Origin of the sequence: Prosthecochloris sp. (assembly GCA_015482705.2) — a bacterium.
In the GTDB taxonomy this organism is placed as follows: Bacteria; Bacteroidota; Chlorobiia; order Chlorobiales; family Chlorobiaceae; genus Prosthecochloris.
Genome location: JADMLA020000038.1, coordinates 1 through 57,671, shown reverse-complemented (window position 1 = coordinate 57,671; position 57,671 = coordinate 1). Strand labels below are relative to the sequence as shown.

Below are 57,671 nucleotides of genomic sequence, written 5' to 3'. Positions count from 1 at the left end.
AAGCACTTCCTTCAAAAAGGCTCGGCCAACCCGAAGATATTGCGGAAGCGGTGTTTTTTTTGGCTTCCGATGCAGCTTCATGGATTACAGGGCAGATGTTGGTGGTCGATGGTGGAGATTCGGCTTGACGGCAGGAGGAGTTATCATGCTTTCATAAGCATTTTACTGATAGTATTGTGTGATAATTGGCAGTCGTTTTTGCAGAGTTCTATATAGAATGTTCCCTGTTCCAGTGTTTTTTATTGCTTGCGTGTTGTATTTTAAAAGTACTGTGCGTTTGCTTCAAGCAAACCGCGTCTTTCCTGAGTCTGCAACTAACAAAGAAGAAACCATGCAAAACAGAAATTTCTGGATATCTGCAATCGTCGGGTTCTGTCTGCTGTTTGGTTTTCACGATCATGCCAATGCATGCACCGGCATTTCGCTGAAAAGCAAGGATGGATCCGTTGTGGTTGCCCGAACCGTGGAGTGGGCGCTAAGCGACGCCCAGCATAACAAGATTGCCATCTTTCCTCGTAATAAGACATTCACAGCATCCACGCCAGACGGATCGAATGGCAAGCGCTGGAAAGGTCGTTTCGGCTTTGTTTCCATGACGGCATATGATCAATCTTACGGGCCTGACGGGATGAATGAGAAGGGGTTGTACGTTGGTATGTACTACCTGCCGGGTTATGCGAGCTACATGAAATATGATCCGAAACAGGCTGCCAACGCAATGAGTGTCGGGGACTTCATGCAATGGATGCTGTCATCGTTTCAGACGGTCGACGAGGTGCGCAGAAACCTCGGCACGGTCGCTGTCGTGAACGTCGATGATCCACGATTCGGAGGCGCGGCGCTGCCGTTCCACTGGAAGGTCGCTGATCCTGGTGGGGAGAGCATCGTTGTTGAGTTCGTCGATGGCGGCAAGTTAAAGGTGTACGACTCTTTTCTTGGTGTTATAACGAATTCTCCGACGTATGACTGGCATCTCACCAACCTGCGAAACTACATCAAGTTAACGCCGAAGCCCAGTGAGCCTTTGAACATCGAGAATTTCCTGCTCGGGCCATTAGGGGCAGGATCGGGAATGGTCGGTATGCCGGGAGATTTCACACCACCCTCACGCTTCATTCGGGCGGCTGCACTCACGGCTTCTGTTCGTCCCCTGTCGAATGCGACCGATGCCGTATTCGAGTCTTTCCGGATTCTGGATAGCTTCAACATCCCGTTGGGAGCTGTTGTGCCTCGAAAGCAGATTCCAAAGGATATCGAGAGTGCCACACAGATAACCTCTGTATCGGATCTCGGTAATAGACGGTATTATTACCATACGATGAATAATCGCCAGGTACGAATGATAGATCTTCCAAAGATCGATTTCGAAAACGTCAAGCAGCAGATCATCGATGATGATACCGGCAGGGAGCATGTGGTTCGTGAGATTTCAGTGAAGTAAGTCAATAATAAGGGACATGATTGTAAAATTCGGTTCATAATGAGTCCGAAAAAAAACCAGCTCCTTTAAACATTATAGAGATGCCGGTTTTGTTGTCTGGCAAAAGCTCTTAATGGGCTTTCTTGCCATTAGCCAGGATCTATTAAAAGACAATTTTGGTTCTGAGTCCCCCGACAAGTGCATTTTGATTGTCTCCGCTGGCCGGATCGATATACTGAAGATCAAACGCGATGTGAAACCATGGCGTGGCAGCGAAATTGTAGAATACTTCGATGCCTTGTTCGTCATCGAAATTTACAAGCGGGCTAATGACGTTCTGAAGTTTATCGCTGAAGTTATAGTAGTAATAACCGATGCCGAATGAATCTTCAATACGGTCAGGGAAAAGACCGATTCCTCCAATGCCACCGATAATGCTGCATTGCACAGGATTGGGGTTGCCGTCGGCAATTGCTCCCTTGAGATACAGGCCGATACCTTTTCCTGGTTTTTGTGCGTTTTCTTTCAAAAGGTGTGACAATTCAACGGCGATATTATACGATCCTTTTTTTGTCGTGGTGCCGCTGCCCGAAGGAAGGCCGAGTTTGGAGTAATCGATTCCGTCTGCACTGCTGTATGTTGCTGTAAATCCAATACTTGATTGACGTCCGGCAACAGAGCCTGAACGGTTGATGCCAAAGGAAACATTGACCCCGTCTGACAATAGGTTGTCGAGTGAATAGTTAGTTGTTTGATCATTCGGATCAAAAATCATGATGGTGAAGGAGTATGGAGCGGCAGAGTGTGACAGAATGCCACCGATGATCACTGGTGGAACAACTCCACTCGGAGGGGCTGCAAAAGCTATATTCCAGAACCGGTCTGTGCCAGAGCCACCGAAGAATGGGTGACCGGAGAGGAGATCCAGTGCATTGATCTTGCCGATCATCACGTTAGATGCCTCACCTGTTCGCTGACTCAGATACATTGAACTTGCTACGAACTCGTGTGCGGCTCCTATCGGGAAGATGGCGCCAGTATTGACTGGCCAAAGGGCTCCGCCGCGAAAAGCCACGGGTGAATCACCGCGGTATTCGAGATGAGAATGTATTCCTCCGCCATCCCAGAGGCCGAGTTTACCCGTATCGACATCGAGGAGAAGATCCGCACGCGCACCGAAACGCCAGTCATCATCTCCGTCACCTTCGAACGATCCCTGATAGAAACCGGTTTGCGAGAGGTAAAAACGGACACCGTTCTCTTCGAGTGTGGTGCGTATTCCCCCCCAATCACCACCAAGATTTTTCCGTTTCCAAACCGATGTACTCTCCTCGGCAGACACCGTCAAATTGAAGAATGTTATCAGCAGGAAAACTCCTAAGGATAGCCATAGCCCTTTTCTTTCGATAGATGACATAACGTGTCTCCTTTTTTATTATCGAGTTATATCTCATATAACCCCGCTGAATGGTAGATGGTAATTGAATAAACAGGAGGTATTGTTTATTCGGTTAAAAAGAGTGGTTATTCGTTCATTTTTTTCCATATAAGGTTCGAAAAGCAAACATATGTATGGCAGGAACACCGTCCTCGATCTACGATACGCTCCTTTCTTCAAACGGTGGCTCGACTGTCAATCAGTATTTCGGCAGGGGATCACGAGTACCCGATTTGCTTAGCTTTTGTTGATTTTTCGCTCGAAAAATTGCAGCTGCTCGAGCAATTCTTGTTGTACATTCGGACCGATCTTTCTGTCGGAATCATTCCAGTTGATGAGGTCATTGTCGACGTGGATCAGCCGATCGAAATGATCGACGGGTAAGCCTGTTTTCAGAAATTCATCGGTTTGAACGACCAGAACCAAGGCTTCAACACCCTTGTTTTTCAATAGTGCCGAGGCTCTGTTGAAAAGGCTTTCGAACGGGAACGTTATGTGCTCTCCGGAAGGAGTTACCGTTAGGTTGTGACTTGTCAGGTAACAGTCAACGTTTTTCCGGACAAACGACTCTTGCCGCAACCGCCCCTCGTCGGCAGCCTTATCCGAGCCGACAACGATTTCAACCGGAATTCGTCCAGTGCCGTTCATCAGTTTTTCGAGGTAAACCGGGATCAAGGACCTTGCAATATCATTGCCGCCAAAATAAGGGGCGTAATTGACTTCATTGATTATCGCTCCATTGTCGTGCCACGGCCGGGATATGTCGCTGGAGATGATATCGACGCCGGCATTGCATAATCCGAAAAGCCGCGCAGCTCTTTCGGCAATTTCCCGATTATCGGGATGCACAATTTCACCGACATCTTCGATGTGCCCACCCCAGGCCGTCGACTCGATCTTGCGAAGGGGTACCCGTATCCCTTTACCGGGTACTGAATCCGGAGAAAATCCTGCCTGTGACATGGCTTCCTGGGCCTGCTTGTCCAACGGACAGTGTTTTTTTTGAAGCCAGGAGGGTTTTGCTTTATTCATGCGGTTTGCAGAATCAACCAACTCGGAAACGGTATGCGTTCCGTCTCCTTCGACCGATCGGGGCCCTCTGCGTATCGCATAAAGCATCTTGCTGTTTGCAATGAGCAGTCTGTAGCATATGCCGGGCACTTCACGTTCTACGAGGATCTGCTTGGAAAAAGATGCTGCGTTCTTATATGCGGCACTCAGTTTTTCCTTGTCCGTGATGGAGACGGTGACACCTTCTCCACGTTCTTTATCTGCAGGCTTGACAACAAGCGGCCAACCAAGCGTATCTGCCGCCAAAGCTGCCTGTTCTCTGCTGTTTACCGGTATGTGTTCTGGGGCGGGTAACCCTGCCGTTCGTATAAGTCCTGCGGCAAGGATTTTGTTGGTTGTCAATTTTACACCGATAACGGAATCCGAGTCAACCGAACTTCTGTCAATCAAACGGCTTTTCCTGCCCCAGCCAAGCTGGTATATCCCAGACCCGACATGGCGAAAGGGAACGCGACATCGATATGCTGCCTGAAGAATAGGGATGGTTGAAATCCCCGCGGTTATCATTGAGCGCAACGGGGGAAGGATTTTTTTTTGAATGACGCTATAGATGGTTATTGGTGTTTCCGATAGGTTGCCCTGATTTTGTAACAGCATCATCAGCTTCAAGGCGGAACTGTAGGTATGGTCGATGCCCTTGAAAGGAATGCCATCCAGCATGGGAACAACCATTTTTGACTGCCATTGTGAAGGGTCTTTATCATGTTTCCTGACGTCGAGAACAAGCCCCGGGTCAAAAACAGGAATACCGGCAATCTGCTGCAAATACCGGCCGAGGAGGAGAACTCTCCACACGAGGGCTCCGATCTTTTCAGCGTCTGCATCATTGATTTTGTAAACATAATCTGGTTGTGGCTCTATCGTTACTTCCAGCTTTTGTGCCAACCAGTCGTCTATTGTCTCCAAATCGACATTGCTTGAAATAGAGCGTGTGAAAATTGTCAGAATATTGCCAGGCTGACGCAGTCCATACCTGTAGCCTTGCTCGTGAGTGGAAATTGTACTTTGCATTATCAGGAACTCAAGTCGAATTCTAAAACTGTCCAATGATCTCTGTTGGGGTCCCCGAAAGAGTGCTTCTTCGGATTTGTTCCGGTAATTGTATAACCGAATTTATGGATATACCAATGAATGACATCTGGTCGATCCGATTCTGTACGCACATGACGGATGCCTTGTTTCCGCAGCTCGGCCAGTCGCGTTTCCTGTAGCTGAGATCCTATTCCGCAACCCAGAAAATCAGGCTCTACCGCGAGGCTGGCTGTTTCTGCATGTACTTTGTCAAGCAGTATGTAGCTGGAGACCCCGACAAGCTGGCCCTGAAGCTCAGCAACGAAAGTGTTGTCGATATCGATTCGGTCACGTTCGGGTGCCGGAATATCAGGGCTTGCCTGAACAGGTGCCATATTCCATTTCGAGAGTATTGCCATAACTCCATCCATATCTTCAGGTTTCATTTTACGGATTTTGGTCTGCGTGGCTTCCCAGTTATTACGGTTGCCCAGTTGTAACTGTTCGCGCGTTTCCTGAGCTGTTGCGATTGTGCGCCCGAGTTCCCGGGAAATCCGCACGATACGTTTGACCAACGCTTCGTTTCTTGCCGTTTCGCGTTCGGAGAAGTTATAGAAGGGATTGTCTTCGAGGCCGATTCGAACATTTCCTCCCATGGTGATTGCCGCAGTGTTAATCGGCAGCTGATAACGGCCTATTCCTGCCGCAGCCCAGGTCCAATCCTCCGGAATCTCTCGAACAAGGTTGGCCAGGTCCAATACGCGACCAGGCACGGTTCCTAAAGAGCCAAGAAGCAGATTGATGTAGCAGCGTTGGGGAAGCAATCCCTTGCGTTGCAGATAAAAGGCATAATTCAGCATCCCGAGATCAAAAGCCTCGAGTTCAGGCAGGATGTTGCGGTCTCTCATACAGAGACATAGCTTCTGAACAGCTTCAGGATCATTGACAGATGCCTGTTTCGGAAAGTTCATCGAAGTCAGAGTCAGTGACGCCATGTCAGGTTTGGCTTTTCCATCCAGTTCCAGGACAGCGGAACGCTTCTCGATTTCTCTATGTATACGGCCGCTCGTCGTTGCTACCAGTACAACATCCGGATAATCTGCTCGAATGTTTTCAAAAATACGTCCGAAGATTTCCGGTCGCCATGTCGGTACGTCTGCAGCATCGTAGGCATGTACATGAAGAATGCCTGCTCCCGCTTCAATGACAGCCGCTGCACTGTCGGTGATTTCCTGAATACTCGCGGGGACATGCGGATTGATCTTTCTGTTCGCAAGGTTGCCGGAGAGGCAGACATTGATAATCAACGGTTGCTGATTAATCCCATGGGGAGGATTACCGCCATAAAGGGCATCATATGCAGGCTGTTTGATCACGGCAGTTCTTCTTTATGTGAAAAAAATGTGCTCGCAACAGATTATTGTCTGGCTTCACTTGTCTTAGGGTCTTTTGGCTCTGGGAGCATGGTTTCAAGAAACAAAAAGATGGCGTTCCTTTAATACGCATTACCATGTATATACGACATATACCTCTTTTTAGAGAAGTTGCTATAGTTGTTTCATTAACAAGAGAATGTAACTAGGCGATCGAAACTGACCCATTGAATCAGGAATACTTTTGGACACTGACAAATTTCTGCCTCGATACAGGTGAAATCGAAAAAGCGAAAGATTTTGCCCGTTACCAGCTCCAGCGGGTTCCTGCTCACAGGGATGCCGAGGAGCTTTTAAGGAAACTGCAGTGAGACGCAGAGTGAAAGAACGGTTACTGATTCTCGGTGTTTCCTGATACCCGAAACTTATACATTTCATTTTCAGTTAGTAACAAATGCGATACTTTTTCATACTGACGACGTTTTTAAACTCGCGTTTTACTTTTAGTAAGAGCGGGAGACAGTGTATCGAAGCAGTTGTTCTGTCGTATTTCCCCTCCTTTGTATCAAGGCAATATCGGCTAGAATTTTTATCGGTTCGGGTGAATCGTTGGGCATGAGCATGTCGGTGCCGTATTGGTCACTGCCCCATAAACCCGTATCAACGCTGTTGGTGAATCCGTAACGATGTCACTAAGAATTGTGGTGTGGTCAGAACCGTTTTCAACAAATCATCAGGAGGACTATACTATGGAGCTGAAAAAAATCGTGCATCTCGTTGCCGCTTTTATTCTTTCGATCTCGATCATCAATCCGTCGCGAGTTGTCGCCAAGGAGGGGAAAGGTACTGAAAAGGCAGCTGTCGCCGCGGTAGCAGCGGCCGCTATTCTTGGTGTAGCTGCTTTGTCGCATCATGATGGACATTATCCCGATGGTGTACGGTATGAAAATTCAGGTGACAAGGCTGAGTTTGAACGTGGCTATCGCGACGGTCTGCATAATTCCGCACGCAACAACTATAACAATACCAAGGCTTACAAGCAGGGCTATAAGTCCGGTCTCGATGAACGTGATATCCGTATAAGCCATAATCAGCGCAACAAATGGGATAAGAACCGTCACGCTGCAACCGGTAAGGTCAAAAGAGTTGCATTGAAGGAAGCGGAAAGGTTCTGGAATATTCCCCGTGGAAGCGCCACTCCTCTCAGTTCGACCTATAACGAGAAAAATGGTCATTACAGGGTCAATGTCGCCGCAGGTTATCATCGCGGTGTTTGTGTCCTGACCGAGGACGGTACGATAGTGCGTTTCAAAGATTCGAAGCAGTAAGGTTGTAGAAGCCAACTTCATGTTTGAGAAAGTTGGCTTTTTTTCACTTTAAACATCGGTCACTTATGAAAAATTTTTCTCCATCCGTATATGTCGCCTCGATCGGGCTTCTTCTTGTTTTCGCTGCCGCATGTAATGGAGATATGGAAAAGGATGCTCAAGCCCTTGGTTATGAAATGAAAACGGTTGAAAAGGTCTACCTGGCTGACGGGACGGCGGGAGAGAACAAAACTTCCTTTAGGGTCAGCTATCCGGTTTTTTCAGATGGTGAACACGCCGAAACCTTCAACCGCTATCTTCTGGATTGGATTGCCGATAGTACGGCAGTGAATGCGGCCCCGAATGATTCCGGCAACGTAACCCTCGAGCAGCTTGCCGATGAATTTTTTGCTGAATACGAATCGGTTCAAAAAGAGTTTTCGGTCAGTTGGCCCTATCAGTTCAATCTCGATGGTTCTGTACTGCTGAACCGGTCGGGCCTCTTGACGGTGGATCTTTCTTATTACGCGTTCACTGGCGGAGCGCATGGAAACAGTTATACGCAATACTTTGTTTTCGATACGGTTGGAGGAACACGTCTCAGGCTCGAAGATGTTTTTGTTCAGGGTTTTGAAGATCGTTTGAATACATTTATCGATGGCAAGTACCGGGAGATGAAAGGGCTAACGGTTGCTGACAGGCTTGACGGGGAGAAAGGTATGCTCTTCGATAACGTTATTGAATTCAATGGTAACTTTGCGTTGACCGGCCAAGGGGTTTCCTTTTTCTACAATAACTATGAGATAGCTCCGTATGCGGTTGGCTCGACAACGATAGAACTGCCTTATGGCGATCTGGAGAATATTTTGAAGCCGCAGTTCAGAAAATTATGGATGAAGGGCCATTGACAACCGGATCGCTTGTCGTTATTGTCGTGTCGAAAGGGAAAGAGAATCCTGCACTGGTTTTGAATGCTTTGATAATTGTGTTATTTTTATCCCATTCTTTTAATTGTTACTATCACGGTAAATACATAATTATAAAATCAACGGTACATGGCTGAAGAAATCAAATCCCAGGAGCAGCAGCAGGAAGGTGGCCCTCAAAATATTCAGGGGGATGTATCGACTATCCTTACAGGTGTTGGTACCCTTCTTGACAATACTCTCACTCCAATCGGCAATATACTTGTTCAGGCTCTTGAGTCGGTCAACACGGTTGCTCAGCAGATACTCGAAGGTATCAGCAATTCACTCAACAACAATCAGGGCGGCAAGTAGTTGAACCGATAGGCTTGAAAGCCTCTCAACGCCAGATATTCTATCGAAATTTGTCAAGGCAAGCCTTTTATCCGAGAAGGGCTTGCCTTTCCTGTTTTCCGGCGCTATATTCCATGCCTGATTGATAGCGAGTTTTTTTCTTCTTATTGACTGCAAACAGACAATGCCTGATAAATTTCCCGAGTATCCTTCCAGTGTGCCCTACAGCAGCGTCGAGGCTGAAGTGTTATCGTTCTGGAAAGAGCATGATATTTTCCATAAAAGCCTTGAAAAGCAGGGAGACAAGATCTTTTCGTTCTATGAGGGACCGCCGACGGTCAATGGAAAACCGGGTGTCCACCATGTTTTCAGCAGAACGATCAAGGACATTGTTTGCCGTTTCAAATCGATGCAGGGCTACAAGGTCCCCCGTAAAGCCGGTTGGGATACTCATGGACTGCCGGTTGAAATTTCGGTTGAAAAGAAGCTTGGATTGAAAAACAAGGCCCAGGTCGAAGAGTACGGTGCTGGTGAGTTCAATGCAGAAGCGAAGACACTGGTTTACCATCATATCGATGATAACCGTGAAGGATGGGGCAGGCTGACGGAGCTGATGGGATATTGGGTCGATATGGACGATCCTTATATAACATGTACCAACGACTATATCGAGTCAGTCTGGTGGGCGTTGAAGACAATTTTCGACAAGGATCTCATTTACAAGGATTACAAGATCGTTCCTCAGGATCCAAAATCTGAAACGGTGTTGAGTTCACATGAACTTGCGCTTGGATATAAAGAGGTAAAGGATCCGAGTGTCTATGTGAAGTTCAAAGTGAACGATGCCGATGAGTTTTTTCTGGTGTGGACGACAACTCCCTGGACCCTGATTTCCAATGTTGCGCTTTGTGTCGGGCCGGATATCGATTATGTCAAGGTAAGAACGCCGAAAGATGAGGTATATATACTCGCCAAATCGTGTCTTCGGGTGCTCGAACAACAAATGGGAGAGGATGAGGAGCTCGTTTTTCTGGATTCTTTCAAGGGTAGCCTTCTGGCCGGTCTGGAATACGAACCGCTTTTTGTCTGGGCGCATCCTGAAAAGCCATGCTGGTACGTGACTGAAGGTAATTTTGTTTCTACCGGAGATGGAACGGGTATCGTTCATATCGCTCCTGCATTCGGTGCAGACGATTATGAACTTTCGAAAAAGTATGATCTTCCAATGCTGCAACCGGTTGCGCGAAACGGTTGTTTTACAGCGGAGATTCCCGAATATGAAGGGATGTTTTTCAAGGATGCCGATCCGTTGATTATCCGGCGGTTGAAGGAAGAAGGAAAGCTCTTTACAAAGGAAACCATTACGCATACCTATCCGTTTTCCTGGCGTTATGATGTGCCTGTTATTTACTATGCGCGTGAGTCATGGTATATCAGGACCACAAGTATTGCCGACCGAATGGTTGAGCATAATCGCCATATCAACTGGTGTCCTCCGGAAATCGGGGCAGGAAGGTTCGGGAACTGGCTTGAAGAAAACAAGGATTGGGCTCTTTCACGTGAGCGGTTCTGGGGGACCCCGCTGCCTATTTGGGTGGCGGAGGATTTTGTGATCGGAGACGGGCCTGCTTCCGGGAAGGTGTTTGCCGTTGGTTCCATCGAGGAGCTGAAGGATGGATTCATCGATATCGACGCAAAGCGGCATCGTCTGGACGATGCCCTTGCCGAAGGGTTGGTCGAGCTTGATCTGCATAAGCCGTTTGTCGACAGGATATATTTCATCAAGGAAGGGAAACGGTTCAATCGTACACCTGAATTGATCGATGTATGGTTTGACAGCGGTTCCATGCCGTTTGCTCAGTTACACTATCCGTTCGAGAACAAAGAGCTTTTCGAGAAAACCTTTCCTGCGGATTTTATTGCGGAGGGTGTCGATCAGACGAGAGGGTGGTTTTATACTCTTCATGCAATCGGAACATTGATTTTTGATAAACCGGCATACCGGAATCTTGTCGTCAACGGCCATATTCTCGATCGCAATGGCCAGAAAATGTCCAAGTCGAAAGGAAATGTGGTCGATCCGTTCGAAACAATGGAGAAATATGGTGCCGATGCATTGCGTTGGTACCTTATGTTGTCCAGCCCTCCTTGGCGGCCGAAGTCTTTCAACCCGGATGAGATCGAAGAAGAGCAGCGAAAATTTTTCCGGGCATTCGTCAACAGCTACAATTTTTTTGTCATGTATGCGAATGTTGACGGTTTTACTTTTGTCGAAGAGGTCATTCCGGTAACAGAGCGTTCAGGCTTGGACCGATGGGTCATCTCCTGCCTTCATTCCCTGATTTCCGGTGTGGAGTTACGCATGCAACAGTACGATCTAACCGGCGCCATACGTTTGATCAATGACTTTACAGTTGACGATCTTTCCAATTGGTATATCCGCCGTTCAAGAAAACGTTTCTGGAAAGGAGAGATGGGGAAGGACAAACTCGCGGCATACCAGACGCTTTACGAGTGCCTCGAGGCGGTTGCCAAGCTTCTTGCGCCTTTTACGCCGTTTATCGCCGACCGGATCTACATGAATTTGAACGGTATTACCGGAAGGGATTCTCGGGAGTCGGTACACCTCTGTGAACTGCCGCTTGTTGATAAAGGTGCAATAGACAAGCCTCTTGAGCATCGCATGAAAAAAGCGCAAATCGTTACATCTCTGGTTCGTACCATGCGAGAGAGAGCTTCCCTCAAAGTCCGTCAGCCGTTGAAGCGTATCATGCTCGCTGTTGACGACGCAGCTGATATGATGGAATATGAGAAAGTCAGGGAGATCATTATCGATGAGGTCAATGTACAGAATGTCGAGTACATCGAGGATGAAAGCTCCGTGGTAAGCAAAAAGGCCAAGCCTGATTTCAAGTCTCTTGGGCCCAGATACGGCAAGGCGGTAAAACAAATTGCCGACAACATCAGGGTGTTGACACACAAACAAATTTCTTTACTCGAGGATAACGGGGTTCTGGAGCTCGATGTCGATGGTCAAAACTATACCATTACCCGAGAAGATGTCATTATCAACCGTGAAGATATCGAAGGTTGGCTTGTCGCTTCCGATGATGCTCATGGCGTCATGGTAGCGCTCGATACAGAAATCACTCCTGAACTGGAAATGCTCGGCCTAGCACGAGAGCTGGTAAGCAGGATTCAGGCTTTTAGAAAAGAGAGCGGTCTGGAGATTACCGATAGGATCACGTTGCAGGTTGCCGGAAGTGAAAAGGTGGTGTGTGCAGTTGAAGCGAATCGGGATTATATCAAGAAGGAAACACTTGCTGTGACACTTGATATTGTTTCCTTCGATACCATTTCGGGGAGCCGGGAAGAAAGCATAAACGGTGAATTATGCTGTTTAGTGCTTGATAAATCCAAATGCTAATGTTATAATTATCGTGTTTTTCCGAAGATAAATGCGTCGCCTTGGTTACGGCTACCATGTAACAATCGTTTATAGCGGTTTTGTTCACCGTAAAGTTTGAACAAGTAAACTGGATAGAGATACCATGCCCAGAAAAAGCAGCACAGCCAGTACCAGTAAAAAAGAGAAAGAAGCACCTGAAGGTCCAACTAAAGTCATTCATACCTATTTGTCGGATGAAGAGCTGGAGCATTTCAAGCAGATTCTTCTGAAGCGTCGAGAAGAAGTATTACGTGATCTCGATATTCTGCGTTCCTCACTTTCAGAGGAAAGCGTGGAAGATTCGATCAACTCGAACTACTCCATGCATATGGCGGATCATGGCACGGAAACTATGGATCGTGAGCAGCGATTCATGTTTATCGCCCGCGATGAGAAATATTTAGGGTATATAGATCAGGCTCTTGAAAGGATCAGAAACAAAACCTACGGTGTTTGTGCCAAATCAGGCAAACCCATCCCGAAAAAACGCCTCGAAGCCGTTCCCCATACCTCTGTAAGAATTGAGTTCAAAGAAAACAAGAAGAAAGGGTGATTTTTATTCCCCGCTATCGTACTCTTCCTTGTCAGTTGTTGCATCGTCCATGCTAATCGGGTAGTCACCGGTGAAGCAGGCGGTGCAGTAGCTTTGAGTCTCATTTTCAAATCTCGGCGCACTGTTCAGCATGCCTTGAAGTGACAGGTATTTGAGTGAATCGACGCCGATGTACTCCCGTATTTTTTCGATTTCTTCGTCATGGTCTTTCGTGTCGGCAAACATATAGGTCAGCAACTGACCTTTGGTTGGAAAGTCCATGCCGTAAAAACAGGGATTGGTTATCGGGGCGGAGCTGATGTGCAGGTGAATCTCTTTTGGGTTTGCTTCACGGATGAGTTTTATCAGCATTTTCGCTGTTGTCCCGCGAACGATCGAATCGTCAATTACAATAATCTGCCGGTCTTGAAGCACGCCTCGTATAATGTTGTATTTCGAGCGCACCTTGATTTCCCTGCTTTGCTTGCCTGGTTGGATGAACGTTCTTCCAACGTAATGGTTTCGAATCAAGCCGTGTTCGAATCGAGCAGGGCGGCATATCTTGTTGCTTTCGCGCACAAAACCAAGAGCAGCTGTGTTGGAGGAGTCCGGGACGCTCACGACGATTTGGTGCTTATCATCGTTCGTTGGTTCGACCATGGACTCCCGAGCAAGGTTTTTACCGAGGTTCCGCCGAATCTTATCGACAGAATGAGTGAAAACAAGACTGTCAGGTCTTGCGAAGTAGACATATTCGAAAATACAGCGGGCTTTTCTTTTTGATGGGGGGAGATAGAGTGATACAGGCTTGTGCGTTTTGGTCGAGGTTTTATCGATCAACAGAATTTCTCCGGGCTCGATGTCCCGTACGTAATCTACCGATAAGATATCGAATGCGCAGGTTTCACTGGCCACATAAAAAATTGCATCGCCGGTGTCCGGGTCGATGGTTTTACCGAGGGCCAGTGGTCTGACACCATAGGGGTCCCTGGCTGCAATCAACTGATCGTTGGCAAGGATGACGAGAGAAAACGCACCCTTGACTTGACGCAGGGCATGGTAGATCTGATGAACAGGTTCCTTTTCTTTGCTGAGGGCAGCAAGATGAGGAATGATTTCGGTATCGGATGAAGCCTGGAAAATAATACCGCGTTCGGTGAGTTCCTTGCGCAATGTACGTGAATTGGTGAGGTTGCCGTTGTGCGCGATCGCAAGGTTACCTGACCGGTATGTCAGAGAAAACGGCTGTATATTGCTTGTGGACTTTGATGCTCCGGTCGTTGAGTACCGGTTATGGCCGATTGCAGCATGGCCCGGTAGTTTCTTGAATATCGCCGGGTCTTTGTATACCTCGGCAACCAAACCCATGCCTTTGTGCTGGCGGTATATGGTTTTGTGTTTTTTTTCGTCGTATCCTGCTACAACTATTCCTGCAGCTTCTTGTCCTCTATGTTGTAGTGAATACAATCCATAGAACGTATCTTCTGCAGGAGTTTTAGAATTATATACGCCGAAAACGCCGCACATAGGACTCCTTTAAATGTTAAGATTTCGTGAATTTCCTGCTATTAAAGTTGCCAATTGAAGGTAAAATAACAAGCGCTAATTGTAAAAAATTTTTTCTGTTTTGACAGAGTGGGTAGACGCTTTGTTTTTTCAGTCCGTAGTGCGTTCTTTTTGCTGAAGATACGGCGATGGGAATGATCTTGCCGAGGTTATTTTGGTGATAGGGAGGGAGGTGATTGTGCCCGGACATTCCTGATCACGGTCGTGATTATGGGACAGGGGAGAAATGAAAAAAGTCGGGATACAGTAGCTTGACAACCATGTGAGACCGTTCGGTGATCCGTGGAGCTAAGGAGATTCGAACTCCTGACCCTTTGCATGCCATGCAAATGCTCTACCAACTGAGCTATAGCCCCATCTTGTAGATGTTAATTATGAGAAAAAAAACTTTTATTTCCAACTTGTTTTGTTTTTTCCTTACATGATTCGAGTTTCCTGATGAGTCTGGATTTCAAATTGTGCATATTGTTTTTTGCTTCTACTTTACCGGTAGGAATGACTGCGTTACAAAGAAATACGAAAGGTTTTTCATGCCGGGTTCTTTTTTTTGACAGGGTGAAAAAAACTATTCGCGTTTTTCGAGAATATTGGCAGGATCTTGAATCAAGAATTTCTACGAGGCTATGAATCTTTTTTTTGTGATCAAAGAGGGTTTTTCCGGTATTTGGCGTGCAAAGTTGCCAGCTGCAGTGACGATTGTCGTTGGCTTTTTCGCGCTTGTACTGCTTGGTTTGTTTGCAACGATTTCTTTGAGTTTTTTTGATATCCTCGATGAGGTGCGGGGTAGAGTCGAGATAGAGGTGTTTTTCCCCGATGTATCTTCGGATGAAGAGGTTCAGAACTACAAGGGCAGCATCGAGTCTCTGAACGGAGTAAAAGGAGTGGCATATGTTTCGAAAGACAGTGCTGCAGTTATCTTCAGTCAGGAGTTCGGTCGTGATATTGTTGAGATTCTCGGTATAAATCCTCTTCCTCGTTCGGCGAAAGTTCTTCTTCAGCCTCGCTATGCAGGGCCTGACAGCCTTCAAGTTATTGTCGCTTCCATAAACGCTCTCGATCCTGCACTTGATATTCGCTACAACAAGGTTTTTCTGCAACAGCTCGAGGATAATGCTCGTCTTTTTACCGTTCTTACTGCCGCGACAGGTATTCTCATCGCCATAGCGACGGTAGTTCTTGTTGGTTACACGATTCGCCTCGCAATCTATTCCCGACAACAGAAAATCAAAACCATGCGTCTGGTTGGAGCAGCTAACTGGTTTATCAGTGCCCCCTACGTTATCGAGGGGGGGATTCAAGGCTTGCTGGCAGGGGGATTTGCTTCGCTTGCAATATATCTTTTATCGGAGCAACTGCTTCTGCGTTACGAGCCGGGAATTTACGAGGTTCTCCATCCTTCTACTTTTCTGGTTTTCCCGTTTCTTGTCGGTCTGGGCTTTTTTTTGGGAATTTTCGGAAGCACCTTGTCGGTGAGGAAATATTTACGAAAGGCATGAGTTACTTGCAGGATTACGAGTAAGGAAAAACCGGTAACCTGCTCATGGAGCCTTTTCTGCACGAAAGATCATGTCGTCCTGTGAAATGGATGTTCGGATTTTGTAAGAGCGCAGCATCCAATTCGATATATCTGTCGCTGGAAAGTCGGTGGATCCACAGATAATATTGGCTTCAGTTGGAAAACGTTTCATCGGTCATTGTTCATTTCTGCTCAAATCCGGGAAATTTTTCAAGGTACATCATGTTTCTCCAGGCTCGAAAGGAGGGCGATTTCTTCATGCCAGATTTCAGGTTGCGGGGTTTCGAGAATCAGCGGGATGTGCCTTGTCGCAGGATGCTGCATGATGGCTTCGAAACCGGCAATCCCGATTTTTCCCTTGCCGATACTTTCGTGACGGTCACGCCTGCTGTTCAGCTCTAACTTTGCATCGTTGAGGTGCATGCCTTTCAGATAATCAATGCCAATTGACGCATCGAACAAGGAAAATGTCTCCGTGACAGCTTTTTTATCTCGTAAATCATAACCCGCTGCGAAAAGATGGCAGGTGTCGAGGCAGACACCAATTCTTTCCTTATTGTCAACCTTGTCAATGATGAAGGCGAGCTGTTCAAAAGAATGACCGAGATTTGAGCCTTGACCGGCGGTGTTTTCAAGCACTGCTTTTGTTTTTGCTGTGGCTTTCAGGGCCTGGTTGATGGATTCGGCAATTGTTTCAAGGCACTGTTCCTCCGGGATTTCCCGCAGGTGGCTGCCAGGGTGAAAGTTGAGGTTAATCAGTCCAAGTGTTTCGATACGCTTCATTTCGTCGATGAACGCTAGGCGTGAACGGTTGAGCTTTTCAATGTTTGGACTGCCGAGATTGATCAGGTAGCTATCGTGCGGCAGAATGTAGAGTGGGTCGAAACCGCAAGCATTACAGTTGTTTGCAAACGCACGAACTGTTTCTTCTGTCAAAGCGGGGGCTTTCCACTGTCGCTGATTTTTAGTGAACATGGCAAATGCGGTTGCTCCTATTTCCTCTGCGCGAAGTGGTGCGTTTTCTATTCCGCCTGCAATACTGACATGTGCCCCGATGTGTCGCATTATGGTAATGAAATTATAATTCGTAACTAATCGAAAAAGGGGGTTCTGACTCTTTATTCCTTGCTGTTTTACTTTCCTATTGTGTACATTTTTTTCAGCACACCATATCTAACAAAAAAATGCCATGCAGCCAACTCCTCTTCTTTCCGTGATCGTTCCTTTTTATAATGAAGAGGAGTCCCTCCCCCTTCTCATCGACCAGGTTTATGAAGCTATGTCGGATAAGGGGTTGCATGAGCTTTTTAAACATCCGTTTTCATTTGAACTTTTGATGATCGACGATGGTTCTACGGATGACTCTTCGGATTTTATCCGTGAACAGATTGTACACAAACCCGAGCTCAAGCTGGTATCTCTACAACGAAATTTCGGTAAGACCGCTGCACTTTCAGCGGGTTTCAGATATGCGGCCGGTGAATATATCGTCACACTCGATGCTGATTTACAAGATGACCCTTTTGCCATCAGATACCTTATCGAAAGGATGATTGCTGGCTATGATCTTGTGAGCGGGTGGAAAAGAGAGCGCAACGATCCGCTGTCCAAAACAATTCCCTCGAAGATCTTCAATATGACCACAAGATTGTTCACCGGTATTGCGTTGCATGATTTCAATTGCGGTTTGAAAGCCTATCGAAAAAAGGTTATACAGTCTCTCGAGTTGTACGGGGAAATGCATCGCTATATTCCGGTTCTTGCACGGTGGAATGGCTTCAGGGTAACGGAGATTCCCGTAAAGCATAATCCTCGCAGGTTCGGCAAAACCAAGTTCGGCACTTCACGCATTTTCCCGGGTTTGTTCGATTTCTTTACGGTGCTGTTCATTACCCGTTATTTGAGACAACCGATGCACTTTTTCGGTATGTTGAGTCTTTTCAGTTTTCTTGCCGGTTTCGGTATAAGCCTTTACGTGACAATTGGAAAGATTTTTTTCAATGAAGCGGTTGTGAATCGTCCGATTCTTTTTCTGGGTATTCTTCTCATCATTCTGGCCGTACAATTTTTCTCGATCGGACTTTTGGGCGAAATGTTGACCCGCGATACTTCCAACACCCTTCATTACACTGTCAGGGAAACGATAAATGTTCAAGAGGAGGAGAGTCGCGGCCACACCTGAAAAAGTGCCGTGTTCGTATTTTCGATTATATCTCGAGTGCTATACCCCCCGTGTGTCCGGTGGCCAGATGTATTTGTGCAGCTGAAGCTGTAGCTCTACATGGAGATGGTCTTCAAGGATCCATTTTGCAAGTTCTGCAGGGTCCAGCCTGCCGAAAACCGTTCCCATCAGTACTGTACAATGGTCGGTCAGATTCCAGGTGCTCAACAGGTTTTTGGACCATTCGTAATCATTGCGGGATGCGACAACCAGTTTGAATTCGAACGCTTTTTTCTGAAGAACGGAAGATGCAACGGCGAGTTCGATGTTTTTCAGGCAGTTTTTTCCACTTTCCCCCGATGATGGTGTTTTCAGGTCTATTATTTTGTGAACCCGGGGGTCAACCCCATCGACGGGAATAAAACCACCGGTTTCGAGCAGCAGTGTATAGCCCCGGTCGCAAAGCATGCGCATGAGCGTATAGACGTTTTCCTGCTGCAATGGCTCTCCTCCTGTTATTTCTACGAGTGGAATGCCGAATGTTTCAATGTGGGTCATTATTTCGGGAACGGTCATGTTCTTGCCTTCTTTACCCGAGGCGTAGCGGGTGTCGCACCAGTTACAAGATCTGTCGCATCCAGCAAGGCGGATAAATATACAGGGCCAACCGGCATAGGTCGATTCACCCTGAATGGAGAGGAATATTTCGTTGACAAGCAGGGTTTCACTCATATTTCCTGTGTGACAAGGAGTTTTTCAAGAGCATCGGGGTAGAGGAGGTGTTCACATTTCAGGACTCGTGCCGCAAGTGATTCCGGGGTGTCATCAGGTTCGACAGGGACTTTTCGCTGGAGCACAATAGGGCCCTTGTCATATTCCGAGTCAACGTAGTGCACGGTAGCACCTGATTCTTTAGTGCCGGCTTCCAGTACGGCCTTATGAACATTGATGCCGTACATGCCCGGTCCACCGAAACCAGGCAGCAACGCAGGATGGATGTTGAGGATTCTGTATGAATAAGCATTGACAACGGCTTCAGGTACTTTTCTCAAATAGCCGGCGAGCAGGATGTATTCGACTGCATGCTCTTCGAGCGAGGAGAGCATTGCTGCCGCAAATTCTTCATGTGTGTCGTACTGCTTTTCGGAAAGATGAACTGTCGGTATGCCATGCTGGCTGGCAAAAACGGTTGCACCACATTCTGAGCGATTGGAAAGGCAGAGGGAAAATTCAGCCGGGAGACGACGTTCATCGATGGCGTAGTACAATGCCTGAAAGTTCGAACCGGTACCTGAACAGAATGCTGCCAGACGGGTTTTGCGGTTGGCCATTTATTGGATATTTGATTACATTGACGATTTATTGAGATTTAACCATTCCAACCTAATCTACAAATGTCTGATCCTGTTATCAAACGTGCATTGGTGTCTGTTTCCGATAAAACCGGTATCGTGGAATTTTGCCGGGAATTATCAACCATGGGGGTTGAAATATTTTCAACCGGAGGAACGTTGCGAACTATCCAGGATGCAGGGGTTCCTGCTGCATCAATTTCGACCATTACGGGATTTCCGGAAATCATGGATGGCCGTGTGAAAACGCTGCATCCGAAAATTCATGGCGGATTGCTTGCTGTGCGCGATAATGCCGACCATATCGCACAGGCTGAAAAGAACGGCATCGGGTTTATCGATATGGTTGTCGTCAATCTCTACCCATTCGAGGAAACGGTTGCAAAGCCTGATGTCACATTTGAAGATGCAATTGAAAACATCGATATCGGCGGACCCTCGATGCTTCGGAGCGCGGCTAAAAATAACGAGTCGGTAACTGTAGTCACCGACAATGCCGATTATGCTCTTGTTTTGGCGGAAATGCGTATGAACAGTGGTGCGACGACCCGTTCGACAAGGCTCAAGCTGGCAAGAAAGGTTTTCGAGCTGACCTCTCGCTACGATAGCGCAATCGCCGGGTATATGACCGGAATCGAGAGTGGAGGTAAAGATTGCGGAGTAGATAAGCTATCCATAAAACTCGAGCGTGAACTGGATATGCGTTATGGGGAAAATCCACACCAGCAAGCCGGTTTTTATCGTATGAATGATGGGGAATGCTCCCGATCGTTTGGAGAGTATTTTGAGAAGCTACACGGTAAAGCACTTTCGTATAACAATATGCTCGATACGGCTGCGGCAGCCGGACTGATCGAGGAGTTCAGCGGTGAAGATCCGGCCGTCGTGATAATAAAGCATACCAATCCATGCGGTGTCGCTCAGGCTCCTACGCTCGTCGAAGCCTACCGCAAGGCGTTTTCCACCGATACCCAGTCTCCATTCGGTGGTATCATCGCTTTCAACAAGCCGCTTGATATGGAAACAGCAAAAACGGTCGATGAAATTTTTACCGAAATTCTCATCGCACCTTCCTATGAAGATGGAGTTCTCGACTTCCTGCAGAAAAAGAAAAACAGGCGCCTTCTTTTACAAAAACAGCCCATGCCGAAGGATGTTATGGAGTTCAAATCGACCCAGTTCGGCATGCTGGTGCAGGAGAGAGACAGTCAGATCGTGTCGCGTGAAGATCTGAAAGTGGTCACTAAGCGTCAGCCCTCATCTGAAGAGTTCGATGATCTCATGTTTGCCTGGAAGATCTGCAAGCATGTCAAATCAAACACGATCGTTTATGTAAAGAACCGTCAAACTCTCGGCGTCGGTGCAGGTCAAATGTCTCGTGTCGATTCTGCGAAAATTGCCCGTTCAAAAGCTGCCGAAGCAGGTCTCGATTTAAAAGGCTCTGCAGTTGCATCGGATGCATTCTTTCCGTTTGCCGATGGTTTGCTTGCCGCAGCCGAGGCGGGTGCCAGTGCTGTCATTCAGCCTGGTGGTTCTATCCGTGATGATGAGGTTGTTTCCGCTGCCGACGACCATGATCTGGCGATGGTTTTTACCTCGATGCGGCACTTCAAGCATTAAGCGATGTGAGTTAGCTATTGATATCCCCTCCGACAGGCCGGAGGACAATTTCTTCCACTGATGTCCGTGATGGCTGGAGGTATGCGTCGACAACAGGACCGGCGATATCTTCAGGCATCATCATGAGTGGTTTGAGTTCTTCTGCGACTTCCCCCCACATTGGCGTATATACGGCTCCCGGCATCACATTGGTGATTTTTACGTTGCAGTCCCTTCCATAAAGACGAAGTGCTTCTACGAGCCCTTTCTGGCCGAATTTGGACATCGAGTAGACCGATGAACTTTTGAATGCCATTTCCGCAGCTATGGAGGTGATGAAAAAAATATGGCCTGAACGCTTTTCTTCCATAACGGAAAAAATTTTCTGTGTCAGAAAAAACGTGCCTTTCATGTTTACAGACATGGTATAATCGAAATCATCTTCGGTCATTTCCTTCAGATCCTTGAACCGTCCGACACCGGCATTGTTGATCAGGCAGTCGATACTGTCGAACTCCTGAAGTGTTTGTTCAACCAGGTGGTCGATGTTGTCGAGGTTGGTAATGTCGGCTTCAATCGGAACAGCTTGTGCGCCAAGTGCCCTGCATTTTTCTGCGAGTTTCGCTACATCGCTATACGTGCGTGAGCAGAGTATTAACGTGGGGTTGAAAGAGGGGTTGTGTTGTGATTTAAGAGAGAAATCAAGGGCAATTGCCTTTCCTATGCCTTTGCCGGCTCCGGTGAGCAGGATAATATCTTGCATGGTAGAAAATGTTTTGGGTTATGGTTGACGATATCTTTTTAACGTGTTGTATTTGTATTTAATTCGTGTTTATACAAGCAGTTGGATTGTGTTGCGGTGTATTAACATCGAAAAAATGGCCGAAAATCTTGTTACATCTTGATAATTAACCTATATTCATAGTGTAAGCTACCCCCAAGGTGCTGTTTACAACGGCATCTTCCTTTAAGGATAAATCCCCAAATTTCATCATGCAAAGGAAAAGTAAAGTAAAGTGGTTCGATGGTAAGAAGGGTTATGGTTTCATTGTTAACCCTGATGGCGGAGAAGATATTTTTGTCCATTTTTCCGCAATTGTTTCCGATCAGAGTTTCAAGGTATTGAATCAGGATGCTGATGTGGAGTTTGAAGTTGATCAGACGCAGAAAGGGCTGCAGGCAAAGAACGTCTGTGAGATTTGCGCTGGAAACGTCACTGTTCAGCCTCAGCCTCAAGCTTTCGTGCGTCCCGGTGAGGGTGTTCCCGGTCAGTAAATGATTCAAGGTTACATCTTTTTTCATTTCCAGCACGACTGGAAATGCTCTGAAAATTCAAATAATTTTTTTCAGTGTGTTTCTCTGTCGCTCTGAACGGTTTTCTCTCGGCTGTGGTATTACAGTCGAGAGATACGATTATTGAAAGCGGCCTGTACGGCTTTGCCTAACGGTGTTCACTGGCACTATGCTGCTCTGCTTTCCGTAATGCTTATACGAATACAGGGTATAAGATGAATTGTTCCTGCCAACAATGTTTCTTCCTGCCTTCTTCTTTAACAACTCCAATCCTGTTATAATAACTGTAAAGGCATAAGCAGGTAATGATGTTTGAATAGATTTGTTTTCCTGATTGCTTTCACACAAGCAGTGAATGCTCTCTGAAACTGAACCAGGTATCCTTGCCTGTTATGACGTGATCGAGAAGTTCAATCTGAATTATCGATCCGGCCTGTTTGAGTAAAGAGGTTACCTGCTTGTCCGCGTTGCTGGGTTCGACATCCCCTGACGGATGGTTGTGTACCAGGATAATCGCATTGGCACTTTCCCGTATGGCCGATTTGTAGATTTCTCTCGGATGAATCAATGAGGCATTCAGCGTTCCGACAGAAATCAGGTCATGTCGCATGACCTGATTTTTCGTGTTCAGGTGAAGGAGGAAGAGGTGCTCTTTACTTTCATCGGGTACTCTTCCGTTCATATACTCATAAACATCTCTTGCCGAGCGAACTTTTTTGTTGGTATTACGTCTGAAATGGAGGCGTTTGTGCAGTTCAAAAACTGCTTTTATCTGCATGGCTTTTGCAGGCCCTATTCCTTCGTTTTTCTGTAATTCACCCATTGACAGGTCGGCAAGCTTTTCAAGGCCGTAGTTGCTCATGAGTTCGTTGCAGGTATCCAATATATTTTTCCCTTTGGTTCCGGTTTTGAGTATGAGTGCCAGAAGTTCAGCTGAGCTTAGAGCCGATGCGCCCGAGTGCAGGAAACGCTCACTCGGTCGTTCATGAGGGTCGAGGTCATGAATTCTCATTCTGTGCAGTATTTGCTTTGCGGAACATTGTGTATAGTGAATATAGGGTTTCGGATGATATGTTTGGCGGGATAATGGTGTATTGTTTGTGAGGTGGTTATTTCAGAATGAGAGCTTGTCTTATTATGAGACGATTTTTCGCGAAAAGCTTAGATTGTTTTGATTGATGGAATGCTGTTATATGTAATTAATATTATGAGTTAGTGCTTTTTTGTTTTTTCTGGCACGTTGTTTGATGTACTATAAGTAATGCTCCACGCCCGTGGAGTAGGACAGGTGTAATGGGGGACACCTGTTCACAATAAAAGCGTCCCGGTTTCCCGGGACGCTTTTTTATTTTTATCACCAGCTATTGTACTGCTTCGAATCAAGCAAGTAATGGAGCGAGATTGTTGCAATTTTCTTCGACTATTGCTGCTGATTTTCGGAGAGCTTCGATTTCAGGCTTATCGAGATTGATTTCAAGAATTTGTTCGATACCGTTTTTGCCCAGCTTTACAGGGGCGCCTATGAAAATATTGTTGATTCCGTACTGGCCTTCAAGAAGTGCCGAGCAAGGTAGTATTCGTTTGCGGTCGTTTACGATGGCGTCGATCATTTCAACGCAGGACGCTGCAGGTGCGTAATAAGCTGAACCATCTTTGAGATAGTTGACGATTTCAGCACCGCCTTTGCGTGTTCTTTCAACCAATTGATCGATTGTTTGCTGCGGCAAGAGTTCCGTTAGCGGGATTCCTGCAACACTTGTGTATTTAACGACAGGTACCATGGAGTCTCCATGTCCTCCCAGCACAAAGGCATTGATATCCTGCATGGATACATTCAGTTCTTTGGCGATGAACGATCTGAAGCGTGCAGAATCGAGAACTCCGGCCATTCCCAATATCCGTTCTTTCGGTAACTTGCTTCTGACATATCCGACATGAGTCATTATGTCAAGAGGGTTCGATACCATAATGATGATAGGATTTTTGGAGTATTGCATAACCTGATCGGTTACCTCCCTGACAATGGCTGCGTTTTTCATAAGCAGGTCCTCACGAGACATACCCGGTTTGCGGGCCAAACCAGCAGTGATGAGGACAATGTCGGAATCGGCTGTATCGCTGTAATCGTTAGTACCAAAGACCATTGTGTCAAAAAGTCCAACCGGCCCGGATTCATACATGTCGAGAGCTTTCCCTTGAGGGATGCCTTCAACGATATCGAGAAGTACTACTGTATTCGCGAGTTGTTTTTCTGCAATGCGGTGGGCCGCAGTTGCTCCTACATGGCCTGCGCCAATAACGGTAATTTTCATATTATGTTGCGTTTAATTCTACAGTATGAATATCAGCCAATTGAAGGGAGGTAATGGCGATAATTCCAAGCTTTATTATGAAGCAAAAAAAAAGCCGGCCTTTTACGGTCGGCTTTAGAAATATACGTTTATTTTGTTTTCGAGGCAAACAATCAGGCTGGCAGTACGTCGATGTGTTTTTTGTCGTTACGGCCGTTCCTGAAGTGAACCTTGCCGTCTACAAGGGCGTAAATCGTATGATCTTTGCCTATTCCGGCATTGTTGCCGGGTTTGAAAACAGTTCCTCTCTGACGAACAATAATTGAGCCTGCGGAAACAAGCGAACCACCCGATGCTTTAACTCCCAAATATTTCGGGTTACTGTCACGGCCATTCTTCGTTGAGCCGCCACCTTTTTTATGAGCCATGAGTCAAAATGATTGTTGTTGAAAATGTTATGAGTACTATCGATGTCAAAGAACCTCAACCTGAGTCATCAACTGACGATGGCCGTTCCTTTTTTGATAGCGTTTTCTGCGTTTCTTCTTGAAGACGACGATTTTTTCGTCTTTAAGATGCTCGAGCACTTTCAGCTGGATGTTACCTGAAGGTTCTGTCGATGTCTTCTCCTGGTCAATATGCGCTAAAGGTTCGATGTCTATGATGTTACCGACTTCAGCTTTTTGATGTGGAACGAACAGCCTGTCACCGGTTTTAACCAAGAACTGCTTGTCTGAAATCTTTATCAGTGCCTGCATTGTGCTTTTGTGTTAAATTAAGAATTATAGACCTGCAATATATGGTAATCGATGTATTATTTCAAATGGATAATATCGGGTCGACTGCATTCGTTTCATCTATGAAAACTCAGGAAATTGCCGGTTTATGCCACCCTGATTTACAGCAGAAAAAATGTTACCACCAGGACCAGTGCGAACATGGACAAGGAAATGGTAAAGAGATTGTACCATTTTTTATAGTCGGATCGGCTGCAGGGATAGTGTAGCGGTTGAATTGCTTTAATGATGTAGCCCATAGTCAAAGCAACTTGAAGAACGATTATTACCACCTTTACCGCTATAGCGATGCTCCAGCCATGGAAAAAGAGGGCGAGTAAAAGGCCGGAAGCAATCGCGGTTTTAAATCCTGCGTCGGCTACCTTCGTTTCCAGTTTGATGTAGGTTTGCAGGAGCATGGGGTAATCGCCCGGATCACTGTCCGGACCAGTCAGTTTCGGCTCGAGAGTCTTTAAAAAAAAGAGGGAAGCAAACACGGTGCCGAACCAGGTTGCAAATGATGTTACGTGTATGAAGCGAAGAATGGCGTACCAGTCCATGGTGAATGCTGTTGAGAATGATGAAATCCCGTTAGTCTACAAAACCTTGCCTGCAAGGCTCTTGGTACAACCTCAAATATAGAAAAAAAACAATGGAGCCTGTTCGTTATGAATGTTGTTTGAGCTGTCTGTTCCGTGACGTAAGGTTCTTGTTTTTTTTAGTGTACTGAATTAGCTTGATCAATCATGAAAAGGGGATAAACGGTAAAGAAGCAATGAAATCCATGAAAGTGACCCGGCGGAAAAAAAGCGGTAACGAAACACCGATGATGCGTCAATATCTCGAAGTAAAGGAGCGTTACCCCGAATATGTATTGTTGTTCAGAGTCGGTGATTTTTATGAATCGTTTTACGATGACGCACGCAAGGTGTCAGAAGCTCTCAACATTGTCCTGACCCGCCGGTCGAACGGAGCTGCTGCTGAAATTCCCATGGCTGGCTTTCCACATCATGCATGTGACGGTTATATAGCCCGCTTGGTTAAAAAAGGCTACAAGGTTACCGTCTGTGATCAGGTTGAAGATCCTGCACAAGCGAAAGGGCTTGTGAAACGTGAAATAACCGACATTGTCACTCCCGGCGTGACTTACAGCGACGAAATACTCGAAGACAAACACAATAACTATCTCTGTTCGCTGGCTTTTTTGAAGAAGGGGCGTGAGAAACGTGCTGGCATAGCCTTCATCGATGTGACAACTGCAGAGTTCAAGATTGCAGAAGTGCCGCTCAGCCAGGTTGCGGATATGCTGCAGTCCATCCAACCTTCAGAGGTTCTTCTTTCTTCAAAAGAGAAGACCTTTGGAGAGACTATCGAAAAGATTTTGCCTTCAGAAGTGGTTGTTACCACGCTGGACGACTGGATGTTCAGTGAAGAAAATGCATCGCAGGTAATCGAAAAACATTTTAAAACCCATTCGCTTAAAGGATTCGGTATTGACGCGGTTTATGCTGCTCAGGTTGCTGCCGGAGTCGTGTTGCAATATCTCGAAGAAACCCGGCAAAACCGTTTGCAATATATTACCAGAATTGCGCTTGTTGACAGTGCGCATCATATGATGCTCGATCTTCAGACCAAGAAAAATCTGGAAATCATCTCCTCGATGCAGGATGGTTCGATCAACGGTAGTTTACTTCAGGTGATAGATCATACCCGAAATCCAATGGGGGCGAGGCTGCTGAGGCGTTGGCTGTTAAGGCCCCTCAAAAGAATCGAGGAGATACAGCTCCGGCTCGATGCAGTCGAGGTGCTTCATGAAGAGGTGGCTGTTTGCAACTCCTTGGGTGAGATACTCCGGGGAATCAACGATCTTGAAAGAGCGTTGGCAAGAGTCGCGACCTTGAGGAGCATGCCGCGTGAGGTACGTACCCTCGGGGCAGCGCTTGAAAAAATACCCGATCTTCAGGCTCTGTTAAGTGATTCAAAAAGTTCCAAACTTCGAAAACTTTCACAAGATCTGGTTCAACTATCCGATATAACGGCAACCATCGAACAGGCGATCGATCCGGATGCTGGGGCCACACTTCGTGACGGCGGTTATATCAAGGCAGAGTACAACAATGAACTCGATGGGCTGCGCTCGGTTTCTTCCAATGCCAAGGGCAGTTTGATGGAAATACAGCAGGCGGAACGCGGAAAAACCGGAATCTCCACCCTGAAGATACAATACAACAAGGTTTTCGGTTACTATATCGAGGTCAGCAAAGCGAACAGTGACAAGGTTCCCGGTTACTATGAAAAGAAACAAACTCTCGTTAATGCTGAACGTTATACTATTCCGGAGTTGAAAGAGTATGAGGAGAAAATTCTGACTGCAGAAGAAAAGAGTCAGATGCTCGAGCAGCAGCTCTTCCGTGAGCTATGCGTGAAGGTAGCTTCCGAGGCCTTGCATATTCAGCAAAATGCAGAAATTGTCGCGGAACTTGATTGCCTGTACTCCTTTGCGTGTTGCGCAAAAGCATATCGATATGTCAAACCGAAAGTTAAAAAACATGGTGATTTGTCCATTACCAATGGTCGTCATCCCGTGCTTGAACGTATTCTCGGGGTTGATGAACCCTACATAGCCAATGACTGCTTTTTCGACAAAAAACAACGCATGTTGATTGTCACCGGCCCGAACATGGCTGGAAAAAGCTCGTTCCTCCGTCAAAACGGCCTTATTGTTCTGCTCGCCCAGGTTGGCAGTTTCGTTCCTGCCGATGCGGTGGAAATAGGGCTTGTCGACAGGATTTTTACAAGGGTTGGAGCATCGGATAATCTTGCTTCAGGAGAAAGTACTTTTCTTGTGGAGATGAATGAAGGAGCTAATATCCTCAACAACGCGACTGAAAAAAGCCTTATTTTACTCGATGAAATCGGCCGGGGTACCAGTACATATGATGGTATGTCCATTGCATGGGCGATGAGTGAGTACATTCACGGTATCATCAAAGCAAGGACTTTGTTCGCTACGCATTATCATGAACTTGCCGAGTTGGAAGAGCGTTTTGAGGGCATACGTAATTACAATGCCACGGTTGTCGAGACTGCCGATAAGGTGGTTTTCCTGAGAAAGATCGTAAGGGGGGCATCCGATAACAGCTATGGTATAGAAGTCGCGAAAATGGCGGGTATGCCATCCGAAGTTATCAAAAGAGCCAAAGAAATACTTTCAGGTATGGAACGAAGGGATGTCGCGTTTCCTGCAGGGGTTCAGGGGGGCGGAGTTCGGGAAATGCCCCCCCGCCAAATCTATCTTTTTGAAGAGGAAGAACGAAAGTTGAAGTATGCGATCGATGCGCTCGATATCGAGCGCATCACGCCGATCGAAGCTATTGTTGAGCTCAAAAGGCTTCAGGATCTTGCAGGAAAATAAGATGAACAAGGTTGGCAAGAGATGAAATGCAATAATCGAAATGTGTGTAGCTCAGGATGAGTAAACTATCAGTACTGCTTGTATTTGTGCCTGCTGACAGTGGTGTTGACGGCCCGTCACTTCTCGGTGAATCAGAGCGTTCCGGTTTTTTGCAGGGCATTAAGGATAGCGTTCTCAAAAACGTCATAAAGCGAGCGCAATTCGCTATCCCTCCTCTTTCCCTGATGATTCTCAGCTCGGTCGACGAGCCCGGTATCGAGCAGCATATTTGTGATCTTCGTTTCGAGACATTTCCACTTGACAGAAAGTGGGATCTTATAGGGATCAGTGTCCAGACCGGAGCGGTCAAACCAGCCTTCGAACTGTCGGCTCTATTACGGGAAAAAGGATTCAACGTGGTTTTAGGCGGCCCGTACGTTACACTTTTTCCTGAACGCTGCTACGCTCATGGAGACGTACTCGTTATCGGGGAGGCTGATGAAATATGGCGGACCGTACTCGAGGATCTTCGAAATGGAACGCTGCGGAGAGAGTATCGTGTTGGTGAACAGCCCGATCTTTCCTCCGGTCGCAGTGTAAATAAAGACGCACTTGACCTTCACCACTATTTTACTACGAATGTCGTACAGACTACCCGTGGTTGTCCTTACAGTTGTGATTTTTGCAATGTTCATGTCATGAACGGTCATAAAATCAGGCATCGGGATGTCGGTGAGGTTGTTCGGGAAGTTGAAAGTTTTCTCGAAAAGGATAAAAGAATATTCTTTTTTCTCGATGATACGGTGAACGCTGATGAAGAATATGCGGAAAAACTTTTTCGTGAGCTGATTCCTTTCAACATCAATTGGGTTGGACAGGCTACAACCAAGCTTGGTGAGAACAGCCGTTTACTGGATGTTTTTTCACAGTCAGGCTGCGGTGCACTGCTTGTCGGCATTGAAAGTCTCGCTGAAGAGAGTAACAAGGCGCATCATAAGTTTCACAACCCTGTCGACCGTCAGGCCGCATGTATTCGCAATATCCGTGATGCGGGAATATGTGTATACGGCAGTTTTATTTACGGTCTCGACGAGGATACCCTCGAGCAGCCGGATGCCATTGTTGCGTTTCTGGACAAGACAGGGATAGATGTGCCGGGTATCAACCTGCTGCGTCCGATTCCCGGGACGGAAGTGTTCGAACGCTTGGCTGATGAACAACGGCTGTTGCATGACCGCAACGATCATGATGCTTTTCGTTTTTCCTGGGGCCAGGAGATGCTTTACCGTCCGAAAAGAATACCGATTGAAACGTTCATTCCAAGCTATACCGCTTTAACCAAGCGGGTCTTTACGATACAACGGGCTTTGCAGCGAGCGGCCAGCGCGCCTAGGCTTAAAAGTGCCGTTCTCATGTTCAATCTCTTTTATGTGCACATGTACAACCTTTCCCGAAAAGATCTTAATCGTCAGTTGGAGGAACTGGAGGAAACAGGGGATAGGTAATCGGTAATAAGTAATAGGGAAAAAACCAATCCAGTCATCCTCGGGCTTGACCCGGGGATCCATCTTCCAAAAAAAGTCAGTATTGGTGCCGCATCGAATGCGGCATGACTCTCTGCCTGAAACGTATGCATGGCGACCGATAGTCGTGAAGCAATGCTTTTGAGATTTCGATCATGAAACGTTGGGGTGGGGATAACGAAGTAGTCGAGGTGCGCAACAAAGGTATAGAGGTTACTCAGTTGAGTGATTGGATCTCATCCTCGAGCAACTGCTGTGAGTAAAGCTCGGCATAGATGTTTTCTTTGGCCAACAGTTCTTCATGCGATCCTGATTCCGCTATACCGCCGTTTTGAATGACAAAAATTCGGTCACAGTTTTTGACGGTCGAGATTCTGTGACTGATAAGCAACAGTGTTGTGCGAGGCAGTTTTTCAAGCAGAGCTTCGAATATGCCGGCTTCGGTACTTGTGTCAACGGCTGAAAGGGCATCGTCGAGTATGAGTAGTTCCGGTTTCCAGGCAAGTGCACGTGCAATACAGGTTCGCTGTTTTTGACCGCCTGAAAGGTTGATGCCTTTTTCGCCCAGCATGGTTTCGAAACCATCAGGAAAATCCATGATATCATCGTAAAGGTTGGCTATCCGGCTCGCTTCGATGATATGATCCAGATGATCGGAGTCCGTGGCGACACCATAGTCGATGTTGTTGGCTATGGTATCGGAAAAAACAAAATTCGTTTGGGGTACGAAGCCGATATGTTGACGCAGGTTGGCAAGCGGTATGGTTTTAATATCCCTGCCATCAAATAAAACAGTACCACTCTGCGGGTCATAAAGGCGTGGGATAAGGTTCACCAATGAGGTTTTTCCAGAACCTGTCGCTCCGACAATGGCAACCTTGCTGCCTGGCTCGATTGTGAACGAGACATTGGAAAGAACATCTTGATTTTCATTTCCCGGGTAGTGGAATGAGACGTTTCTGAACTCGATTCGGCCACGAACATTCTCCGGTAAGTCTTCTGTTGAAAGACTGTCGGTAATATCCGGTTTCGCATCGAAAATTTCATTGAGGCGGATTTGGGCTGAAGATGCTTTCTGGATAATGTTCGTGACCCATCCTATAGAAATAATCGGCCAGCTGAGCATGCTGACGTAAATGACAAACTGGGCGATATCACCGATCGTCATGGTTCCATTCACGACATTTATTCCACCTACCCAGATAACCGGAATGAGTGAGAGTGCGAGCAGAGCGGTTAAAATGGCAAAAAACAATGCCTGAAGTTTTGCCAGCGATATGTTTTTGTGAAAATAAGTTTGGTTGATTGTTTCAAATCGCTCGGTTTCATAGGTTTCACGCGTGTAGTTTCTGATCACTCGGATACCAGAAATATTTTCCTGTAACAGTGCCGTTATATCGGCATAGCTTTCCTGAATGCTTTTCGTTCGTTTCTGGATCGATTTTCCTATTCTATAGACAGCGTAGCTGAAAAAAGGAGCTGGAAGAAGTGCAAGCAACGTCAAGCCGGGTGATATGGTCAGCATTGCGATTATGGCGAAAAAAAGACGGAAAAAAGTGTTTATGGAATACATGATTCCGGGGCCAAGGAAATCCCGGACAGCATTGAGATCATTGGTGCCTCGTGCGATCAACTCCCCAGTGCTTGTTTTATTGTAAAAATTTCTGGAAAGAGTTTGTAAATGAGCGTAATAGTCGTTTTTCAAGTCAAACTCGATAATGCGTGAAGCTACGATGATGTTCTGGCGAACCAGGAAGAGGAATATGCTGCCAAGAGCGGCAAAAAGTATATAGAGCCCGACGTTCTTCAGAACATCCGACAGGACAAAAGGACTTTCCAGTACATCGATTGCATTGCCGATAAAACGGGGGGCTGATACAGCAAAAATGTTTGTCAGGACGATACAAGCAAAACCGTACAGCATTTTACGCTTGTATCTGAGGAGATATTTTTTCAGTCGTAACAGATTTTTCATCGCTCGTGTTTTTGATCTCACGGATGTAATGTATAATAAGAGGAGGTAAAACCCTAAAGGACAGAGGGACGTCTTTCAAGGTGTACAATTTCTTAAATGAAAGTCATGCCATTCGAATCGAATAAAAGCTATTACTCTATTGGGGAGGTAAGCAAGATCACCGGGGTTCCCGCTTACCTTCTGAGATACTGGGAACGGTTTTTCACTGAACTGAATCCTGCTAGAGATACGAGGGACAACAGGCGTTATACCAACAAGGATATCGCCATGGTTCTGACGATCAAGGGCCTTGTTTATGAAAAAGGATATAAGCTTGAAAAAGCCTCTCTGATTGTTAAAGGAAAAACTTCCGAAACCGATACCGACGAGAAGACTGAAGAAATCTTGAAGTTACGCAAACAGATGGGTCATGAAAAGAAAAATCATGCCATAGCTCATCAACGCAGAAAAGAGCTATTACAGGAAATCAAGGGGGAAATCGAAGAGATTCTGCAACTTTTGGGTTAGGTCCAATTCAGCTAACGTGTCAACGAATCGTTGGTTCTGATCCAAATCCAAAGATGATACATAAGAAAAGCCGACGATATTCGCCGGCTTTCGAGGTCGTATTTCCAAACAGTTTCATTTACTGTGCATACAGTACTTCAAACTGCCCTGTTCCACCTTTACAGACATGTTCAACCCAGCGTGCGTAAGCTCCTCCGCTCCAGCGGTACTCTTCGAGATTCTGTGAACGGAACTGTGGCGCTGCATAACGGATTTTGTAGCCTTTTGGCAGTACTACCTTCAACTGGGCGTCGACGGTAAAGTCGTTGAACTTACCAACCATGCCGTGGTGAACAAGAGGAATAAGCGGATGGTTCAGAACTCTGCGGAGACCACCGCCTGCATCTCGTGAAACTCCAGGAAGGGTTCCGTCTACTTTGACTTCGATTCCTTGGGAATCTGAACGGAAGCCGCCTTCTATGGAGGCCGGTTTGTTGAGCTGTTCGACAGGGAAAAGCTCGGACCAGCGGGAAATGGAGTCGACAATACCTGATCCGGCATGTGAGAATTTCCATCTTGATACGCCGACCGGGCCTTTTTCGCCGCTTTCTACGCCGAAGTTGTTTACCTGTATCGGAGAGATGCGTTGACCACCTTCGTTGATGGCTGTGAAGGCTGGACCGATGAACCAGAACTCACGAATCCAGTCGTTGAAGTTTGCGCCACCGCCTGAGATCGACTGCTGAAAGCCTTCCCAAGTGTCTATAAGATCGTTGTTTTCCAGAGGAACCTTCATCATGATATCGTGGAACTGGCGTCCCTGCTGGTAGATTGGATTCGGCACGTTTCTGCGAACGGCATCTGAACGGTAGTAGTACATATTGACTACCGAACCTTCGAAAGAAAATGAATGGGAAAAATCACCTACTGAAAGTTTACCTTCACCGACAGCGATTCTTCGGTCTTTGGTTTCGTTGGCAATATCGACTTCGACATTAAGCGTATTCTTCGTACTATCGACAATTGATTCGATGGCAGTGGTGAACCGTACCGTGCCTTTCTGTCCGTCAAGAGGTTTTGCGTCGATCTTGATGTTACAATCTGCCGGCAGCAGAGGAAGTGCAGCTGGTGCATTAACTTTAGCACGGCCTTTCACTTGTCCCCAGGAGCTTGAACCACCCTCGAGAATAATCTCGTAATCAGCATGGGCGGTTGTAGTGTCTTTAGTGCCGAATAGAGCCATAATGAATCTCCTTTTTGGTGGCGTTGAGAAATTTTTCAGCAGGAAATTTCTTGCTGGTAATTCCTGTTATATAACAACTTGAAACAAATTTAAAGAATAAAAATTAATAAATAAAGGAAAATATACCTCTTTCATCCCTTTCGATCCAGCAGTTTTCCCCTCATGCCTACCTGGCAGGAAGCTTTTGTTTTTGAGCAATCTGGAAACATTTCGTTACATTTTTCCTCTTTCGTGGTTTGTCAGCGGTTTTTACTATTTTTGAGCCATCTTGTCTTGAATATTAAATGAAAAGGCATGCTACGATCTGCTGAAGCTGGTAGTGACTCTTCAGGTTACTTTTTGCCCGTGCTAAGTGGTATTTTGCTGGGGGTTTCGTTTCCGTCGTACCCTGTTATACGCTTTGAACCGCTTGCATGGATTGCTTTGGTTCCGTTGCTTGTATTCCTGCGCGGTGATTTGTCCTTCAAACGGTATTTCAGCCGTGTTTATTATTCGATGTTGATTTTTTGTGCCATCGCCTTATGGTGGGTTTCTCTTGCAACCCTGGCCGGCGGGTTACTCACTATCGTTGCACAGGCATTCTTTTCATCGGTACCCCTTTTACTTTTTTTCATCCTCAAGAAATATCGGGGATACGGTTTTGCTCTGTTCAGCCTGCCGTTCTTATGGGTCGCATGGGAGTGGCTCTATATTCGGCAGGATCTCTCGTTTGGTTGGCTTGTTCTAGGGAATTCGCAAGCACAACTGACTCCCATGATTCAATATGCCGATATTACCGGAGTATGGGGGGTGAGTTTCTGGCTCATGTGCTTCAACGTCATTGTCGTTGACCTATGGTTCAGGCTAAAGTATCGTAAAAAGATGTTTGTTCATGCTGTAGGGCTGGTATCGATGACAGTTCTGCCCCTAGGGTACTCTTTTCTGGTGTTTTCAGATCATGAGTTGCAGCAGCCTCGTCCCTCGGTAACGGTGTCTCTTATCCAGCCCAATATCGATCCCGTGGAAAAGTGGCGGATATATACCAGTCAGGATATCATGCTTATCTATCTTGGTTTGACGGACCGGGCGATACTGCAAAACAGAGTGGACCTTGTGCTATGGCCAGAAACAGCGATACCTTTCCGTATTCTCGACGAAAAGAACCGCTCCTATTACGAATTTCTGAAATCAAGAATAAGACAGTGGGGTGGGAGCCTTCTCAGTGGCTATTCGGACATTGTCTATTATACGGTTGCCGAGGTGTCGGAGGAGGAGTTTCTTTACAAGTATGATCCTGAAGAAAAGCGTTATTACCAGACTTTCAATGCGTCGATGCTGGTGACCGGAAGCGAATTCGACCCGCCTCAGATATACCGTAAGATGAAGCTTGTTCCATTTGCCGAAAGAGTACCGTATATGGAATATGCACCTTGGATGGATAACTTTACGCTTTCACTTGCAGGCATAAGCAGCTGGGGGAAAGGCAGCGACAAGACGATTATGGAGTTCGTTACGGATTCGGGGGTGACTGTAAAGACATCGAACGTTATCTGTTATGAATCCATCTTTCCCGGTCTTGTTGCCGAATTCGTCAACAGGGGTGCCGAATTTCTCACAGTCGTTACGAATGACGGTTGGTATGCAAAGTCATACGGGCCTTACCAGCATGCCGCTATTGCCAGGTTTCGATGTATCGAGAATCGTCGATCAATGGCTCGATGTGCAAATACCGGCGTTTCGCAGTTCATCGACAAGTACGGGCGAGTGTATGCCGATATTCCATGGTGGGAAAGACGGTTTCTCACTGCCGAAGTCGAACGAAACGATATACTGACTTTTTATACTCGTTACCCCAACCTCATACCGCGAACAGCTGCAGGTTTTTCGGGAGTACTGTTGTTGATTACGTTTTTCGGCAGACGTAATTCAGATGGTATTTATCGATAAATCATCCTGACAAAACCCGCTACTTCTCGACTCACTCGAGAAATCAATCTTCTTGGTCGAGTCTGTATTTTCTGATTTTTCTGTACAGTGTCCTCTCGTTGATCCCGAGTGTTTTTGCGGTTTGACGTTTGTTGCCGCCGTAAGTCTTGAGGGCTTCGACGATCGCTTGTTTTTCAATGGTTTCGAGAGGGAGTATTCCGGTTTCTTCATTACTGGTTTCATGGGTATCAGGAGAGGAAACAACGTTCTCCTGTTTTTCCGGCAGGGGAGGAGGAAGCAGCAGGGGTGTTTTGGATGGCTCTTCTTGCGAGCTCTCTTTTTGCTGGAGCAACTGTTTGACCTCGTTTATTTCCTGATGGAGTCTTATCAGGCTGTTATAGATGAGGTTCAGTTCGTTTTTTTCCGATTTTTCGGGGTCATAAACAAGTCCTTTGTCTCTACTTCTCTGCACGAGGTGTTTGTCAAGGGTTTCCGATGTTATCTGTTTCCCTTTTTCGAGAATCAGCAATGATTCAAGGAGATTTTTCAGTTCACGCACATTGCCGGGCCAGTTATACCTGAGAAGCATTTCCACGGCATCGTTCGTGAATCCTTCAAAAGTGATGGTATGCTTACGTTCGAAGTGACGGATAAAATGCTCCGCAAGGATCAGGATATCTTTTCCTCTTTCCCGAAGAGGAGGAATATGCAGTGCTACACTGTGAAGCCGGAAATAAAGATCTTCTCTGAAGCTTTTCGCTGTAACGGCTTGTTGCAGGTTTTTGTTCGTAGCGGCAATGAGCCGTGCATCGCTGTGGCTGGTTTCCGACGATCCGACTCTTTGGAATTCGCCCGTTTCTATGACTCTGAGCAGTTTGACCTGGGTTTCGAGAGGCATTTCGCCGATTTCATCAAGAAAAATGGTTCCCTGATTTGCGCTCTCAAAATAACCTTTTCTGCTTTGGATGGCACCTGTAAACGCTCCTTTCTCGTGGCCGAAAAGTTCGGACTCCAGAATTCCTGTAGGAATAGCTCCACAGTTGACAGGAATGAAATTTTTGTGTGATCTCCGGCTATGACCGTGGATGAAGCGGGAAAGGACTTCCTTCCCCGATCCTGTCTCTCCTGTGATCAGAACGGTGATATCGGTCTGTGCAACCTGAAGGGCAAGATGTTTGAGTTGTTGGATTGGAGCGGATTCACCAAGAAAATCGATTGTTTTGCTCATCGTCTGATTTAGGAGTGGTATGCTATCCTCTTAGTTTATCCGTACGATAAACGAGTTGAATGGAAGTTTTTTCGCTCCGGTTTCGGCTTCCTGTCTTGTTCCGAACGCTTTTTGTGTTCGAACTTTGTGCAAGCCTTTTTCCTGGAAAATGGTGACCGGTGTATATGGCGCGATGCGGTTTGCGAGTTCGCGGGCATTTTCCAGTGAGCCGAAGCTGCCGAACTGGAGTATGAACGAGGTTTGTATTGCTCTTGTACGAGTGCCACTGGTTGAGGAAAGAGCTGATTGATAAGCAGCGAGGCGTGCTTTACTCAGCGAATCCAAGGAGGGATCGGGATAATCCTGAAGCTGTTTACGGAAAAGACGAGCAGCCTGTGGACCGTCTTCGGTGAGCAGTGCATCGATGATTGTCTGCTCTGCTTTATTCGTGACTTTTGAACGCAGATTTTCTAACAAATAAATTTTATCTTGCTCCACATACCGAATGATCTGAACTCTATAATCCGTTGTTTGTCTCTCGGCAAGGGATGTTGCCGGTAGCACCTGGTAGCCGATGGACAGTAGAAGAACGAACAGTGACGTTTTCAACAAGATCTTGAACATATTTGTTTTCGATGCCTCCCTTTTTCAGGCAATATGGTAAATATTCACGTAAAAAAAATAACCACCAGCCAATATAGCAATCAGTTCCCATGCAGCATATTTCCGTAAAAGCATTTGCAAAAATAAATCTCGGTTTGCTTATCACCGGTAAACGTCCCGACGGTTACCATACGCTTGAAACCGTTTTTGCACCAGTCAACTGGTATGATGAACTGACGTTTTCATCTGCCGATGAACTGTCTATGACGTGCAGCAATCTCGATCTTCCATCAGACGATAACAACCTGTGTCTCAAGGCTGCAAACGCTTTGCGTGATTATGCTGAAATGTCAAAGGGTGCAACTATCCGTCTCACCAAAAACATTCCTTTCGGTGCCGGCCTTGGGGGAGGGAGCAGTGATGCGGCAACAACTCTGAAAGTGCTGAACGTTCTGTGGGAGATTCATGCACCGTCGGATGATCTTCATGCTCTTGCGGTGAAACTCGGAGCGGATGTTCCCTATTTTCTCGAATCTTCTGGGCTTGCATTTGCCTCGGGGATCGGTGAAGAGTTGCTGGATCTCGAACGTTTTCTTCCATTCTACATCGTGACGGTTTTTCCAGGAGAGCACATTTCCACGGTATGGGCCTACAAGAATTTTTATCCGAAGTTTGAAAGAAAGGTGCCTGATCTGAAGGAAATGCTTATTGAACTGTGTGAAGGTAAGGATCTTACCGTTCTGCCGGCTTTTGAAAATGATTTCGAAGGGGTGGTTTTCGATTATTATCCTTCAGTTCGACAGGTTAAGGAAAGACTTCTTGAAGAGGGTGCTCTTTTTGCAAGCCTTTCCGGTAGTGGCTCGGCAGTGTTTGGTTTGTTTGACCGGCAGGATGCAGCCGAGAAAGCGATGCTGGCTTTCGGTGAGAAAGGCAAGGCCTGCCTGACACCACCCTCGTTCGAGATGATGCAGTGAGCTGAACGTAGAAAAAAGACTCTGAAAAAGTTTTTTGTGGAGAGGAACTGGCTAATCCGGTCGGCAGGTCATGATGTCACGGAGTTCAGCAGCAAAGAGTCGTAAATCCTCGTCCAGAAAATGTGAAGAATGGAGACGAGCCTGCTTTACACTGTCGAGATCGATGATTGTATCGATGCAGTGTTGCTTGAACAAAGGTGCGGTTACAAGGTTTATCCCGTCGGGTCCCGCTACGGATGAATTTCCCCAGTAAGTGAAACTGTCTTCGTTGCCAACGCGGTTCACACAGGCAACGTACGAGCTGAACAGAAATGAGTACGTGCTGATTATCTGTTGCCACTGCTGGACGATAGCTGGTTTTTTTTCTCCCGGAGTAAGACGGAGAGGGCTCGACATGAGCACAAAAAGCAGTTTCGCTCCTTGGTGTGCAAGGAGATAGGGGACCGAAACATGCCACATGTCCTCACAGATGGCAATGCCTATTTTTCCAAGCCTCCTCGATGTCACGGCTTCGATTTTTTGTCCGGCGGAAAAGTAGCGCAGTTCTTCAAACATACCGTATGTAGGCAGATAAATTTTTCTATGGGCACTTTGAGCATGACCGTCCTCGAAAAGAAACGCGGAATTGTAGACTCCATAATCATCACTGAGTTCGATCCCTCCGCAAATGATCGTTATTTCCCGGCTGAGTTCCTTCAGGGGGTCGAACGCCTTGTCATCGACATGCAGCGCGATATCCTGGGCGGCATCCTGTACATTGTACCCGGTCAGAGACAGTTCAGGAAAAGCGATCGCATGGATATCGTCTTCTATGGCTTGTTCAATCATCGTTCTGTGCTGCGCGAGGTTTTCCTCGAAATTAGCGAGAACGCAGTCGGTTTGCGCTATTCTCAACCTTGATCTCTGCATGGTGTTAGCTTCATGAATGATAAGGATAAAACAGATAGAATGTCAGGGAAAGTGCTGCCAGGATCCACATGCCGGGATGAATTGATGAGACTTTTCCAGTTAAAAGTTTTAATATAACATAAGCAATAAATCCGGCAGTTATACCGACACCGATATTGAAGGTGAACATCATCAGTGTGATAGTCAGGAACGCCGGCATCAGTTCCGTGTAATCGTTGAAATCGAATTTTGCAACAGACTGGAGCATAAACATGCCTACAACCACAAGTGCCGGACCGTAAGCATTTGCAGGTACGATCGTCAGTACGGGGGAAAAAAAGAGGGCGAAGGCGAACAATGCTGCTATGACAATTGCAGTAAATCCTGTTTTTCCTCCCTGTTCGATACCGGCAGCCGATTCGATATAGACGCCTGCCGTAGTCGTACCGAAGAGTGAGGCTGCAACGGTTGAAAGGGCATCGACAAGCATCGGTTTTTCAATTTCGGGTAGATTGTCGTTTTCATCAAGGAGGTTCGCTCGTGATGAAAGCCCGATGAGTGTTCCCATTGTATCGACAAAGTCCATTACGAGAACACTTGTTATGACACCGATAAAGCCCCATGTCATCGCTCCCTGGAAATCAATATTGAGAAAGGTCGGGGCAAGAGATGGTGGGGGGCTTACCAGCGCTTCGGGAAACGGTACGATGCCAAGAAAAATCAGTCCACCGGTCGTCAGCACTATACCGATCAGGATCGCGCCCGGTACTCTGAATGCAAGCATAACCGAAATCAGCAGGAGCCCCGCCAGACTGGTAAGAACAGGGAGCGATGAAATATCTGCCATTTTTACCGGGGCTCCTGGGACGCCTAATGCAGCGACCCCCATATGGCTGAAACCGATAAATGCGAGAAAAAGGCCTATGCCCACGGCAAAACTGTGTTTCAACGTGTTTGGTATCGCTGTTGAAAGCCAGCTTCTCAGGCCGGAAAGTGTGAGGGCGGTAAAGAGAACTCCACTGATACATATCGATGCAAGTGCCGTTTGCCATGAATACCCTAAAGTATTGACAACTGTATAGGCAATAAATGCGTTTTCACCCATGTAGGGTGCTACAGCAAAAGGTCTTTTTGCGTAGACGCCCATCAAGAGCGTTCCGAAAATCGCTGTCAGAATCGTTGCTGTCATCGAGGCTTCCCTCGGGATTCCCGCTGCCGATAAGATAGCCGGGTTGACGATGATGATGTAGGAGACTGTAACAAATGTCGTCAGCCCTGCAAGTATTTCCTGTGAAAAGTTTGCCTGATGACGGTCAAATTCGAAAAAAGTACGCATAAACTTCCGGTATAAGTGTTTTTGCCGATACAGTAAGTAACAAGTTATCTGAAAACAAGATATGAATATTCGTCAAGAGATCGAAAGGATGAGAGGCCTTGAAAAATCGAAGAAGAGGTATTGCTTTTACTTTGTTTGAATAATATATTTGGACAAAATTTATCTTGTTTTTTTGCTGGTCTATTATCGGGTTTTCAGTTTCATTGATTCATTCATCATAAAAAAAGGAGATACCAATGGGCGTTTTAGTTGGCAGGGAAGCACCGGATTTCGATCTTGAGGCTGTTGTTGAGGGCGCGAAGTTTGTCGATTCATGCAAGCTTTCGGATTATAAGGGAAAATATGTCGTTCTGTTTTTTTATCCCCTCGACTTTACTTTTGTCTGTCCAACGGAGCTGCATGCTTTCCAGGATAGGCTCGAGGAGTTCCAGCATAAAAACGTAGAGGTGCTGGCATGTTCGGTGGATTCGAAGTTTTCGCATCATGCATGGCTCAAGACATCACGCAAACAAGGTGGAATAGAAGGAGTTACCTATCCTTTGCTTTCGGATATCAATAAGGAAGCGTCGATAGCATACGATGTGCTGGCGGAAAAAGAGGGCGTTTCTTACAGGGGGTTGTTTCTTATCGATAAAGATGGGTTCGTTCGTTATCAGGTTGTCAATGATCTCGGGCTTGGTCGCAATGTAGATGAAGTCCTTAGAATGGTGGAGGCTCTACAGTTTACAGAGCAGTTTGGAGAGGTGTGCCCCGCAAACTGGAACAAGGGTGATAAAACGATGAAACCGACCAACGAAGGACTCGAAGAGTATTTCGGTTCGGAATAACGCGGCAATTCAGAGTAGGCTGAAAGACAGGCAGTTTGATCACTGCACGATGTCTGACGGTAAAAGGTTGTCTCATTAGTCCTACAATGAATCTTTCTGTAGTCATCCCCGGGCTTGACTCGGGGATCCGTCTTCCAAAGAAAGTCAGTATGGATGCCGTACTTTATGCGGCGTGACTTTTATTGGAAGATTGATGTATGTTGACCGATAGCCGTGAAACAGTGCTTTTGAGCCAGCCTCTTTATCACGATTCAATACGATTTTGCAAAAACAACCTTTCTTTTGGAAGGCTTACCGCTGTAAATACATACTCCAGGCTCGTTGATCGAGTAGTGAGCGATGAAATCGGGCGTTTCCGGTAAAACGCGTATCGTCGCTTTGGTTTCTTCCTTTATTTTTGCTTCTGTCTCCTCCGTTCCATCCCAGTGTGCAACGATAAATCCGTTGTCGATCAGCGACTTGAACTCATCGTACGATGCAACTTCGAATGTGTTGGATTCTCTGAAGTCGAGTGCCCGCTTGAACATCGACTGCTGCATCGTCTCAAGCATGGAGAGGATCGATGTTGCGAGTGTTCCGTCGAGTGTCAGTTTTTGTTTTTCACCCGTATCACGGCGCGCTGCGATGCAGATATTGTTCGAGATATCGCGTGGTCCGATCTCGAGGCGAACCGGTATTCCCTGCAGTTCGTACTCGGCAAATTTCCAGCCCGGTGAATTCTGCTCGCTGTCATCGACGAAAGCATGAATTCCGCTTTTTTTCAACTCTTCGCAGATGGTGTGTGCTTTCTCGACAACAGCTTGCTTGTCTCCTCTGAGAATTGGAACGATGACTACCTGCCGGGATGCGAGTTTAGGGGGCAGGACAAGTCCTTTATCATCAGAGTGTGCCATGATAAGCGCTCCTATCAGACGAGTTGACACTCCCCAGCTCGTTGCCCATACATATTCGAGTGTTCCTTCTTTTGTTTGAAACTGGCAGTCGAAAGCTTTGGCGAAGTTTTGCCCAAGGTTATGTGAGGTGCCCGCCTGAAGCGCTTTTTTGTCCTGCATCATTGCTTCGATGCACCAAGTTTCATCTGCCCCGGCAAACTTTTCACTTTCGGTTTTTCTCCCCATGATCACCGGTAAGGCCATGTATTCTTCAGCAAATGTTTTGTAGACATTGATCATACGGAGAACCTCTTCCTGGGCTTCTTCTGGTGAAGCGTGCGCCGTGTGACCTTCCTGCCAGAGAAATTCGGCTGTGCGCAGAAAAAGTCTGGTGCGCATTTCCCATCGGACAACATTCGCCCACTGGTTTATCAGGAGCGGCAGGTCACGGTATGACTGGATCCATTTTTTATACGAGGCCCAGATGACCGTTTCAGACGTTGGGCGAACATAGAGCTTTTCAGCAAGTTCTTCTCCGCCACCATGCGTTACAACGGCGCACTCAGGTGCGAAGCCTTCGATGTGGTCCGCTTCTTTTTGGATGTAGCTTTCAGGGATGAACAACGGGAAATATGCATTGACATGACCGGTTTCCTTGAACATGCGATCGAGCGCAGCCTGCATTTTTTCCCATATTGCGTATCCATTGGGACGGATGACCATGCAGCCTCTTATGTCGGAATAATCAGCCAGTTTTGCTGAACGAACAAGGTCTATGTACCACTGTGAGTAGTCGGTTTCTCTCGAAGTGATTTTTTCTGCCACGTAACGGAATGTTTTGTTGGTTCGGAAAAGCTTTTGTGGGAATATACAACCTACTCTTTGAAATTCTTGATTTTCTCCATGAGCTCTTTCAAGTGCTCTTTCTGCTTATGGTTGAGGGGCTGCTGTGTGTCGACTATCTCGGTATATCCTTCGGGGATCCCGAATTCGTTCGGCTCGACAGGAGCCTGTTGCACCGAAACAACCTCCATGACAAGGGTGCCGTTTTCATTTTCCTGAATGATTTTAACCGGAAAACCGTCAAGGCCTTCATCGGAGAGCTTTTTGGCAAGAAGAGTATTGGAGAGGCGGGGATTCTGGGATTGTAGAAGTCTGAATGTTTCAAAGTCGCCGATGTCACGTGTCAACCACATATCGATGGTATCGGTGGTACTGAATAGCTTTACATGCTGGCAGTTGTACCCCTTTATGTTCGCGTTCCCTGCTTTTTCAATTCTGTAATCGTAGTCGAAATCAATAAGCGTTGCGTTTTCAGCAGCAGTTCTGAGGTTGACTTTTGTGTAAGTACCGGCTTTATGGTTGACGATAACCGCCTGATCAGGCTGTGCGGAGCTTGTAATGACCGTTGTTTTCAGCGAGTCGGGGACTTTGTTCAGCTTCGTGGTCATATCCATCCGCTGTGCCGTATTGCCGAAAACATACGTTACTTCCGATTTTCCATTTGGCATGACCAAATTCATGTCAATGGTTCCCGTGAACCTTGCCAAGGCCGTACCATGCGACAGGCTTAAATATAATAGCGCCAGCAAGACGGGATAGAACGATTTCTTCATGGTGTCTTCAGGTTTAAGCCTTTAGAAAAAGCATACAAAGCTAATGATTTTTTTTTGAATTCTGTTTGGGTTAAATAACGATAATCAACTCTCGTAGTTGTTGGACGAGTACCAGTGCTTTTTTCCATTCGGGATTGTGTTGATTGTTATAAAAAAGGGTGTTGAAGGTTGTATGCTGAAAAAAGCGGTTTTCTACTTTGACGACAGGTTTATTCGATACAAGCACTCGTAACAGGTATCATCAAGGAAAAAATGATCGGGAAAAAATAATTATGCGGGACAATGGCCGGCAATGGGAGATAATGGATCTGCTCAAGGCAGCTGAAAAACATTTTAAAGAGAAGGAAATAGAGGCACCGCGTTTACATGCAGAGATTCTTCTTGCCTATGTAATGCAGGCAACCAGGATAGAGCTTTATTTGAAACACGATCGCCCTGTTTCCCGTAGTGAGCTCGAGAAATTTCGTTCTCTTTGCAGGGAACGTCTGAATGGGAAGCCTTTACAGTACATTACGGGGGAGCAGATATTTTACGGCCATTCGTTTCTGGTCGATGAGCGAGTCTTGATTCCAAGGCCCGAGACCGAACTTGTTCTGGAACATACTCTCGACAGAGCTGTTGTCAGTGATATACCGGAAGGACAGAAGCTCACAATTCTTGATATCGGTACAGGTAGTGGGTGCCTTGCGATTATGCTTGCTCTCAAACTGCCGGACGCAATAATAACCGCTGTTGATTTTTCTGCAAAAGCGCTCGAGGTTGCGGAACATAATGCAGGCGAACATGGGGTGGCTGACAGGATTCGTTTTCTGCAAACCGATGTGTTGTGTTCAGGATTTATCGATGAAGTGGCCGGGGCATACGATGTGGTGCTCTCCAACCCACCATATATTCCGGAACAGGAATGGGAAGAACTGGCCCCGGAGGTTAAAAACCATGAGCCGAAAATGGCGCTCGTGACACCGGACGGCTTTGAGTTCTATCGTGCAATTTCGAGAAGCGCTTCGGCTTTGCTCAAGCCGGGAGGAATGCTTTGTTTTGAACTGCATGCCGAGGGTGCCGAAAAAGTCCGCGAAATTGTCGATACTCATGGTTTCAGGAATGTAGAGGTGCATAAGGACTATTCAGGTTGGGACAGGGTACTTTCAGGGGTATCGGCGGCGGTTGGTGAGGTGGTTCCTCGGGAGGGTGCCCGAGCTCGGACCTGTAGGGGTTCGTGACATGAAATTAATAGGTGTCCGGTGTTGTTTAAAAAGTCGAAATTTATTTTTCTGGTTATACCGTATCAGATTGTTTTTTCCTAAATTGAGCGTTTTATAATAATTGGGCTGAGTGGATAGATTTCAATAAGAGGGGTCGAAAAAGGACACCGTTTTGTTTTTTTTTGATAATTTAGCTCGATTTTTGCGTTTAGTCATTAAAATGCTGTTTCAATGTATTGATGATGATGTCCCATGATCTGTCGGAACGTGAGCGCCAGGTGCTGTCCATTATTATTCAGGCTTATGTCATTAATGCAGCTCCGGTTGGTTCACGATATATAGCGAAGAACTATAATCTCGGGCTTTCTGATGCGACCATAAGAAACGTTATGGCCGATCTCGAAGACGAGGGGTATATCAGTCAGCCTCATACCTCTGCGGGCAGGGTTCCTACCGACAAGGGGTATCGCTATTATGTGGATCTTATCATGAGGGTTCGGCGCATCGAAGAAGAGGAGAAAAAACGGATCGACCATAACTTCATGCAGTTGAATTATGATCCTAAAGATTCGGCAGAGGTTCTTAATGCGGCTGCAACAGTTTTAGGGAGCATCTCCCAGCAGTTGAGCGTTGTCATCTCTCCGAGGTTGTCGAATGCCTTGTTTGAACGCCTGGACATGATCCTGTTGAGTTCTTCGAGAATAATGGTTGTTTTGTCTATACAGTCGCTTTTTGTCAGAACTATTGTCATGGAGCTGAATCTCGAGGTGTCACGCCAACAGATAGATACGGTTATCGAGTTGCTCAACCAGAGGCTTTCCGGGCTTACTCTGTCGGAAATTCGCAACTCGATCAGCCGACGCCTGGCCGATTGTGACAAGGATAAAGCCTTGCTGAATATGATCGTCAGATCGGCGGATAACCTTTTCGATGATTCTCCTATACTGGAAAGGCTTTACATTGCAGGTACGGAATATATTGTCAATCAACCGGAATTCGATCAACCCCAGAAAGTGCGCGATCTTGTCTGTATGATTGAAGATAAAAGCCGCATGGCGGAACTTCTTTCCGAGAGAGATGAGGAACTTGTTCCGAATAACACCTCGGGACTCGATGTGAGTATCTCGATAGGTAGGGAAAACACGGCCTCTACTGCGGAAGATTTCACTGTCGTCACAACTCCTTACTATGTTGGTAATACCATAGGGAAACTCGGGGTCCTCGGTCCAAAAAGAATGGATTACGAACGTGTCGTCAGGCTTGTCAATTATATGGCTGATCGACTATCGCATTCTTTATCCTGAAATAACGGCAGCCCGATAATGAATGACAGAAAGGATACGTGAAACAGGCGGGTTGGGCTACAGTTGCTCGGATGCAGTTTGGAAGAAAATTAATCAAAGTTAAGTATACACATATGACAAAAAAAGCAGCAAAGCATAAAGCTGAACATAACGAAACGGTCAAGCATGAAGAAACGGTGGTGACGAAAGAGGCTGTCGGGCAGTCTGAAGAGCTTGCCATAAAGATCAAGGAGCTTGAAGAGGCACTGAACGCATCAAACCGGCAAGCTGAGAAACTCAAAGACGAACTCATGCGGAAAGCCGCAGATTTTGAGAATTTTCGTCGTCAGAAAGAACGTGAGACTCAAATGGCAGGTTCTAGAGCTCTGGAAAAAACCATAAAAGAACTGCTTCCCGTGATCGATGATGTCAACCGTATTGTCGATCATGCTCCTGAAATTCTTGAAAAGACCGAAGAAGCTCGCCCATACGTCGATGGGATCGAGCTGCTTCAGAAAAACCTTTTTAAATGGCTTTCGGATAAAGATGTCAGTAAAATCGAGGCTGTTGGAAAGAAATTGGACGTCAATTTTCATGAGGCCATTACGCAGGTCGATAATCCTGGTGCTGAACCCGATACCATTATTGAAGAGTTCCTGGCCGGTTATGTTTTAGGAGACAGGGTGCTTCGGCATGCGAAGGTTATCGTGGCGAAGTGACAATCAGGAAGAGGTTTTTTTTGATAACAGTTATATCTACAAGGAATAGTTGAGGAAAGATGAAGAGAGATTACTATGAAGTTCTCGGTGTATCCCGGTCGGCTTCAAAAGATGAAATAAAAAAATCATATCGCAAACTCGCCATGAAATACCACCCGGACAAAAATCCGGGAAATACCGATGCAGAAGAGCACTTTAAAGAGGTAAACGAGGCATATGAGATTCTGAGCAACGATGACAAACGCCGTCGTTATGATCAGTTTGGGCATGCCGGTGTTGGCTCGTCCGCTTCTTCTCAGGGCGGTGCTTATGGAGCTGGAGCTGGTGATTTCGGTGATATTTTCAGTGCTTTCAACGACATGTTCGGTGGCGGTGCTCGATCGGGCGGCGGTTCCCCGTTTGGCGGTTTCGAGGATGTTTTCGGCGGTGGCTTCAGCGGAGGTGGCCGAAGGTCGAGATCTTCGGCAGGTATACGTGGCAGTGATCTGAAAATCCGTTTGAAGCTTACCTTGGAAGAGATCGCCAAGGGTGTTGAAAAAACGCTGAAAATCAAAAAGCAGGTACCGTGTGAAGTCTGTAACGGCACGGGTTCAAAAACGGGAGAACTCGAGACCTGTTCGACATGTCAGGGTACGGGTGAAGTTCGGCAAGCGTCAAAAACGATGTTCGGACAGTTTGTCAACATAACAGCGTGCCCAACCTGCGGTGGTGAAGGGAAGGTGGTCAAAGATCGTTGTACTTCATGTCATGGAGAGGGGATCAAACAGGGAGAAACAACGGTAAAGGTGAACATTCCCGCTGGAGTTGAAGACGGTAATTACCTTACGCTTAGAGGACAGGGGAACGCAGGTCCGAGAGGTGGAGTCAATGGTGATCTGATCGTGGTCATTGAAGAAGCTGCGCATAAATTGTTCGTTCGAAGAGGAGACGATGTCATCTACAATCTTCCTGTCAGTTACCCGGATATGGTTCTCGGAACGAAAGTCGAGGTTCCTACGCTCGAAGGCCGTGTCAAGCTTACAGTGCCTCCTGGAACGCAGCCAAATACCATGTTGAGGATTAGCGGAAAAGGTATCGGACATCTGAAATCCCCCGGCAGAGGAGACCATCTTGTAAGGGTCAATGTTTTTATACCAAGGGATCTTTCACATCGCGACAAGGAGCTTCTCAAGGAGATGAAGAAATCGAATCACCTGGTGCCGGATGAAAAAACGGACCATGAAAAAAGTTTTTTTGAAAAAGCCCGTGACATCTTCGGTTGAGTAATAAAAAAGAGGCTGTGTCAAAAGGAGGCAGCCTCTCGTTTTTTGAGCAGACGTTCGTTACACGTTCTGCTGCTTCTCATCCCCGGGTTCGACTCACTTTGAACTTCACATCCCACTGTAAAATCCGAACATCTCTTTCACGGTACGGCAGATTCGTCAACGGGATCCAAGCGGCTTAGAACCATAGGCAACAGAGGTTGTTTGCAGGAGCCTTTTTCTCTTACGTTCCTCCCATTTCATCTTTGGCGGTAAAAAGCAGTTCCGATGTGATTTGATGCTGCCCTGTTTCTTCGGCATACTCTTCGGCCATCCGTTTGAACTTTTCCTGAAGGAATGATGGTATGTTGCTGATGGTTTCTAGAGCCTCTTCGGTCCAGATGACGCTGGATTTGCGTATCGAAACAGTCCTGTTATACGTTTCAACTATTGCATCGACGTATGAATCAATAGCCTTGTCATCCGATAAGTCCTGAGGAGAAAAAACTCTTTCAGCAAGAATTTTGTTACGAAGCAAGTGAATTTTTATCTGAGGCAGGTAGAGCATGTACGCCATGGGTTCGGGACTGCCGCACGTGACAAAAACAGCTACTTTTTTTCGCTTGAGGTACTTTTTCAGATTACTTTGAATCAGTGCTCCGATCAATTCGGATGATACTGCTAAATAGTAGACCGGAGCTCCCATGATAACTACATCGAAGTCGAGAATAAAACTGTAATCGGCGTTCGCTTTACATTTTCCTTTTTCCACATACGCTCCTGTTTCTGCAAGGCTTTTGCCGAGGTTGTCGACAAACCGGTCGGTCGACCCGCCTTCAGAGCGTGTGTCATAAAGGATAATCGCTTTCATTTGCTGGGAAGAATGAGACATGATTTCAATGTCAAAGGTTGCGCGGCTACGTGACTGGAACACTTCACTATGTAATGACTTAGTATAACATATTAGAGGTTAAATCTCAACAATGGAGAATCTGTTGAATCGTTGATTTTATTGCATCGTTGGGCAGATGTTGCAAAGCGGATGACAAAAAAAGAGGGAGGCTGTCAGCCTCCCTCTTTTTTATGTTTTCGATATTGTCGGTTCAATCAAACGAAATGTGCGTAGATCTCGAGAAGATCGACCACTCTTGTTGAATAGCCGAGTTCATTATCATACCACCCGACAACTTTCACCATGTTTCCTGTGGCCATGGTCAGCAGTGAATCAAAAATGCAGGAGTGCATGTTGCCTACGATATCGGCAGATACGACAGGGTCGGTGCAGAACTGGAGAAAGCCTCTCATGTTACCTTCTGCAGCTTTTTGCATGGCTGCGTTAACCTCCTCTTTTGTCGTTGTTTTTTTGACAATGACTGTCAGATCGGTTACAGAACCGTCTGGAACAGGTACGCGCATTGCCATACCGTCGAGTTTGCCTGACAGTTCGGGGATAACAAGACCGATGGCTTTCGCTGCTCCGGTACTTGTTGGTATGATAGAGGTCATTGCCGTACGTGCACGGCGCAGGTCTTTGTGAGGAAGATCGAGAATTCGCTGGTCATTGGTGAACGCGTGTACAGTGGTCATGAACCCTTTTTCGATGCCGAAGTTGTCCTCGAGAACCTTTACCATAGGAGCAAGGCAGTTTGTCGTGCAGCTTGCGTTCGACACTATTTCCTCGTTGCCTGTAATGGTATCGTCATTGACCCCAAGCACGATCGTTGCGTCAACATCGTTTTTGGCAGGAGCTGAAATAATGACTTTTTTCGCTCCGGCAGCGATATGTTTTGCAGCACCTTCCCTTTTAGTGAAGATGCCTGTCGATTCGACAACCAGGTCGACACCGAGTTCTTTCCAGGGAAGTTCTGCAGGATCTTTTTCCGAGCAAATGGCGATTTTTTTGCCATTGACGATCAGTGCGTTCTCTTCAACCTGGATATCGGCATCAAGTATGCCATGAGTTGAATCGTATTTCAGTAAATGTGCGAGGGTATTTGCGTCACACAGATCATTTATTGCAACTATTTCAACTTTTTCATTTGCCATTGCCTGACGGAATACCAAGCGTCCTATACGTCCGAATCCGTTTATGCCTACTTTTACTTTTGCCATGATAACGTTCTCAGGTTTGATTTGTTCAGAAAAATTTCCTGCGCAGGAAAATAAGATAACTATAGGTAAATATTCATCTTTTTTAAAGAAAACTTTCGGTTAAAAGTTTTTTCAGGCCACTGAAACTGCCGTTGCTCAACAGGATAATGACATCATTTTCCCTGACATTGTTGTGGATAAATTGCACGATATCGTCGGGATATCCATCATTGTTCATGCCGGAGGCAAATGCGTTCTTTCCGGATTCAATGATTGTCGAACAGAGTGCCGCCGTATCGAGTCGTTCATTTTCGGCATACCGTTCCGGGCGATGAACCTTGCCGATAATGATGATATCGGCATCGTTGAAGCTGGTTTCAAGGTCTTTCTGGAATATGTTTCTTGTACTTGTATTCGAACGGGGTTCAAAACAGGCTATTATACGCCTGTCCGGATACCGTTGGCGCAATGCGGCAAGAGTAGCCCGGATGGCAGTGGGGTGGTGTGCAAAGTCATCGATGACGGTGATGTTGCCGTCGAATTCCCCGATAATTTCCATTCTTCTTTTCGGCCTTCTGAAAGAATGCATTCCTTCTGTAATTACCGGGAAAGCGATACCGGCATGAGATGCTGCCGCTATCGAGGCGACTGCGTTAAGTACATTATGGTTGCCGTGTTGGTCCATGAGGACAGCTCCGAGTTCTTCGCCTTTATGTGTCAGTTGAAAAGAAAGTCCTGTTTCATGGGCTTCGAGGCCGGAAACGGACCATTCAAAATCATTGGAAAAACCGAATTGCTCAACAGGGCAGTATGCTCCAAGGCTTATTTCTGAGGCGATTTCATCATGACCGTTGATTATCAATACCCCGTTTGATGGTATAAGTGAAATGAACTGCCGGAATGATTGTACGATATCGTCGAGAGAACCGAATATATCGGCATGGTCGAACTCTATGTTGTTGATTACCGCAATATCCGGGCGATAGTGAAGGAACTTGCTTCGTTTATCGAAATATGCGGTGTCGTACTCGTCGCCTTCCGTGATGAAGTAACCGTTTTCGTTATGAAAAGAGGGTCTGCAACCCGCGTCGAAGTTTTCGGCGATGCCACCGATCAGAAATCCAGGCTTCAGGCCTGCATACTCGAAAATCCAGGCTATAAGTGATGTTGTTGTTGTTTTGCCATGCGTTCCGGTTATAACCACGGACTTGTTCTTTCCGATAAGTTCCCGGCTGATTATCTCGGGCATGGAGACAATGCTCATGTGCTCATCGAGTGCAAACTCGAGTTCCGGGTTGCCCCGGCTTATCGCGTTGCCGACGACGATGACATCAGGTGCGTCACTGCGCAGGTGTTGGGGATCGAAACCCTTATGGCATGGAATTCGGTGTATGGCCAGATAATCGCACATCGGGGGGTAGAAAGCGGTATCGGAGCCAGAAATCGAGTATCCCGCTTGAGAAAGAGCCACAGCCACGGAGGCCATGGCGGTGCCGGCGATGCCGATAAAGTAGATCGAAGAGCCGGGTTTCATGGTGCTCATGCGCTTTCTGGGCTTGTTTCTCGCTTGTGAGGTGCTTTTATTCGTACATAAATACTGAATAACATAAGCAGGGCATTTATTGATCCGACGATGACGAACGGGGCATGCGGGCTCATGCTGTCAAACAGGTTTCCTCCTGCCTTGGCGATGATGAGAATGCCGATGGCTCCGCTTATGTTGAACGTACCCAGGATCGAGCCCCGCTTTCCCGAAGGGGCTTCCTGACCGATAAGGGACTGGGCTCCGAGAAAGACACTGATCTGACCGATTCCCATAAAGATGAATACGGCATAACCTATCGAATCAAAAGGAGTTTCGAGCAGAAGCACGGAAAGGTTTCCCAGCATGGCAAGAAACATGCAGACAGCCAGTGCAGAAACTCTGTTGATGCGGTCGATGAAGGGGCCGGCAAGAGGAGCCCATATGAGGGCCGCGACCTGGGTGATAATGAATATGAGGGTGCCTTTCCAGAAAGCATCGTCGTAAGACATGCCCATGGCAATGCCAGCGTTCATACCCCACAAGCTGATAAACGTCCCGTTGATGGACTGGTCACCCCTTGCGATAAATGCTGCCGAGTAGGAAAGCAGGATTCTCGGATTGCGTGCCGCTGTCAGACCGGTAGTAAAGAGTTCTCGTAATCGAGGCCTTTTTTTCTCCTTGAAGGGGACTCCTTTCTGGAGCCCTCCGGCACAGACAATTGCTGCGCTGGTTGCGATGATGGCGACACCGGCATGAGTTGCTATGCCTGCCTCGATGTCGCTCAGTCCTTGTTTGACGAGGATTGCAGGGAGCGAACCGAAGAACTGGTTGGTGATGACGATACCCAGTCCGTTGAGCAGTCCTATCAGAGCAACCATTTTTCCCCTCGAGCGCTCTGCCGGGTAATCGACAAGTACTGTTGACAGTGCACCTGTTACGGCTACCATACCGAACGCATAGATGATGCGGTAGAGAAAAAGGTCCGTAACCGAACCGGCAAACGGGTAGAGCACATAGGTAAGGCCGATGAGCAGAAATCCTGCAACGTACATCGGCCGGCGCCCGATACGGTCCATGAAAATACCTGCGGGGATGAAGAGAAGCAGAGCGATCAGTTCTGTCCAAACGACGAGATTGCCGCTTATCGTCCCCTGCTCTTTTTCGGGAATGCCAAGGTGGACATTGAGAATATATGTCTGTCCGATAGACAGAAAAGTAATCATCCCGATAGAGAAAAAGGCGGCATAGAAAAATGTCCATGCATGGTGGGGCTGTATCGATGGAGCCAGTTCAATCGGGCCTATTTTGTGAGATTTATTTTCTGTATGCATGAAGTGCTTTGGGGCTGAAGTGTTCGAGCCTGAAGAACCAAACTAACAATATACGTAACCGAGTGATAAAAAATGCTGTATTGTTCTTTCGTTGACTGTCTGAAAAACTTTGATGGTTGGAGAAATCAAAGGCTCGACATATTAATGATGGTGTAGTGTGCCATCCTCCATGCGTAAACACCGGTCGGCTGTAAGGGCATAGTCTTCGTTGTGGGTAACGATGATGAATGCGGTTCGGTGTTCTTTGCCGATGCTTGCCATGAGATCGTACAGTATGGAACTGTTTTTGCTGTCGAGATTGCCACTTGGTTCATCTGCCAGGATCATCATCGGTGAGTTCATCATGGCACGAGCAATCGCTACCCGCTGCTGTTCCCCGCCTGAAAGTTCGGCTGGAAGGTGATTCAGGCGGTTGGTGAGACCGAGCTTTGCAAGCAGTTTAGATGCTTTTTCCTTCGCAGGATTGAGTTTTCCCGTTGCTATGAACTCTGCCATGGCAACGTTTTCAACAGCGGAAAAATCGGAGAGTAGATGATGAAATTGAAAAACGAAACCGATTTTTCTGTTTCTGAAACCAGCGAGAGCTTTCTGTGAAAGCGTGTAGCGTTTTTCACGGAAGACGGTTTCCCCCTTGAAAATGATTTCACCGCTGTCGGGAGTATCGAGAGTGCCGAGAATGTTGAGCAATGTGGTTTTTCCGCTTCCTGAAGCACCGACAACGGTTACCATTTCCCCTTCGTTTACTTTCAGATCGATACCTCGGAGAATCTCTATACTTTTCTGTCCGGGAAGAGCGTATGATTTGTAAATGTTTCTGGCTTCAAGCATCTGAAAAAACTGTTGGTCGGTTTGTTCGCTGATGTGCAGAACCACAATGATTTATAATTCGTTGATTCAATGGTCCGCACATCAATGAAGATATCATGGTCTTATCTGTCCTTCTCCTTCGATCACCCATTTGTAGCTTGTCAGTTCCTGTAGTGCCATTGGACCTCGTGCATGGAGTTTCTGGGTGCTTATTCCTATCTCGGCGCCGAGGCCGAACTGTGCTCCATCGGTGAAAGCGGTCGATGTATTGGCATACACTACAGCAGCATCGACTCGTTTGATAAATTTCTCTTTCACCGCGGGATCAGATGCGATGACCGCTTCGCTATGCATCGAGCTGTAGCGATTGATATGGTCCACTGCTTCGTCGAAGTCGTCAACTGTTTTTACAGACATTTTCAAAGAGAGGAATTCAGTGCCGAAATGAGTCGCTTCCGCTTTTTGCAGCAGTTCGGACGGGTAGCGTCCCAGTAATGCGGGATAGGCGTCTGCATCGGCGAATATGATGACCTTTTTCTCGGCAAGTGGCTCTGTAATGAAGGCTAGATCGTCAAGCCGTTCCCGGTGAATGATGAAGGTATCCAGGGCGTTACAGACGCTTGGTCTTCTGGTTTTCGCATTGAAAACGATCTCTTTTGCCTTCTGAGGGTCGCCGCTTTTATCGAAGTAAGTATGTACGATACCTGCTCCGGTTTCAATGACCGGAACTGTCGATTTTTTTCGTGCAAAATCGATGAGTTTTTGGCTCCCTCTTGGAATGATCACGTCAATGTAGCCGACAGCGTTAAGCATGATTTCCGCTGCTTCACGCTCGGCAGGAAGAAGGTAAAGTGTGTTTGTGTCGATACCATGTTTGTCAAGAACATCATGAATAAGCTCGACAATCGCAATGTTCGAATACATTGCATCGCTGCCGCCTTTTAAAACAGTTGCATTACCTGACTTCAGGCAAAGTGAAAATACATCGAGCGTCACATTCGGTCTCGATTCATAAATTATGCCTATGACGCCGAGGGGAACGGTTGTTTTTTTCAGCTGAAGCCCATTTGGTAACGTTCTCTTTTCAAGGATTCTGCCTATAGGAGTAGGCAGGCTCGCAACGTTGCGGATATCGTTTGCAATCGCTTCAAGGCGAGACGGGTTCAGTAAAAGCCTGTCATATTTTGGATCGTCAGGGTTCATCCTGTCGAGGTCTTTTTTATTTGCCTCGAGGATTGTTTGATTTCTGCTGGGTATTCTGTCAGCAAGATCGTCAAGAATGGTGTTTATGGTATCGTCCGGGAGGGTACAGAGTTTTCTGCTTGCTTGGCGAACCTTTTGCAGGTTGTTGTCAATTGCGTTTTGCATACTTCAGAGTGTGAAATTCATGATACGTTCCGGTATTGACACGCTCTTTTTGTATCATGTTCAAAAGAAGTTTTCGAATGTTCCTGTTCGTGTCAGTCGGCTTTCCCGAATGTAACAAAAAAACCAGGCATTCAGGTCTCTTTCTCCGTATTCTCGATGATACCGTGTCTTATTCGTGAATATACGTATCGTGCAGCATCACTGCCGTTATTATTATGTTGTTTATGGTTAATCAAAAGTTCATATAAGTGTTGTTCCTGGAAACTATCTGGGGATCTTCACGCTCGTTTGGTTTTTGTTCCATTCCTCGGCCCATTGAGTGGTCTGTGGCTGATGATCAGGTTTCGTTGCCAGCTATTTCTCTTTTTTAATTATAGTTAACTTCCATATATTATGGGGCTTGCGTATCGGTACGTCAGGCTTTCTCCCATGCCCCTTTTTTCTTGCAATAATGCCGGTGTGGCTGGTGTTCAACTGTTGTTGGTATCGCAGTGTCTTTTGGGTATGCTTCGTATTTTTTCCCGGTTTTTCTGTATTGTACTCGTTACTTGTTCTGAATCAAAAAGGTAAAGAATCGTTGTTGGGGTGTTTTTGGTTTAAATAGAAAAAAAACTGTGTATGGTCGATACTGTTATCGGTAATATTGGCGTGACGGCGCCGTATTATGCGCTGGAAAATTTAAAGGTTTCAAGTGATGGGGCAACCGCGGAATTTGTCGCTGAACAACCGATGGACAACGAGGTTGGTGGAATTTCGGCAGCGGAAGTCGGAAGGCATTTGGCTGTCTTGGGGGCGTGTGCGCTTGCATGGTCAAATCCGAATAAGGAAAAACATTATTATGTCGCTTCAAGAGCGGTTTTGAAAAATGTCGCTAAAGGGGGGGAAGTCAGCAAAGGCGCTTTTAGCGGTAGAGCGAAGATATTGTTCATGGATAAGAGGAGCGGTACCATATTCGCCACATTGACGACCGATCAAGATGAGCCGTTATATGAGCTGGAGACGCATTATCATATTATGAATGTTCCGCTGTTTGCTAAGCTGTTTCATATAAAAAAGCAGGAATTCGAGTGTAATCCTTCGAACAACCCTTACAAAAAACAGATTCCCCTCAATGATGTCCACTACTTGGATAATGCGATAAGTGCGAGGCTTGGTCCACTGAAACCGGAAGAATGTAATGGGCATTTTTGTTCGTTTCCTTGTATTCCGGTCGCAATTTTGATGCACTCGCTCAGTAGAACCGCAGGAAAACTGCTGTCTAAAATTGTTGGTGAATCGGGCATACGATACACTGTTGTAGCGGCAGAAGTACAGGCATATAATTTCGCTTTTGCAGGAGAAGCGGTGACTATGAAAGTGGCATATTCCGGATTGGAGGGTGGTGAGTATGTTTTTGCCTGTAAAGCAGAGAACAAGGATGGAAAGCTTTTCGGTTCGATGTTGTTGAGGCTATCTTGTTCGAAAACGCTGTAGTTTTTCTTGTTTGTAACTCTATACAATGTCATGGATAAACAAATACGGCATTACAGCGACAAGCTTGCTTTCGAGACGGATTCCTGGGACCTCAAGACAGCGATGGATGCTGGAGAAAACATCATCGTCATCGATGCACGATCACCAGAGTCCTATCGACAGGAACATATCCCGAAGGCCATCAATCTTCCTCATCGAAAGATGAGCGAAGAGACAACGAAGCAGCTGGATAAAACGGCGCTGTTCATTGTTTACTGTGACGGTTTTGGTTGTAATGCTTCTACAAAGGGGGCTCTGCAGATGGCAAGGCTCGGATTCAGAGTGAAAGAGCTGATCGGAGGTCTGGACTGGTGGAAGCGCGATGGATAT

Annotated in this window: 51 protein-coding genes and 1 tRNA gene (1 of these 52 running past the window's edge); 24 read left to right on the top strand and 28 right to left on the bottom strand. The window is 46.5% G+C overall.

Going from position 1 to position 57,671, the window contains the following annotated elements:
- Both QZ209_RS09130 and QZ209_RS09125 read left to right on the top strand, forming a co-directional pair.
- Positions 1-128 carry the final stretch of an SDR family oxidoreductase gene (locus QZ209_RS09130; RefSeq protein ID WP_294347164.1) on the top strand. The gene continues 601 nt to the left of window position 1, outside the view, so only the last 128 of its 729 coding nucleotides appear in the window; its start codon lies beyond the left edge, outside the window; its stop codon occupies positions 126-128.
- A gap of 203 nt (positions 129-331) precedes the next feature.
- On the top strand, positions 332-1,441 hold the full coding sequence (locus QZ209_RS09125) for a choloylglycine hydrolase family protein (protein ID WP_294347161.1): 1,110 nt from the start codon (positions 332-334) through the stop codon (positions 1,439-1,441).
- 142 nt (positions 1,442-1,583) lie between these two features.
- Here the strand turns inward: QZ209_RS09125 and QZ209_RS09120 are convergent, their stop codons facing one another.
- The 3 genes from QZ209_RS09120 to QZ209_RS09110 form a co-directional block, all read right to left on the bottom strand.
- Positions 1,584-2,837 (bottom strand): carbohydrate porin, encoded by a 1,254-nt coding sequence (locus QZ209_RS09120; protein ID WP_294347159.1) that lies wholly within the window; start codon positions 2,835-2,837, stop codon positions 1,584-1,586.
- Between the two features lie 258 nt (positions 2,838-3,095).
- Positions 3,096-4,940 carry a hypothetical protein gene (locus tag QZ209_RS09115; RefSeq protein ID WP_294347157.1) on the bottom strand — a complete coding sequence of 615 codons (1,845 nt, stop codon included), beginning with the start codon at positions 4,938-4,940 and terminating at the stop codon, positions 3,096-3,098.
- Positions 4,941-4,942: 2 nt separating this feature from the next.
- Complete coding sequence (locus QZ209_RS09110) at positions 4,943-6,316, bottom strand: GNAT family N-acetyltransferase (protein WP_294347156.1); 1,374 nt, start codon at positions 6,314-6,316, stop codon at positions 4,943-4,945.
- Positions 6,317-6,540: 224 nt separating this feature from the next.
- Between QZ209_RS09110 and QZ209_RS09105 the strand changes: the two genes are divergently transcribed.
- From QZ209_RS09105 to QZ209_RS09080, 6 genes are all read left to right on the top strand, one after another.
- On the top strand, positions 6,541-6,684 hold the full coding sequence (locus QZ209_RS09105) for a hypothetical protein (RefSeq protein WP_294347154.1): 144 nt from the start codon (positions 6,541-6,543) through the stop codon (positions 6,682-6,684).
- A 378-nt stretch (positions 6,685-7,062) separates the two neighbouring features.
- The gene (locus tag QZ209_RS09100) at positions 7,063-7,641 is read left to right on the top strand and encodes a hypothetical protein (protein ID WP_294347153.1); all 579 of its coding nucleotides are present in this window, start codon (positions 7,063-7,065) and stop codon (positions 7,639-7,641) included.
- A gap of 65 nt (positions 7,642-7,706) precedes the next feature.
- The gene (locus tag QZ209_RS09095; protein WP_294347151.1) at positions 7,707-8,528 is read left to right on the top strand and encodes a DUF3298 and DUF4163 domain-containing protein; all 822 of its coding nucleotides are present in this window, start codon (positions 7,707-7,709) and stop codon (positions 8,526-8,528) included.
- Positions 8,529-8,675: 147 nt separating this feature from the next.
- A complete protein-coding gene (locus QZ209_RS09090) occupies positions 8,676-8,900 on the top strand; it encodes a hypothetical protein (RefSeq protein ID WP_294347149.1) in 225 nt (74 codons plus the stop codon).
- 163 nt (positions 8,901-9,063) lie between these two features.
- The gene (ileS, locus tag QZ209_RS09085; protein WP_294347148.1) at positions 9,064-12,306 is read left to right on the top strand and encodes an isoleucine--tRNA ligase; all 3,243 of its coding nucleotides are present in this window, start codon (positions 9,064-9,066) and stop codon (positions 12,304-12,306) included.
- Between the two features lie 124 nt (positions 12,307-12,430).
- Positions 12,431-12,880: a TraR/DksA C4-type zinc finger protein gene (locus QZ209_RS09080; protein WP_294347145.1), complete on the top strand. Its 450-nt coding sequence runs from the start codon at positions 12,431-12,433 to the stop codon at positions 12,878-12,880.
- A 3-nt stretch (positions 12,881-12,883) separates the two neighbouring features.
- Here QZ209_RS09080 and purF read toward each other — a convergent pair whose 3' ends face one another.
- Together purF and QZ209_RS09070 are read right to left on the bottom strand one after the other, a co-directional pair.
- Positions 12,884-14,386, bottom strand: coding sequence for an amidophosphoribosyltransferase (gene purF, locus QZ209_RS09075; RefSeq protein ID WP_294347143.1), 1,503 nt, complete (start codon positions 14,384-14,386; stop codon positions 12,884-12,886).
- 322 nt (positions 14,387-14,708) lie between these two features.
- A tRNA-Ala gene (locus tag QZ209_RS09070) sits at positions 14,709-14,781 on the bottom strand.
- Between the two features lie 267 nt (positions 14,782-15,048).
- Between QZ209_RS09070 and QZ209_RS09065 the strand changes: the two genes are divergently transcribed.
- Positions 15,049-15,921: a permease-like cell division protein FtsX gene (locus QZ209_RS09065; protein WP_294347141.1), complete on the top strand. Its 873-nt coding sequence runs from the start codon at positions 15,049-15,051 to the stop codon at positions 15,919-15,921.
- A gap of 230 nt (positions 15,922-16,151) precedes the next feature.
- Here QZ209_RS09065 and nfo read toward each other — a convergent pair whose 3' ends face one another.
- On the bottom strand, positions 16,152-17,006 hold the full coding sequence (gene nfo, locus QZ209_RS09060) for a deoxyribonuclease IV (RefSeq protein ID WP_294347140.1): 855 nt from the start codon (positions 17,004-17,006) through the stop codon (positions 16,152-16,154).
- Between the two features lie 124 nt (positions 17,007-17,130).
- Between nfo and QZ209_RS09055 the strand changes: the two genes are divergently transcribed.
- Positions 17,131-18,123: a glycosyltransferase family 2 protein gene (locus QZ209_RS09055; protein ID WP_294347138.1), complete on the top strand. Its 993-nt coding sequence runs from the start codon at positions 17,131-17,133 to the stop codon at positions 18,121-18,123.
- A gap of 39 nt (positions 18,124-18,162) precedes the next feature.
- Here the strand turns inward: QZ209_RS09055 and QZ209_RS09050 are convergent, their stop codons facing one another.
- Positions 18,163-18,834 carry a radical SAM protein gene (locus QZ209_RS09050; RefSeq protein WP_294347136.1) on the bottom strand — a complete coding sequence of 224 codons (672 nt, stop codon included), beginning with the start codon at positions 18,832-18,834 and terminating at the stop codon, positions 18,163-18,165.
- A complete protein-coding gene (purN, locus tag QZ209_RS09045) occupies positions 18,831-19,433 on the bottom strand; it encodes a phosphoribosylglycinamide formyltransferase (RefSeq protein WP_294347134.1) in 603 nt (200 codons plus the stop codon). The genes QZ209_RS09050 and purN overlap by 4 nt, the downstream gene beginning before the upstream one ends.
- A gap of 63 nt (positions 19,434-19,496) precedes the next feature.
- Here purN and purH point away from each other — a divergent pair, with 63 nt between their 5' ends.
- Positions 19,497-21,074 carry a bifunctional phosphoribosylaminoimidazolecarboxamide formyltransferase/IMP cyclohydrolase gene (gene purH / locus QZ209_RS09040; protein ID WP_294347133.1) on the top strand — a complete coding sequence of 526 codons (1,578 nt, stop codon included), beginning with the start codon at positions 19,497-19,499 and terminating at the stop codon, positions 21,072-21,074.
- A 10-nt stretch (positions 21,075-21,084) separates the two neighbouring features.
- Here purH and QZ209_RS09035 read toward each other — a convergent pair whose 3' ends face one another.
- Positions 21,085-21,816: an SDR family oxidoreductase gene (locus tag QZ209_RS09035; protein WP_294347131.1), complete on the bottom strand. Its 732-nt coding sequence runs from the start codon at positions 21,814-21,816 to the stop codon at positions 21,085-21,087.
- Between the two features lie 230 nt (positions 21,817-22,046).
- On the opposite strand from QZ209_RS09035, the gene QZ209_RS09030 reads away from it, so the two are divergent.
- Positions 22,047-22,328, top strand: coding sequence for a cold-shock protein (locus tag QZ209_RS09030; protein ID WP_294347129.1), 282 nt, complete (start codon positions 22,047-22,049; stop codon positions 22,326-22,328).
- A gap of 358 nt (positions 22,329-22,686) precedes the next feature.
- Here the strand turns inward: QZ209_RS09030 and radC are convergent, their stop codons facing one another.
- The 5 genes from radC to QZ209_RS09005 all read right to left on the bottom strand — a co-directional run bounded on the left by radC (position 22,687) and on the right by QZ209_RS09005 (position 25,973).
- Positions 22,687-23,358: a DNA repair protein RadC gene (radC, locus tag QZ209_RS09025; protein WP_294347127.1), complete on the bottom strand. Its 672-nt coding sequence runs from the start codon at positions 23,356-23,358 to the stop codon at positions 22,687-22,689.
- A 367-nt stretch (positions 23,359-23,725) separates the two neighbouring features.
- A complete protein-coding gene (gene mdh / locus QZ209_RS09020) occupies positions 23,726-24,658 on the bottom strand; it encodes a malate dehydrogenase (protein ID WP_294347125.1) in 933 nt (310 codons plus the stop codon).
- A 152-nt stretch (positions 24,659-24,810) separates the two neighbouring features.
- A complete protein-coding gene (gene rpmA, locus QZ209_RS09015) occupies positions 24,811-25,065 on the bottom strand; it encodes a 50S ribosomal protein L27 (RefSeq protein WP_110023266.1) in 255 nt (84 codons plus the stop codon).
- Between the two features lie 45 nt (positions 25,066-25,110).
- A complete protein-coding gene (rplU, locus tag QZ209_RS09010; RefSeq protein WP_294347118.1) occupies positions 25,111-25,395 on the bottom strand; it encodes a 50S ribosomal protein L21 in 285 nt (94 codons plus the stop codon).
- A 140-nt stretch (positions 25,396-25,535) separates the two neighbouring features.
- Positions 25,536-25,973: a hypothetical protein gene (locus QZ209_RS09005; protein WP_294347117.1), complete on the bottom strand. Its 438-nt coding sequence runs from the start codon at positions 25,971-25,973 to the stop codon at positions 25,536-25,538.
- 215 nt (positions 25,974-26,188) lie between these two features.
- Between QZ209_RS09005 and mutS the strand changes: the two genes are divergently transcribed.
- Positions 26,189-28,828, top strand: coding sequence for a DNA mismatch repair protein MutS (gene mutS, locus QZ209_RS09000; protein WP_294347114.1), 2,640 nt, complete (start codon positions 26,189-26,191; stop codon positions 28,826-28,828).
- Positions 28,829-28,884: 56 nt separating this feature from the next.
- The gene (locus tag QZ209_RS08995) at positions 28,885-30,312 is read left to right on the top strand and encodes a radical SAM protein (protein ID WP_294347112.1); all 1,428 of its coding nucleotides are present in this window, start codon (positions 28,885-28,887) and stop codon (positions 30,310-30,312) included.
- 235 nt (positions 30,313-30,547) lie between these two features.
- Here QZ209_RS08995 and QZ209_RS08990 read toward each other — a convergent pair whose 3' ends face one another.
- Positions 30,548-32,305 carry an ABC transporter ATP-binding protein gene (locus QZ209_RS08990; RefSeq protein WP_294347110.1) on the bottom strand — a complete coding sequence of 586 codons (1,758 nt, stop codon included), beginning with the start codon at positions 32,303-32,305 and terminating at the stop codon, positions 30,548-30,550.
- Positions 32,306-32,410: 105 nt separating this feature from the next.
- Between QZ209_RS08990 and QZ209_RS08985 the strand changes: the two genes are divergently transcribed.
- Positions 32,411-32,812 carry a MerR family transcriptional regulator gene (locus QZ209_RS08985; protein WP_294347244.1) on the top strand — a complete coding sequence of 134 codons (402 nt, stop codon included), beginning with the start codon at positions 32,411-32,413 and terminating at the stop codon, positions 32,810-32,812.
- 118 nt (positions 32,813-32,930) lie between these two features.
- Here QZ209_RS08985 and QZ209_RS08980 read toward each other — a convergent pair whose 3' ends face one another.
- Positions 32,931-34,034, bottom strand: a complete 1,104-nt coding sequence (locus QZ209_RS08980; RefSeq protein ID WP_294347107.1) for a bacteriochlorophyll a protein — start codon at positions 34,032-34,034, stop codon at positions 32,931-32,933.
- Positions 34,035-34,328: 294 nt separating this feature from the next.
- Here QZ209_RS08980 and lnt point away from each other — a divergent pair, with 294 nt between their 5' ends.
- Positions 34,329-35,960: an apolipoprotein N-acyltransferase gene (gene lnt / locus QZ209_RS08975; protein ID WP_294347105.1), complete on the top strand. Its 1,632-nt coding sequence runs from the start codon at positions 34,329-34,331 to the stop codon at positions 35,958-35,960.
- 43 nt (positions 35,961-36,003) lie between these two features.
- Here lnt and QZ209_RS08970 read toward each other — a convergent pair whose 3' ends face one another.
- Together QZ209_RS08970 and QZ209_RS08965 are read right to left on the bottom strand one after the other, a co-directional pair.
- The gene (locus QZ209_RS08970; protein ID WP_294347101.1) at positions 36,004-37,167 is read right to left on the bottom strand and encodes a sigma-54 dependent transcriptional regulator; all 1,164 of its coding nucleotides are present in this window, start codon (positions 37,165-37,167) and stop codon (positions 36,004-36,006) included.
- A 30-nt stretch (positions 37,168-37,197) separates the two neighbouring features.
- Positions 37,198-37,770: an SPOR domain-containing protein gene (locus QZ209_RS08965; protein ID WP_294347099.1), complete on the bottom strand. Its 573-nt coding sequence runs from the start codon at positions 37,768-37,770 to the stop codon at positions 37,198-37,200.
- Between the two features lie 89 nt (positions 37,771-37,859).
- Between QZ209_RS08965 and ispE the strand changes: the two genes are divergently transcribed.
- The gene (gene ispE / locus QZ209_RS08960) at positions 37,860-38,723 is read left to right on the top strand and encodes a 4-(cytidine 5'-diphospho)-2-C-methyl-D-erythritol kinase (RefSeq protein ID WP_294347097.1); all 864 of its coding nucleotides are present in this window, start codon (positions 37,860-37,862) and stop codon (positions 38,721-38,723) included.
- A gap of 51 nt (positions 38,724-38,774) precedes the next feature.
- Here ispE and QZ209_RS08955 read toward each other — a convergent pair whose 3' ends face one another.
- Both QZ209_RS08955 and QZ209_RS08950 read right to left on the bottom strand, forming a co-directional pair.
- Complete coding sequence (locus QZ209_RS08955; RefSeq protein WP_294347095.1) at positions 38,775-39,632, bottom strand: nitrilase-related carbon-nitrogen hydrolase; 858 nt, start codon at positions 39,630-39,632, stop codon at positions 38,775-38,777.
- A 10-nt stretch (positions 39,633-39,642) separates the two neighbouring features.
- On the bottom strand, positions 39,643-40,947 hold the full coding sequence (locus QZ209_RS08950; RefSeq protein ID WP_294347093.1) for an NCS2 family permease: 1,305 nt from the start codon (positions 40,945-40,947) through the stop codon (positions 39,643-39,645).
- Positions 40,948-41,183: 236 nt separating this feature from the next.
- Between QZ209_RS08950 and QZ209_RS08945 the strand changes: the two genes are divergently transcribed.
- Positions 41,184-41,774, top strand: a complete 591-nt coding sequence (locus QZ209_RS08945; protein ID WP_294347091.1) for a peroxiredoxin — start codon at positions 41,184-41,186, stop codon at positions 41,772-41,774.
- Between the two features lie 251 nt (positions 41,775-42,025).
- On the opposite strand, the gene proS is transcribed toward QZ209_RS08945, so the two are convergent.
- Both proS and QZ209_RS08935 read right to left on the bottom strand, forming a co-directional pair.
- Positions 42,026-43,471: a proline--tRNA ligase gene (gene proS, locus QZ209_RS08940; RefSeq protein WP_294347089.1), complete on the bottom strand. Its 1,446-nt coding sequence runs from the start codon at positions 43,469-43,471 to the stop codon at positions 42,026-42,028.
- Positions 43,472-43,521: 50 nt separating this feature from the next.
- Entirely contained in the window at positions 43,522-44,262 is a 741-nt protein-coding gene (locus QZ209_RS08935) for a DUF4412 domain-containing protein (RefSeq protein WP_294347087.1), read from the bottom strand.
- Between the two features lie 272 nt (positions 44,263-44,534).
- Here QZ209_RS08935 and prmC point away from each other — a divergent pair, with 272 nt between their 5' ends.
- The 4 genes from prmC to dnaJ all read left to right on the top strand — a co-directional run bounded on the left by prmC (position 44,535) and on the right by dnaJ (position 48,728).
- The gene (gene prmC / locus QZ209_RS08930) at positions 44,535-45,482 is read left to right on the top strand and encodes a peptide chain release factor N(5)-glutamine methyltransferase (protein WP_294347084.1); all 948 of its coding nucleotides are present in this window, start codon (positions 44,535-44,537) and stop codon (positions 45,480-45,482) included.
- 224 nt (positions 45,483-45,706) lie between these two features.
- A complete protein-coding gene (gene hrcA, locus QZ209_RS08925) occupies positions 45,707-46,768 on the top strand; it encodes a heat-inducible transcriptional repressor HrcA (RefSeq protein WP_294347242.1) in 1,062 nt (353 codons plus the stop codon).
- 113 nt (positions 46,769-46,881) lie between these two features.
- The gene (locus QZ209_RS08920; RefSeq protein WP_294347082.1) at positions 46,882-47,466 is read left to right on the top strand and encodes a nucleotide exchange factor GrpE; all 585 of its coding nucleotides are present in this window, start codon (positions 46,882-46,884) and stop codon (positions 47,464-47,466) included.
- A 59-nt stretch (positions 47,467-47,525) separates the two neighbouring features.
- The gene (gene dnaJ / locus QZ209_RS08915; RefSeq protein WP_294347080.1) at positions 47,526-48,728 is read left to right on the top strand and encodes a molecular chaperone DnaJ; all 1,203 of its coding nucleotides are present in this window, start codon (positions 47,526-47,528) and stop codon (positions 48,726-48,728) included.
- A gap of 223 nt (positions 48,729-48,951) precedes the next feature.
- Here the strand turns inward: dnaJ and QZ209_RS08910 are convergent, their stop codons facing one another.
- From QZ209_RS08910 to QZ209_RS08885, 6 genes are all read right to left on the bottom strand, one after another.
- Positions 48,952-49,599, bottom strand: coding sequence for a flavodoxin domain-containing protein (locus QZ209_RS08910; RefSeq protein ID WP_294347079.1), 648 nt, complete (start codon positions 49,597-49,599; stop codon positions 48,952-48,954).
- Between the two features lie 215 nt (positions 49,600-49,814).
- Positions 49,815-50,819 carry a type I glyceraldehyde-3-phosphate dehydrogenase gene (gene gap / locus QZ209_RS08905; protein WP_294347077.1) on the bottom strand — a complete coding sequence of 335 codons (1,005 nt, stop codon included), beginning with the start codon at positions 50,817-50,819 and terminating at the stop codon, positions 49,815-49,817.
- A gap of 82 nt (positions 50,820-50,901) precedes the next feature.
- Positions 50,902-52,341, bottom strand: a complete 1,440-nt coding sequence (gene mpl / locus QZ209_RS08900; protein WP_294347075.1) for a UDP-N-acetylmuramate:L-alanyl-gamma-D-glutamyl-meso-diaminopimelate ligase — start codon at positions 52,339-52,341, stop codon at positions 50,902-50,904.
- Entirely contained in the window at positions 52,338-53,654 is a 1,317-nt protein-coding gene (locus QZ209_RS08895; protein WP_294347073.1) for an MFS transporter, read from the bottom strand. The genes mpl and QZ209_RS08895 overlap by 4 nt, the downstream gene beginning before the upstream one ends.
- A gap of 141 nt (positions 53,655-53,795) precedes the next feature.
- A complete protein-coding gene (locus tag QZ209_RS08890) occupies positions 53,796-54,482 on the bottom strand; it encodes an ABC transporter ATP-binding protein (protein WP_294347072.1) in 687 nt (228 codons plus the stop codon).
- Between the two features lie 93 nt (positions 54,483-54,575).
- On the bottom strand, positions 54,576-55,829 hold the full coding sequence (locus tag QZ209_RS08885; protein ID WP_294347069.1) for a glutamate-5-semialdehyde dehydrogenase: 1,254 nt from the start codon (positions 55,827-55,829) through the stop codon (positions 54,576-54,578).
- A gap of 618 nt (positions 55,830-56,447) precedes the next feature.
- Here QZ209_RS08885 and QZ209_RS08880 point away from each other — a divergent pair.
- Together QZ209_RS08880 and QZ209_RS08875 are read left to right on the top strand one after the other, a co-directional pair.
- Complete coding sequence (locus QZ209_RS08880) at positions 56,448-57,302, top strand: hypothetical protein (RefSeq protein WP_294347066.1); 855 nt, start codon at positions 56,448-56,450, stop codon at positions 57,300-57,302.
- A 30-nt stretch (positions 57,303-57,332) separates the two neighbouring features.
- Positions 57,333-57,671, top strand: a 339-nt coding sequence (locus QZ209_RS08875; protein ID WP_294347065.1) for a rhodanese-like domain-containing protein, incomplete at its 3' end; no start/stop codon positions are given.

Excerpts from the sequence above, each read along its gene's own strand:
- dnaJ (WP_294347080.1), top strand. The coding sequence starts at position 47,526 with ATGAAGAGAGATTACTATGAAGTTCTCGGTGTATCCCGGTCGGCTTCA.
- QZ209_RS08885 (WP_294347069.1), bottom strand. The coding sequence starts at position 55,829 with ATGCAAAACGCAATTGACAACAACCTGCAAAAGGTTCGCCAAGCAAGC.
- QZ209_RS08980 (WP_294347107.1), bottom strand. The coding sequence starts at position 34,034 with ATGGCTCTATTCGGCACTAAAGACACTACAACCGCCCATGCTGATTAC.
- QZ209_RS09030 (WP_294347129.1), top strand. The coding sequence starts at position 22,047 with ATGCAAAGGAAAAGTAAAGTAAAGTGGTTCGATGGTAAGAAGGGTTAT.
- purN (WP_294347134.1), bottom strand. The coding sequence starts at position 19,433 with ATGGCCAACCGCAAAACCCGTCTGGCAGCATTCTGTTCAGGTACCGGT.
- QZ209_RS09100 (WP_294347153.1), top strand. The coding sequence starts at position 7,063 with ATGGAGCTGAAAAAAATCGTGCATCTCGTTGCCGCTTTTATTCTTTCG.
- QZ209_RS09090 (WP_294347149.1), top strand. The coding sequence starts at position 8,676 with ATGGCTGAAGAAATCAAATCCCAGGAGCAGCAGCAGGAAGGTGGCCCT.
- QZ209_RS09115 (WP_294347157.1), bottom strand. The coding sequence starts at position 4,940 with ATGCAAAGTACAATTTCCACTCACGAGCAAGGCTACAGGTATGGACTG.
- QZ209_RS08910 (WP_294347079.1), bottom strand. The coding sequence starts at position 49,599 with ATGTCTCATTCTTCCCAGCAAATGAAAGCGATTATCCTTTATGACACA.
- hrcA (WP_294347242.1), top strand. The coding sequence starts at position 45,707 with ATGATGTCCCATGATCTGTCGGAACGTGAGCGCCAGGTGCTGTCCATT.
- QZ209_RS08895 (WP_294347073.1), bottom strand. The coding sequence starts at position 53,654 with ATGCATACAGAAAATAAATCTCACAAAATAGGCCCGATTGAACTGGCT.
- rpmA (WP_110023266.1), bottom strand. The coding sequence starts at position 25,065 with ATGGCTCATAAAAAAGGTGGCGGCTCAACGAAGAATGGCCGTGACAGT.
- QZ209_RS08945 (WP_294347091.1), top strand. The coding sequence starts at position 41,184 with ATGGGCGTTTTAGTTGGCAGGGAAGCACCGGATTTCGATCTTGAGGCT.
- ileS (WP_294347148.1), top strand. The coding sequence starts at position 9,064 with ATGCCTGATAAATTTCCCGAGTATCCTTCCAGTGTGCCCTACAGCAGC.
- prmC (WP_294347084.1), top strand. The coding sequence starts at position 44,535 with ATGCGGGACAATGGCCGGCAATGGGAGATAATGGATCTGCTCAAGGCA.
- purF (WP_294347143.1), bottom strand. The coding sequence starts at position 14,386 with ATGTGCGGCGTTTTCGGCGTATATAATTCTAAAACTCCTGCAGAAGAT.
- rplU (WP_294347118.1), bottom strand. The coding sequence starts at position 25,395 with ATGCAGGCACTGATAAAGATTTCAGACAAGCAGTTCTTGGTTAAAACC.
- QZ209_RS09120 (WP_294347159.1), bottom strand. The coding sequence starts at position 2,837 with ATGTCATCTATCGAAAGAAAAGGGCTATGGCTATCCTTAGGAGTTTTC.
- purH (WP_294347133.1), top strand. The coding sequence starts at position 19,497 with ATGTCTGATCCTGTTATCAAACGTGCATTGGTGTCTGTTTCCGATAAA.
- lnt (WP_294347105.1), top strand. The coding sequence starts at position 34,329 with ATGCTACGATCTGCTGAAGCTGGTAGTGACTCTTCAGGTTACTTTTTG.
- QZ209_RS09050 (WP_294347136.1), bottom strand. The coding sequence starts at position 18,834 with ATGAGTGAAACCCTGCTTGTCAACGAAATATTCCTCTCCATTCAGGGT.
- mdh (WP_294347125.1), bottom strand. The coding sequence starts at position 24,658 with ATGAAAATTACCGTTATTGGCGCAGGCCATGTAGGAGCAACTGCGGCC.
- QZ209_RS09095 (WP_294347151.1), top strand. The coding sequence starts at position 7,707 with ATGAAAAATTTTTCTCCATCCGTATATGTCGCCTCGATCGGGCTTCTT.
- QZ209_RS08920 (WP_294347082.1), top strand. The coding sequence starts at position 46,882 with ATGACAAAAAAAGCAGCAAAGCATAAAGCTGAACATAACGAAACGGTC.
- QZ209_RS09005 (WP_294347117.1), bottom strand. The coding sequence starts at position 25,973 with ATGGACTGGTACGCCATTCTTCGCTTCATACACGTAACATCATTTGCA.
- QZ209_RS08970 (WP_294347101.1), bottom strand. The coding sequence starts at position 37,167 with ATGAGCAAAACAATCGATTTTCTTGGTGAATCCGCTCCAATCCAACAA.
- QZ209_RS09080 (WP_294347145.1), top strand. The coding sequence starts at position 12,431 with ATGCCCAGAAAAAGCAGCACAGCCAGTACCAGTAAAAAAGAGAAAGAA.
- QZ209_RS08985 (WP_294347244.1), top strand. The coding sequence starts at position 32,411 with ATGCCATTCGAATCGAATAAAAGCTATTACTCTATTGGGGAGGTAAGC.
- QZ209_RS09125 (WP_294347161.1), top strand. The coding sequence starts at position 332 with ATGCAAAACAGAAATTTCTGGATATCTGCAATCGTCGGGTTCTGTCTG.
- radC (WP_294347127.1), bottom strand. The coding sequence starts at position 23,358 with ATGAGAATTCATGACCTCGACCCTCATGAACGACCGAGTGAGCGTTTC.
- QZ209_RS09035 (WP_294347131.1), bottom strand. The coding sequence starts at position 21,816 with ATGCAAGATATTATCCTGCTCACCGGAGCCGGCAAAGGCATAGGAAAG.
- QZ209_RS08890 (WP_294347072.1), bottom strand. The coding sequence starts at position 54,482 with ATGCTTGAAGCCAGAAACATTTACAAATCATACGCTCTTCCCGGACAG.
- QZ209_RS08880 (WP_294347066.1), top strand. The coding sequence starts at position 56,448 with ATGGTCGATACTGTTATCGGTAATATTGGCGTGACGGCGCCGTATTAT.
- QZ209_RS08935 (WP_294347087.1), bottom strand. The coding sequence starts at position 44,262 with ATGAAGAAATCGTTCTATCCCGTCTTGCTGGCGCTATTATATTTAAGC.
- QZ209_RS08995 (WP_294347112.1), top strand. The coding sequence starts at position 28,885 with ATGAGTAAACTATCAGTACTGCTTGTATTTGTGCCTGCTGACAGTGGT.
- QZ209_RS09065 (WP_294347141.1), top strand. The coding sequence starts at position 15,049 with ATGAATCTTTTTTTTGTGATCAAAGAGGGTTTTTCCGGTATTTGGCGT.
- mutS (WP_294347114.1), top strand. The coding sequence starts at position 26,189 with ATGAAATCCATGAAAGTGACCCGGCGGAAAAAAAGCGGTAACGAAACA.
- ispE (WP_294347097.1), top strand. The coding sequence starts at position 37,860 with ATGCAGCATATTTCCGTAAAAGCATTTGCAAAAATAAATCTCGGTTTG.
- mpl (WP_294347075.1), bottom strand. The coding sequence starts at position 52,341 with ATGAGCACCATGAAACCCGGCTCTTCGATCTACTTTATCGGCATCGCC.
- QZ209_RS08955 (WP_294347095.1), bottom strand. The coding sequence starts at position 39,632 with ATGCAGAGATCAAGGTTGAGAATAGCGCAAACCGACTGCGTTCTCGCT.
- gap (WP_294347077.1), bottom strand. The coding sequence starts at position 50,819 with ATGGCAAAAGTAAAAGTAGGCATAAACGGATTCGGACGTATAGGACGC.
- nfo (WP_294347140.1), bottom strand. The coding sequence starts at position 17,006 with ATGCGACACATCGGGGCACATGTCAGTATTGCAGGCGGAATAGAAAAC.
- QZ209_RS08965 (WP_294347099.1), bottom strand. The coding sequence starts at position 37,770 with ATGTTCAAGATCTTGTTGAAAACGTCACTGTTCGTTCTTCTACTGTCC.
- QZ209_RS08990 (WP_294347110.1), bottom strand. The coding sequence starts at position 32,305 with ATGAAAAATCTGTTACGACTGAAAAAATATCTCCTCAGATACAAGCGT.
- QZ209_RS08950 (WP_294347093.1), bottom strand. The coding sequence starts at position 40,947 with ATGCGTACTTTTTTCGAATTTGACCGTCATCAGGCAAACTTTTCACAG.
- QZ209_RS09055 (WP_294347138.1), top strand. The coding sequence starts at position 17,131 with ATGCAGCCAACTCCTCTTCTTTCCGTGATCGTTCCTTTTTATAATGAA.